Origin of the sequence: Puia sp. (assembly GCF_035546395.1) — a bacterium.
Classification (GTDB): Bacteria; Bacteroidota; Bacteroidia; order Chitinophagales; family Chitinophagaceae; genus Puia.
The window spans coordinates 346,029-403,154 of record NZ_DASZXR010000002.1; the positions used below are offsets into that span (position 1 = coordinate 346,029).

Below are 57,126 nucleotides of genomic sequence, written 5' to 3' on the forward strand. Positions count from 1 at the left end.
CACCCGCCCCACCAGACCCTTCATCGCATAACCCGCAACACCGATCAGGCTCGCCGGCAGGAAATACGCCTGCAACGTCGCCCGGAAATGTTTCGCACTCCACTGCCGCAAATTCCCATATACCACTAGCGGCGGTCCATTCACGCCATACGCTCCACCCAAAACACCCGACAGGAACCCGCACACAAACAGCCAGCCCCGGCTATCGGCCTCGAGCCGGAACACATTCCTGGCCCGGAGCATATAGACACTGTACCCGGCGATTAGCACTCCCAGCACGATCTTCACCCAATATTCGTTGCCATACAATAGGATCAGTAAGCCGAATGGAATGCCGGGTACCGCGTAGACGATCAGCCACTTCGCGCTCTCCAGATGAATATCCCGGTGATCCTGGATCACCACCACAAGCGCCACCAGCACCGAGATCAGCACCGACAAAGGCACCGCCACCTCCAGCGGGATAAAGAGCACAAACAAAGGAACCGCAACAAGCGACTCCCCAAACCCAAAAGTGGACCGGACCAGCGTCGCAACAAAGCTGATAAGGACTATCGCCGTCGTGATCATCGGCCAAAGTTAATAGCCCTGGCCGACAAAAAACTTGAACTGGTTCATGGGTATCAGGCATACCCCCTAAATTTGCACGAAATGCCAAATACCGTTACGATCCCCCGCTCCGCCTTTTCCTTTTTGAAGTCCCTCAAAGCGAATAATAATCGCCCCTGGTTCGAAGCGCACAAAGAAGAATATCTCGGGAACCTCGCCGTCCTGGAAGCCTTCGCCGATGGCCTCCTCGCCGGCCTCAATACCCACGATCGCCTCGAAACCCCCTCCGGCAAAAAAAGCCTCTATCGCATCTATCGCGACGTCCGCTTCTCAAAGGATAAATCTCCCTACAAGATCTATTGGGGCGGTCACTTCACACGGGCCGGCCGCCAACGCCGCGGCGGTTACTACTATCACTTCGAACCGGGCAACAGCCGGATCACCGGCGCTTTCTGGGGACCGTCCGCGCCCGATCTCCGGTTGATCCGCGAAGACATCGCCTTCGACGACCGCCCCCTTCGAAAGATCATCACGGCAAAGAAATTCGTCGATGCCTTCGGAACCCTGCAAGGCGAACAGCTCCAGCGGGTGCCCGCCGGCTTCGATCCCGCCCACCCCGCGGCCGATCTTCTCCGTTATAAACAATACCTGGTGATAAAGACCTTCACCGACAAAGAAGTCCACAGCCCCGACTTCCTGCAACAGGCCACCGAAGCCTTTCACCGCATGCGCCCCTTCCTCGATCACATGAGCATGATCCTCTGTACCGACGCCAACGGCGAGATCGCCGATCAATGAAACAGACACCAAGGGCCTTAAATAGTCCATTGCGATCGACAGGACGATACCCGATCTTTGATGTGAAACAAAAAATAATAATCATGTCAGACACAACAACGGCGCCCGTCGTCACCGAAACGCAATTCCGTAACGGCGTCATGCCCCGCGCCCAACTCTCCCAGGCCGCAAGCGAGATCGCCATCAAAAAAGCCGGCAACCCCGATGTCCGGCAATTCGCCGAATGGGAGCTCATGGAAGCCACGACCGTCATTCAGGTTCTCAGCGACCTCGACACACCCGCTCCGGCGATCACCCCCGAAGCAAAAACCTTCCTCGCACGGCTCGAAGCAATGAGCGAAGCCGAATTCACCGCTGAATACATGCAGGCGGAGCTCTCCAATCATGAATTTCTCCGCGACCTTGCTCAGGATTATATCGACGGCTTCGAAGACCGCGCACCCCTGGACGAACAGGAGATCCGGCACATCGCCGGTCTCGCCCTCTTCGCCTTTACCGAACACGTGGGACTCTGCAAAAAATTAAAGAGCCAACTTTAATAGGTATTCGGGGGGCTAACCACCCCCCTTCAAAAAGACCTTCTCAAATGATCGCCCTGACGATGCTGCTATTCCTCGGCGGCGGCAACAATGTCCCCCCATGTGCCCAATATCGCTCCTTCGCCTCCTCCGGCGATAACCAATGCACCTCCGAAAACCCGCAGTCTTTCAACTCCCGGTCCAACTCCCCGGGCGTGAAATATGTCAGCCACGGCTCACCCGCCGCCGCTACCTTCGCCGCCGAAAAAAGGAACCACGGATTCCAACGCCTCTGCGATGCGGTCAGCACAAACTCACTCCCCTTCGGTAACCCACCCAGCCACCGGAAGATACGGCTCACCGTTTCCCGCTGCAGGTAGATAAGCACCCCAAGACAGGAGACGAACACCGGGCGGCTTCGGTCAAGCCGGCTGCCGGCGAACACCGTAGTAAGCTCGTCCGTCTCCAAATCCACCGGCACAAAAGAACAATAGTCAGGAACAGCAAGGCCGGCCACACGCAGCAGCTCGAGCTTATTCGCCTGGCTGACGGACTCATCGGCTTCGATGATCTGCAGGTCCTTCGCCCACACCGGCCGCCGCCAGGCAAACGTATCGACGCCTGCGCCAAGCAACAGGTACTGACGCACGCCACGGGTATAAGCCTCGTAAAGACAGTCCTCCGCATACCGGCTGCGCAGGACCATATGCGTTCGCATGGCGATGCTGCCGGGCAAAAAGAAATCGCTCTTCCGTTCGAGGATATGCTCGATGGCGGTCTTGTTCAGCAGCTTCAGGATCACCTCGTCGCGCAGCAACAACCCGCTGCCGTCCAGCAGCTGGTGCGCCGCCCGGTAGATGGCCGCGCCAACCGCCGTTGTACTCCCGGTATCCTTATGCATGGATGTCCTGTTGGATGATGACACAAACATCCGAATCGTCCCGCAGCGCGAATTCCCGCAGACCCCAGGGCTGGGTCTTGATCAACGGGGAATTGGGATGCAGCATCCGCGGATTCCTCGCGGTTACCTCGCCATAAAGGGCTTCGATATCATCGACGGCGATTCGTATCTCCGGCCGGTCCTTCAAAGCAAACTCGGCATCCTGTGAAAGTATCAGCGTGACATTATCCCGTTTGATCACATAGAAAGGTTGCGGATCAGGTTCGTAATAACCCACCGAAAAACCAAGGGTATCGATAAAAAGCTGCAGTCCCTGGCGGATATCGGCATAAAAGATCTTGGGAATGACCCGGAGTAGTTGCATAAGACTCATTTTGGTTAATTCCCCAAAATTCGCCCCCACCCGCGATATCTCGCTATACAATTGTAAAGAAACGGACCCCGACCGACAAAAGTTTACCCCCTCCCCCTGATCCTGCTCAGGGAAACCGGCGTGATCCCAAGATACGAGGCGATATATTGCAACGGCACCCGCCGCACGATCTCCGGCTGGTCCCGCACCAGGTTCTCATACCGCTGCCGCGGCGTATCCCGGAGATAGGTAAAGAAATGCCGCATAAACGCCGCCTGCTTGTCGGCAGCGTTCTCGACGATATAAGGATACAGCTCCGCATCCTGCCGCACCACCGCCATGTCCTCCCGGCTCAGCCAACGCAGCTTCACCGGCTCGATCGTCTCGATACTGTAAGGACTCGGGATATTCTTCCGGAAACTCTCGGAACAATACACCACCTCCCCCTCGAAGAAGAACTGGAAACTTATCTCCTTCCCCTCATGAAGGAACCAACACCGCACACACCCCTCGTCGATGATATACATTCTCCGGCAGGTCTCCCCTTCTCTCAACAGCAAATGCCGCGCACCGGCCTCCTCCGTCTTCCACAACGAACGATATTTCTTCCAGCCGGCCCGCCGCGGATCATCTTTGATCATAAGAACGATTTATTTTCTCCTGCATCTCCCGCTTGACGGATTCATCCAGCACATGCCCACCCGACGCAGAAGCCTGGAACAATCCCCGCATCATCCGGTTGATCAACCGGCTCTGCTGCCGGAACAACCGGCACACCGAACATCCTGATAAATGCATCGCCAGCTTCACCCGTTCGGCAAGCGTCAGCCGGCTATGCTGCCCCTTCTCGATGAGGTAGGTAGCCTGGCGGCAATCATATTGTATCTTTTTGATCGGTCCCATGATGTTTTTAAAGTCCCTCCTTTTGAAGACAGGCCCTGAGGTTCAGCTTGGCCCGGTGAATGATGACCCAGAAATTCGCCGGCGACACTTTCAGGTCCCGGCAGATGTCCTCCGTCGCTACATCGTCAAGATGCTTAAGCGAAAATATAGACCGCCACAACGCGGGTAGACGCTGGATGCACCGCTGCAGGATGGCCGCCAGCTCGCGACGCAATGTCGGATCAGCCATCTCCGCCCCAAAGGGCCGGGGAGCAAACTCCTCCTTCCAATGACCGTTGTCAGCCTCGAAGAACTCCAGCTCCGGCCCCTGATCTACGCGCTGCATCAAAAGCCCCGAATTCCTCTTCCGGTATACTTCGATGATCTTATACTTCAGGATCGCCGTCAGCCAGGTTCGCTCGGAACTGGCCCCCCTGAAATCCGCCAATTTCTCCAGCGCCGCCAGGAAGGTCTCCTGCACAAGATCCCGCGCCTGCTCTTCATCTTCCAGCCTGCTCACCGCATAAGAATACAAATAGTCCGCATACCGCCCCACCCATTGCCTCGGGTCAGGCGCGACTGCCGCCGATTGAAATAGCTTTTTTTTCATGCCATACCTTGCTTTCGGAGAAATTCATCCCCGTCCCCGCCTTGAACCACCGGCTGAAATGGGCCGTGCTGGCAAATCCCAGCTCCTCTGCCACTTCCTTTGCCGATTTGTCGGTGAAATAAAGATAGCGCTTTGCCTCCAAAAGGATCCGCCTCCGGATCAGCTCCGAAGGAGAGGGATAGTTGCACAATCCGAATAGATTCGCCAGGGTCTTCGGCGACTTGTTCATGCTCTGCGCATAGAACTGCACCTCGTGCTGGCTCCGGTAATGCACCTCCAACAAGAGGTTGAACTTCCGGATGATATCCATCCGGTCCGATCCCTGCTCGCGATACTCCTCCGCTTGCTGTCTGGCGATCCGGGTGACCTGGATGATCAACCGCTTCAGCACCGTACGAAGCATTTCCCCCTGTATCTTGTCCCGGACCTGCATGTCCTCGATACACTGCGACTTCAGCATCAGCAGGCAGCACCGCTCCTCGGGCGAAGGCTGGATGAAAAAGGGATGCCGGATCCCATAAAAGAGAAATCCGACACATCCTACCTCTGCATCATGATCGACAATACAATAGAAATCCCGGTTGAACTGCCAGGCGATAAGCTTCTCCGGCGCCTCGAATGAAAAGCTTTGGTTCGCCACCAACGGCAACACGGCGCCCGCCGGCATCCGGTAGCTGATTTGATCTATCGTCACCCTTTGCTCCTCCTCCGCGTTGAACACGATCGTATTGACCATTTCCTGGCTGCCATCGAGCAAACCCTTTCCCCGCAGGCCGGGATCGCCGATATGGATACTGAACTTCCCATGGGTGGCTCGGTCCTCATACTGCCATTTCATATGCAATGTTTTTAGTGGGCCACCCAAAAAAGCGCGGGCGCCCACCCCTTGGTAGACGCCCGGCCGATTTCCTTACAAACTATTGTAAGAATACTTTGATAATATTGGGGATCGATGGTAAAGTGGTGAAAGCGTTGGGATTAGGAACAACCGAAATAGGCTGGCTCTCCGTCAGCGGAGTGCCCGCGAGGTTGAACTGGGTCACACCCGCCCCCGGGAATTGATCCACCGCGGTTCCGTCATTGTATAGTTGGAGGGTGGACGACAGGTCGCCGGTCTGCGTCGCGTCTACGCCGTTTCCTGTAGACGCAAAGAACCAATCGTTGGAAAAACCATACATCGTGGCGATCGCCAGCCTATCCCCCTTCAGGACGGAGATTTGCTGCGAGACCTTGCTGCCCGCCTGGCCGTTGATCACCGGCAACAACACCTTCGAGCTCGGATCAGGCAGGATGTACACACTCTTCACGCCTTTCAATCCCTTGAGATAGTTGGCCAGCGTATCGGCCACACCGCGCTGCGCGAGATATTTCAAACCCTGCCCCCGGTCCAGCTCGCCCACTTTATAGATCGGGTTGTCGATCCCGTTATACACCACCACCAGGATCGGCGACAACGGCGTAAAAATGCCGGTGACCGACTGGACATAAGCCCAAAGCTGGGAATTGTCCCCCATTTCCGCAATATTGGTCAGACCATGCGCCGTCGGTTGACCCGAAGTATACAAGGGCGTCGGGGCCAATAAATTACCGCCGACAATATAGGACACAGCCCACACCCCGGGACTCAGCGGGGTCTCGTTTGCCGTCCCGCCCGAGATGTTCTGCAGCGTCAGGGTAAAATTGGAATTCCCGTTGTACTTCAGCGTCGCCTTCACCAACTGCGAGGCCGGCAGGTAGGTATTGCCCTGCGCATCGGTTCCGTTTACCTCGATGATATTCTTGCTGTCCGCCGTCCCGGGATGAGTCACCGTCGGTCCGGGCTTTTGATTCACCCTGGTGCCATTATCCCAAAGCCGTACCTGCGCGGACACATCTCCCTCGATGGGATTGCCCGTGTTGTCATAGACCTGGATGCCTGGATTGGCCGGCGCAAAGAACAGGTCGTTCGACCAGCCGTACATCGTGGCGAAGCTCAGCGCCTCGCCCTTGGCAGCATAAAAGCTGATAGTCGTCGACTGACCCGGCAGGATCAATGCCGGCGATCCGGTTCCCTGGAAGGTCCCCGATTCCACAAGCGGCTGGGACTGAAGGACATTCTCGACCGTCAACGTTTCCACCTGCGGCGCACCGCCGCCGGGATGGCCCTCTTTCTTACAGGCACTCATGACAAAAGGCAGGGCGGCAAGGGCCGGCCACCAACCGATCTTAGCAAAACGATTCATATAGTTCAATTTTGTATGACAAAAATATCCGGGACGGGAGGCGGGGACAATGTCTATACTTCCCGGCCAATTGACGGGATCTCCCGAATTTGCCGCAATCGCCGCCGTGGTCCATGGGACCAGTAAAAGCACTGAAGCCAATAGTTCCACAATACCCGTGCCGATCCGGCCCCAGGGCTCCATCCCCAACGTCGAAAAGATGTATACCGAATCCTCCGCGCCCGAGAAATTGAAGAACAGGGTCTGTAGAAAAATAACAGCAACCAGTACTCGCAATATCCAGAATAGAATGATCTTCTTTTGCATGCTCACTCCTTGTCCTTTAATGCCGGCCAGTTCTGGTCGGCTTTTTGGATCATCGTCGCCCGGTCCTTCGACCAACTCTCCTTCACCTTCAGGTTGTAGTTGAAATAGAGCTTGCCGTCGATCACCGACCAGGTATCTACCTGCGTCGGGGCCTTATGACCCTGCGCGGTCCCATAAGCGCAATACCCGCCATATTGCGGCGCATATTTTTCCGGATCGGCGGTAAAACTTTCAAGGTTCTTCCGGCTGGCAAAACACCAGGTCGCGCCCTGCCACTCATAATGCAGGCTGTCCTGTCCCTTGACGGCCCGGGATTGAGTGAAGAATGCGACCGGATCATAGCCTTTGATGGCCTTGCCATCCGCAATGTAGACAGCCGATTTTTGCGCCTTCGCGCCCATCAGCAGGCCCAACGCCAGGACCGCTGTTGTAATGGTCTTTTTCATGTTCAGTGCTTGTTTTTTTGTTTGATCCAATAATTGACCGCACAAAAATGCACACCGAACGATACCCGGAAAATGCCCGAAGTTCCCGATCCATTACCCCGATTTCCTTTTCTTGCCATATGGCAACCCGCCTCTCCCAACCACGATCTTACTTTGTAGGAAACCGCAATCTATGTCCACCATGCCTGTCTACGTCCCGCTTCTCTTCGGCGCCAGCGTCCTGGCCGCAGTCTTCACCCTCTGGCGCGCAGCTAACCGCTCCCGGGTCCTCCTGATCTTCGCCGCAGCGTGGATCGCCCTGGAATCAGTCATCCCACCGGTCCTTCCCCTGCTGGCCATTCCCCCAATGCTGATCATCATCGCCTTCCTCGCAACAAAAAAAGGCCGGGGCTTCATCCACACCCTGGACCTTCCCACCCTGACCCTGTTGCACACGCTCCGCATCGTCGTCGAGTTCGTGCTTTACCAACTGTACCGCTACCACGCCATTCCCATTCTCATGACCTTCGAAGGCCGCAACCTCGATATCCTGTCCGGCCTTTCGGCCCCACTGGTCTATTATTTCGCGTTCGTTCGTCACCGCATGCCCACACGCTGGCTGATCACCTGGAACCTCGCCTGCATCGTTCTGCTCTTTAATGCCGTGGCCTATGGCGTCCTCACCGCCCCCGGTCCCCTCCAACACCTCTCTTTCGACCATCCCAATATCGCCCTCCGGCATTTTCCATACGTTTTGCTGCCCGGCGTCCTCGTTCCGATCGTCCTCTTTAGTAACGCTGCATCAATTGTTAAGTTGTTGAAAATTAGGGAGATAAATGGGGATAAGTTTTTCGTCGAAAAGCTGGGGTAAACTTTGGATTATTGTTCTTTTAATCTAATTTTAATCTTGTTTAAACCTTTGCGACAACCCCGCAAACCACCGAATGCAAGACCTATTAGACAAAAAAGAGCAATCCTATACCGTTAGAGGAATGATCCTGAGTTTCGTCCTGGGCGCTGCCACTGCTGTGTTCTTTTGGTTCCTTTTCTTCCGGTTATTATAGCCCTTACCGTTGTAAAATATTGAAAGCCAGGTTTATTGATCCAGCATCACGGTGATCGTGCGCCCGTTGAGCCGCTGGTCGATTACAAGTTGACATGCCAATCGCGCGGTCCCTGCACTCTGACCCGCTTTACTAAGCGTCGCCGTTTCATTCCGGTCCATCCCCGTCAATTCCCCAGGATCGCCGTCAACCAACACCCGGCAGGTCCCGCATCGCCCCATCCCCCGGCAATCCCCAAACCCATCGACCCACACCCGGTCGTAGATGAGCGCCATCAGGCTCCGGTATTCACCCGGCCGGGTCACCAACTCATGCACCGAGTCCCCCGCCACCACCCGGAGGTGTATGCGCTCATTTCGGTCTGCCATCAGTATGCCCGTCCCCATTATCGCGCAGTAGCCCCCAGTTTCTCCGCCATCGCCAGAGCCTTTGGAAACAGCAGGTTGTTCTCGAGATGGATGTGAAAATGCAGCGCCTGCTCGAACTCCTTCATCAACCCATAGCAAACGCGGTAGGTCGTACACCCATCCGCAGGGACAGTATAATGATCACTCAACTGCGCCATAGTCCGCAACCGCTCTCCTTCGGTTTCATGCTCCTGCTCCATTGCCCCGATAGGGTTGGCGATCGGTCCAAAAAAAGTCTCCGGAACGCTGTCCGTTTGCACCATCTTCCGGATCGCCGGGAAAAGGATCAGTTCCTCCCGCTTCATATGCTTCGTCAGCTCCCCCGCACTCTCCTCAAAGATCGCCTTGATCCGGTGTAACTCCGCGTGAGCCTCCCCGTGAACCACGGCGATTTTCTCCAAATATCCAAGGATCGGGGGAATCTGCCCGGTCGCCTCGCGATGATATTTCTTCTCGATAAAATCCGCCAGCAGATCCAACGGCCAGGCGCCATAGTCCATAGCCGGCCGGCCCGATAAAGCACCGCCCCAGGCAACGCCGCCACCGAGTAATTCCCGCAGCTCGCCGGCAACCGGCCCCACACGCTCCTCCCCGCAAGCCTCGGCCAGCTTCCGATGTCCGTTGCAACAGAAATCTATCTGATGCCGCTCGAATATGGCCGCCGCCCGCGCATCCCGCGCCACGATCTCGCCAACCGTACATTGCTCTATATTCATTGTGATCCAATTTTCAGGCAAAGATAGGACGAAAATAATAAAAGACAAATTTGTCTTTTATTTAAGCGAACGCCATCCTATTTACCCCGCTTCTTCTCCCGGTATTCCGAAGGAGTAATGGAGAACTTCGACTTAAAGACCGTCGAAAAATAGGCCTGCGAAGAATACCCCACCCGCGAAGCTACCTCCGAAATGGAGTATTGCATATCCGCCAGCAAAAACTTCGCCTTTTGCAATCGCACCGTAGAAATATAATCATTCACATTGTACCCCATCAGGGCCTTTACCTTCCGGTATAGCTGAACCCGTGAAATGCCGATCTCCCGGCAGATATCATCCACCGAAAAATCCTCATTAGGTATATTATTCTCCACGATCGCAATGAACTCATTGACGAACTTCCGCGTCACCTTCGTCGCCATTCCGGGCCGCGCCTCCAACGGCAGCTCGCTGGTATAATGCTCCCGCAACACCGACCGGTTATTCAGCAGGCACTTGATCGTCTCCTCCAGATACTCGAGGTTGAACGGCTTCACAATGAAGGCGTCCGCCCGGTGCTTGATTCCCTTGATCTGGTCCTCGATCGCGCCCTTCGCCGTCAGCAGCACGATCGGGATATGCGAGGTCCGCAGATCCTGCTTCAGCAGCTCGGTTACATGCAGCCCATCTTCCCCCGGCAGGATAATATCGGAAATGATCAGGTCGGGCACAAGGTCGTACGCCTTGGCGATCCCAGTGGCCGCATCCTCGGCCTCATACAGCTCATACTGATTGCCAAGCCGCCGTTTTAAGAACACCCGCAGATCGTCATTGTCTTCGATCACCAGAAGCGAATGCTCCTTATGCCGCGAGGGTAGGGTAGGTTCGTCGGCAAAAGATATCGGCTGGATGTCCGCCGTATAGATACTGATGTCCTCGGTACTGGGCTGCAGCTGAGGTTTCTCCGTAGCCGTCTCTGTCTCCCCCAGGTCCTCCCGTCTCAAAGGCAACGTGACCGTAAACGTAGACCCCTTCCACTTGGCGCTCTGAATAGTGATCGTCCCGCGATGGAGATGGATCATCTCCTGGGTCAGCGACAGCCCCAGCCCCGTTCCCTTGAAGGCCTTTTTGTTCCCCTGGTAGAAGAGATCGAACGCGTGATCGGCCTCCTCCGGCGTCATCCCCACCCCGGAATCCTGCACGGCAATCACCAGCCTCTCCCGAACGCCGTCCACCGTCAGCGAAACATGGATGGTGCCGTTCTCATTGGTAAACTTAAAAGCATTGGAAAGCAAATTGAACAGCACCTTGTCGAGGATATTCACATCGAACCAGAGCCGCAGATCCCTCGCCTGGCTGACAATACTGAAGCCAATGGACTTCCGCCGGGCGATCTCGTGGAAGCTGCCCGCGATCTCCGTCACGAAATCCGTAATATTATTCTCCGAAACGACCAGCCTCATCTTGTTCTCCTCGATCTTCCGGAAATCCATCAGCTGGTTGATCAGCCGCATCAGCCGCATGGCGTTCTTCTGCACCAGCTGGAGGTTGTGCTTTACCGTAAAATGCAGCTTCGGCGACGCCAACACGTCCTCCAGCGGCCCCAGGATCAGCGTCAGCGGCGTCCGGAACTCATGGGAGATATTCGTGAAGAAATTGAACTTCGCATCCGTCGCCTCCTTGGCCTTCGCCGTCATCTCGATCAACTGGTTCCGCTGCAATAAGATCTCCTCATTCTGACCCGCCAGCCGCCGGTTGATCCGCCGGTTGTTCCGCAACGCAAAAAACGCGATGCCCCCCAATATCCCGACAAGCACCAGTGCCGTGATCGCGATATACAGCAGGTTCCGCTGGTTATGATAGATGCGCTGCTGCTCCTGCAACAACGCATATTGCTTCTCGATATCATGCGTCTGGTCGTTGATGCGATCGGTCTGCTGCTTCATCACCCGCACATTCGTGCTGTCGATCACCACCGTCGGCATGATGGTCTCCTTATGAAAAGGCTGCTTCTCGAGAATGGCAAAGGCAGTTTTTATCGCCTCCTCCCCGCCGGTAGGCGTAAGGAAGGTCGCTTGCAGGATATGATCCGCAACCAGCTGAATGCCTCCACCCGGCCCCGAAAGCCCGTCGATCCCAAAGAACCGCGCCGATCGCTCCATCCCCATACTCTTATAAACTTCAAAAGCGCCGAGCGCCATAGGGTCGTTCTGCGAAAACACGACGTCATCCGGCGCCAGCCGGTCCCTTATCTTCAAAAAAGCGGCAGTCGACTTGTCCTGCAGCCAGTCGCCATACACCCTCGCCTTGATATGCATCATCGGCCTCAACCGCACCCGGTCCTCAAACCCCCGCTGCCGCTCCGCCGAAGGGGTAGACCCCTGCAGCCCGATGGCTTCAATAATATTGGCGGTGTCATGGACACAATTCGCCAGGTAGTCGGCCGCCATCCGCCCCAGCTCATAATTATTGATGCCGATAAAGCTCGTATAAAGATCCGACGCCGTCCGGCGATCGATCACAACCACCGGGATCCCCCGGTTGTACGCCTCCTCCACCACCGAAGTCAGCGGCTTGGCCTCGTTCGGCGAGACCAGCAGGATGTCGATGTTCTGATTCAGCAGGTCCTTGATCTGGCGCACCTGCAATTCACTGTTGTCATTGGCGCTCCGGTAGATCAACTCGGTTCCCGGATGCAGCGATAGCTCCCGCGCCATCGCCTCCCGCGTCGCCCGCTTCCAATTCTCAGTCCCCGTACATTGCGCAAAACCGATCCGGTAATGTTTTTCCTCCCGCCCCCCAGAACAAGCCGACAAAAAAAGAATGCAACCGATGTAAACAACAACAGGAAGTAGAAGACGATAAATGTTATACCGATACGTAGCAGTTAGCAAGGCAATCATACGGATAAAATTGACGATTTCGGGCAAAACACGGTTTCAAACGCGTATCAATCTTTTTCGAAAACCGAAGATTGAAGTGGATATTGAGGGCAAAGGGTAACAAAACCAAAAAATGCTGACGCAGGATTGTAAAGAGGAATAATGGTTCCGGATAAATTTACGACAATAAACGATTAATTGCCAATACAGTGATTGCTTTTTTCACTACATCATCCATTTCCGCAAAAAGTTGAAATGATTTTGGAAAGGCGCCAAACCCCGACCACCTATTTTGCCCCCGGAAAACAACTTGCTATATGAGAGGAAAAACAGTTCTTGCCTGGAGTCTCGTCATCGCGTTGGGTGGTTTCTTGTTCGGTTTCGATACAGCCGTCATCTCGGGCGCAGAACAATCCATTCAATCTTATTGGAGTCTTTCGGCCCTGCAACACGGCCTGACCGTATCCATCGCACTCATCGGTACAGTCATCGGCGCTCTCACCGGCGCCATCCCTTCAGATCGCTTCGGTAGAAAGCGTACTTTGTACATAATAGCATTCCTCTATTTATTGTCATCACTCGGCACCTCGCTCTCCACCAGCTGGCCGGCCTTCCTCTTCTTTCGCTTCATGGGCGGCATCGGGGTCGGCGCTTCCTCCGTAACATCGCCGATCTACATCTCCGAGATCGCCCCCGCAGGCCGCCGCGGAAAACTGGTCGGCCTCTTCCAGTTCAACGTGGTCTTCGGCATCGTCGTATCTTACCTCTCGAATTACCTCATCGGTCAATCCGGCGAACACAGCTGGCGCCTCATGCTGGGCATCCAGGCGATCCCCTCCGCCCTCTTCCTCCTTCTGCTCCGCTGGGTGCCGGAAAGCCCCCGCTGGCTCGTCCTCCACAAAGGCCAGGTCGAAGAAGCAAAAAAGATACTACTGCAGATCGACCCGCTGAACGGCGGCCAGGTCCTGCAAGACATCCGGCAAGCCATCGCCAACGACAAAAACCTGCCCTCCTCCGAAGCGCTCTTCACCCGCCGCTATCGGACACCCGTGATGCTCGCAGTCCTCTTTGCGGTCTTCAACCAGGTCTCAGGCATCAACGCGATCATTTATTATAGTCCCCGCATCTTCGAAATGACCGGCCTGGGCAAAAGTTCCTCCCTGCTCTCCACCGCCGGCATCGGTCTCGTCAACTTTTGCTTCACCCTCCTGGCCATGAATTTCATCGATCGCGTCGGCCGCCGCACCCTCATGCTGATCGGCAGCTTCGGCCTCATCATCACCCTCGCCATGGTGGCCTGGTCATTCTATGCCACCTCCCTCAGCGGCTGGATGGTGCCGGTCTTCCTGTTCATCTATATCGCCTTCTTCGCCTTCTCCCAGGGCGCCGTCATCTGGGTCTTCATCTCGGAGATCTTCCCCAACCCCGTCCGGGCCAAAGGGCAAACACTCGGCAGCGCCACCCACTGGGTCATGGCGGCGATCATCGCCTTTTCCTTCCCCTATCTCGCCGAAAAGGCCGGCGGGGGTAACACCTTCCTGTTCTTTAGCGTGATGATGTGCATCCAGCTCCTCTTCGTCTGGAAGCTCATGCCCGAAACAAAAGGAAGGTCCCTCGAACAAATCGAATACTCATTAACATGAACTACCCCGTCGTCTGCTTTGGAGAGATCCTCTGGGACATCTTACCCGACAACGTCGTCCCCGGCGGTGCACCGATGAACGTCGCTTACCACCTCCGGAAGCTCGGTATCCGCCCCGCGCTGATCACCCGCGTCGGTCTCGACAACTATGGCAAACGCCTGATCCAGCTGATGGAAAAACAAGACATCCCCATCGACTTCTTCCAGATGGACTTCGAGCTGGACACCGGCAAAGTGACGACGATGCCCGGCGATGGCGAAGATATCCACTATGACATCGTCAAACCCGTCGCCTGGGACAATATCCAATGGGACGACCAGTTCACCCCCCTGCTCCAACAGTGCCGCTATTTTATCTTCGGCAGCCTCAGTACCCGCACGGTGAACAACCGTGACCTCCTGTTCCGCCTCCAGGACCTCGCCGGCTACCGCGTCCTGGATATCAATCTCCGTCCCCCGCACTACAACCGCTGTATCCTCGAACGCCTCCTGGCCCACACCGAACTCCTCAAGCTCAACCTCGGCGAGCTGGAAATGCTGACCGGATGGTTCTCCGGTTATCGATCGGAACGGGACCGCATCAAAGCGATCCAGGACCGGTTCCACATCCCGACCGTCGTCGTTACAAAAGGCAGCCACGGCTCGGTGATGACCACCGAAGGAGAATTCTATGAACATCCCGGCTTTCGGGTCGATCTGGCAGATACTGTCGGCAGCGGCGACGCTTTCCTCGCCGGCTTGCTCTTCCAGCTGGCCAACAACACCCCGCCGGACAAGGCCATCGAATTCGCCAGCGCCATGGGCGCACTCATCGCCAGCTACAGCGGCCCCTGCCCCGAATACCGGGTGGAAGAAGTCCAGAAATTAATTGCGCATTAAAATACAAACACTCAACGATTATGAGAAAAGTACAGATTGTTTTGCCATTGCTGCTCCTAAGCCTGCTGGCTTTCGCTCAGCAAAAGGTCATTACCGGGACCGTGGTGAAGAGCACCACGAAAGAACCCCTCGAAGGGGTTACCGTCCATGCCGGGGCAAAGTCGGTGATGACGGATGCAGCCGGCCACTTCTCCATCCCCGCCTCCCCGGGTGAGACGATCACCCTGAGCTACGTAGGCATGAACAACCTGCAGGTGAAGGTTACGCCGGCCACCACCGAGCTCAGCCTCGCGATGATCGAAGGGATCAACGACCTTAACCAGGTCGTCGTCACCGGTTATAAATCGGAGAAAAAAGTCGACCTCACCGGCGCCGTCTCCGTGGTCAATCTGGCCGCCATAAAAGACGTCCCCACCACCAGCCCCATGCTGGCGCTGCAAGGCCAGGTCCCCGGTCTCTATATCGCCGCCGACGGCTCACCCACCGGCAGCAACGGCAACCCACCCACGATCCTGGTCCGCGGGGTAAATACCCTCGGAAACACCAATCCGCTCTATATCATCGATGGAGTGCCTACCACCCGCTACGAGGACTTCGCCAACCTCAACTCGGCGACCATCGCCTCCATCCAGGTGCTCAAAGACGCCTCGGCCTCCTCGATCTACGGTTCCCGCGCCTCCAATGGGGTGATCATCGTCACGACAAAGGATGGCAGCACTGCCGGGGATAAGTTGCACGTCTCCCTCAACTCCAACGCTACCTGGCAAACCGAACGCCCCTGGCAGGAAAAAGTGCTCAACTCCGAAGACCGCGGTAAAGCGCTCTGGCGAGCCGCCGTAAACGATGGCACCGATCCGAATAATCTCGTCAATCAGATCTACACCTTCGACTGGAACAACGACTACACAAACCCCGTCCTCAATAAGGTCAACATCGCTCCCTTCGTCGGCGGTAGCCAGCTGGAACCGGTCGGCAACACCAACTGGCAGAATGAACTGTATAAAACGGCGCTGATCACACAAAACGACATCGGCATCGCCGCGGGCAACTCCCGCAACGGGGTCTCCATGGACTTCGGGTATCTTAACAACGACGGCCTGCTCCAATATACGTACTACCGCCGCTACAATGCCCGCATCAACTCGCACGTCAGCGGGTTCAACAACCGCCTGAAGATCGGCGAGAACTTCCAACTCTCCCGCACCACACAGGTCGGTTCGGCAACAGATGTCGGCGGCGCATGGTCGCCCACCCTGGCGCTCATCCTCGCCCCCACCATCCCCCTGCGCAAGACGGATGGTACCTACGGCGGCCCCATCGGCCCCGGCTATACGGACCGCAATAACCCGGTCGATGTTCAATATCTCAACCGCTGGAATACCAACAACCGGCTCCAGCTCTACGGCAACCTCTACGCCGAACTGGAGGTCATCAAAAAGCTCGTGCTCCGCACCAGCTTCGGCTTCGACTACGACGACGAACCCAGCCGGAAGATCTCCCTCATCGGTAACGAAGGCCCCGTTCAATCCTTCAACAGTCTCACGCTCACGCAGGCCAAGGAATTCACCTTCACCTGGACGAACACCGCCAACTACAACCTCGAGATCGGCGAGCATCGCCTAAATATCCTCGGCGGCATAGAATCGGTTCACGACGACTACCAGGTCTTCAACGGCAGCGTTACCAACTTCGCACTCCAGGATCTCGATTACTTCCAGCTCGGCTCCGGCTCCGGCACCCAGACGACCACCGGCAGCGCCACCGGCTACCGCCTGCTCTCCCAGTTCGGCAAGCTCTTCTACGGCTACGCCGACCGCTACCTGGCTTCCTTTACCCTCCGCCGCGATGGCTCCTCCCGGTTCGGAACAAACAACCCCTACGGCTATTTCCCCGCCGGCACCATCGGCTGGCGCATCAACAACGAGGACTTCTTCCGGAATGTCCATTGGGTGTCCAACCTGAAGCTCCGCGGCGGCTACGGCATCGTCGGCAACCAGGCGATCGGTAACCTCTCTGCCTACACGCTCTTCCAATCCAACTACGGTACCAGCAACCCCGCTTATCCGGCATGGCTCAACACCGGCACCGCCTATGACCTCAACGGGACCAACACCGGCACCCTTCCCTCGGGATTCGTTCAGACACAGCTCGGCAACCCTAACCTAAAATGGGAACAGACAAAGGAAACGAATATCGGGATCGACTTCGGGTTCATGAACGAATCCCTCACCGGCAGCTTCGACTGGTTCAACCGCAACACAAGCAACATCCTCATCCAGCCGCCCATCGCCGCCGCCGTGGGCGAAGGCCAGCAACAATGGCTCAACGGCGCCAGCATCAATAATAAGGGTTGGGAATTCGTCCTCAGTTACCAGAATACCACCGCCGGAAAATTTCACTACACCGTCACCGGCAACCTCAGCCATTTCTCAAACGTGATCACCCAGCTGCCGGAAGACGTCCGCTCGGCCTACCCGGGCGACCCCAACCATAGTATCATCGGTCACTCCCAGTACTCGGTCTTCGGTTACAAAGCCAACGGCATCTTCCAGAACGCGCAGGAAGTGTCCTCCCACGCAAGCCAGCCCGGCGCCGCCCCCGGCCGCATCCGCTACGATGACCTCGACGGCAACGGCAAGGTCGACGTTCTCGACCAGACCTGGCTCGGCACCACGCTGCCAAAACTCCTCTTCGGCATCCGATTCTCGGCCGATTATAAGAATTTCGACGTTTCCCTCTTCGGCAGCGGAGTCGCTTCCGTGACCGTTTATGACCCGGCAAAAGGCTTCAACACGACCATCGCCCCGAACACTAACGCCGGACCGGGAGTCTTCAGCGCCTGGACGCCACAGAACACAAAAGCGTCCATACCCGCGCTGACGGTGCTCAACCTCAACAACGAAGGCCGGACCTCCAATTACTATTTCGTCAACGGCAGCTTCTTCAAACTCCGCAACGCGATGCTCGGCTATACCCTGCCGAAAACGGTGGCGGCAAAAGCCGCCCTGCAAAGCCTGCGGTTGTATGTCTCCGGACAAAACCTCTTCGCCATCAAATCGGGCAAGCTGACCAGCAAAGACCCGGAACGCACCAACTTCAACTCCTGGCCCGTACCCACCTCGGTGACCGTCGGGATCAACGCAAATTTCTAACACCTTAAAAAAGCAATATGAAAAATAAATGGATATACGGTCTCCTGATGATAGCTGCGCTATCCTCCCTTGGCTGTAAGAAATATCTCGACTACAAACCCCAGGGCGCCCTTTCCCAAAGCGATCTGACAACCCCCACCGCGGTGGACGGTCTCGCCACGGCCGCCTACGCCGGCATTGCCAACGACTGGTGGGACGCTCCCATCACCAGCAACTGGGAATGGGGCAGCATCCGCAGCGACGACGCCTACAAAGGTGGCGGAGACATCGGCGACCAGGGCCAGATGGACCGATACGAACAATTCTATCTCGTCTCTCCGGATAACAACGGGTTCGGCGACTTCGGCTTCCCCGGCGCATGGATCAGGGCCTATGCCGCGATCTCCCGCTGCAATGTCGCCCTGAGAGCGCTCGACAAGCTCACCGACGCGCAATTCCCGAAACGCACGGTCCGCATCGGCGAAATGCGCTTCCTCCGCGGCCACATGTTCTTCCTGCTGAAAATGCTCTTCCGCGACGTCCCCTGGTTCGACGAGACAGCCACCAACGACGATATCCTCAAGATCTCCAACACGATGTCCAATGACTCGCTCTGGCAACACATCGAAGCGGACTTCCAGGCAGCGATCACCGACCTGCCAACTACCCAACCCGGCGAACCCGGCCGTGCCAACCAGCTGGCGGCAAAAGCCTATCTCGCCAAGGCCCTTCTCTATCATGCCTATACGCAGGACGATAATTACAATGTCACAGGCGTCGACCCCGCAAAGCTCCAGCAGGTGGTCACGCTCCTGCAGGATGTCATCGGCTCCGGCAACTATAACCTGAACACGGATTTTGCCTACAACTTCCTCGACGGGCATGATAACTCGCCGGAATCCATCTTCGCCATCCAATACTCCATCAACGACGGAACGGCGATCGGCGGCCGTCTCAGCATGTCCACCAGCCTCAACTATTTCGCCGGCGCGCCCCAGTACGGCTGCTGCGCGTTCCACATCCCGTCCCAGAACCTGGTCAACGCGTTCAAAACTGACGCCAACGGCGTCCCCGAATTCACCCACTTCAACGATCCCGGCGCCGAAATGAAGGACAGCATCGACTTCTGGACCAACGGAGTCGACCCCCGCCTCGATCACACGGTCGGCATCGCCGGACACCCCTACAAATACAACGCGGCTATCCCCTACGAACACAGCTGGGAACGCCTCTCGGGCGTCTATGGCGGCTTCGGCACGATGAAAGAGCTCCAGCTCTCCACCTGCCCCTGCTTCAAAAAGCTCGGACCATTCTATGGCACCTCCGTGAACATGGACGTGATCCGCTACGACGATGTCCTGCTCATGCAGGCGGAAGCCTACATCCAGCTGGGTAACCCCAACGCCGCACTCCCCCTGATCAACCAGGTCCGCGCCAGGGCCGCCGCTATCAGCCCCCTCGTGAAACGCACCGACGGTACCTATCCCAGCAACTATCGCATCGACGTCTACAAACCCGGTGTCAACGTCCCCACCTGGGATCAGGCCACCGCCTTCAAAGCCCTCCAATGGGAACGCCGCCTCGAATTCGCGATGGAAGGCTACCGCTTCTTCGACCTCGTCCGCTGGGGTATTGCAGATCAGGTGATGAACAACTATTTTGCGATCGAAAAGGTAAGACATCCATTCCTCGTCAATGCCCAGTTCACCAAGGGCAAACACGAATACTTCCCGATCCCCCAGGAACAGATCGTCTTCACCAACGGATTGTATAAACAAAATAAAGGCTACTAATATGCGCAGATTCATGCTTGCCGCCGCATTCCTGGGTTTAACTGCCGCCGCCCCGGCCCAGGGTGACACACCCACCCCGCAATGGCGGCCCGTCTACCACTTCACGCCCACAAAGAACTGGACAAATGATCCAAACGGCCCGATCTGGCTAAAAGGCGAATACCTCCTCTACAATCAGCAGAATCCCTTCGAGAACAAATGGGGCCACATGAGCTGGGGCCACGCCACCTCCAAAGATCTCCTCCATTGGAACCACCACCCCATAGCGATCCCCGAGATCATCGACAAAGCAAAAGGGGACACCGTCTGGATCTTCAGCGGCTCGGCCGTCTGGGACGAACACAACACAAGTGGTTTTTGCACTGGGGGCAGCGGCTGCCTCGTGGCCATCTTCACCGGCCACCAGCCCAACCTCCACAAAGAATCCCAATGGATCGCCTATAGCAACGACGGCGGGAAGACGTTTACACAATATGCAAAGAATCCTGTCATCGATCTCAACATGCGGGATTTCCGCGACCCGAACGTCTTCTGGCACAAGCCCTCGAACCAGTGGGTGATGAGCGTCGTCCTGACAAACGAGCACAAGGTCCGCTTCTACGGGTCGCACAACCTGAAGGATTGGGCAGTTCTCAGCGACTTCGGGCCCCAGGGTTTCACCGGGTCCGGCTGGGAATGCCCCTCGCTGACCCAGCTACCGGTAGAAGGCGGTGGCTCCAAATGGGTGCTCATGAATTCGGCCGGCGGCAGCGCACGGGGCACGTTCATGCAATATTTCATCGGCAGCTTCGACGGCAAAACCTTCACCAACGATAACCCGTCATCTCTCGTCCTGCCTGTCGACGAAGGCGACTGCTTCTACGCCGCCATCCCCTGGAACGATATGCCCGGCAACCAGAAGATCCTGATCGGCTGGATGGTCCCCGGCAAACAGAAGACCTTCCCCTGGACCGGGCAGATGTCCATCTCCCGCGATATGCGCCTCCGCCACACGGCCGAAGGCCTCCGGCTGATCCAAACGCCCACCTCCATCGTGAAAAAAGCGCTCCCGGCGCCAAAGAAGACAAGCCTCCTCCAGTTCGAGGGCTCCAGCGAACTGTCCGCCGCAAAAGCCGATAACGCTTATTGGATCGAGACCGATCTCGAAGTGACGCCAAACACCACCGCCGGGTTCAGCATCGGCCGAAGCGCCGACGGTCAGCACGAAACGCTGATCGGCTACGACGCGGCCCGCCATGAACTGTTCGTCGATCGCTCGAAGATGGGTTCCGGCCCGGCGCCGGACCGGATCCGGCAGACCATCGCCCTCGGCGGCGTCAGCGGAAAGATCCACCTCGAGCTGCTCTTCGATAAGTCTTCCCTCGAAGTCTTTGTCAACGGCGGCGAAAAAGTTCTCTCCACCTATGTCTATCCGGACAAAGGCGCCACCGGCTGCGCGGCCTTCTCGAAAGGCGGCAGCGCTACGCTCAAAAATCTCAGGATATGGGACCTGTCAAAAATATAATGCTGCTCCTCGCCCTGTCGCTACACGCGACAGGGCAGGGGACCGCCCCGCCGGCGCCAATCCTGCCGGCTTTCACCTTCCTCACGGCCAATGGCGGAACGATCACCAACGCGAACCTTCCAACCAACACCCCCGTGCTCATCCTATTCGTCGACGTCGACTGCGAACACTGCCAAAAGGCCGTCCGCCACATGAACGACTCGGCTACCCTGTTCGCACGGCTGCCGCTCTACATGGTATCTACGGCCGACCAACCGAAGCTCAGGGCCTTCGCGCAAAAATATGGCCCCCGCCTGAAAGCCCGGTGGCTGCGCGACCCCGACGCCCGCAACATGGTCCGTTTCCGGCCGGTGCGGTATCCGGCAATGTTCCTATATTCACCCGAGAAACGCTTGCTCGATTATGAAGACAATGTGGAAGCTATTTTCAGGATTGAGCGGAATATTAGGGCTCTTCACCGCCTGTGACCGGCATCCGCCCATGCTCGAATCCCTGCCGGCTGCAACCACCGGCATCGCATTCGTCAACCGGCTTCCCGATAAACCCGGCCTCGGCATCCTCAGCTACATCTACTACTACAACGGCGCCGGCGTCGCCGCGGGCGACATCAACGGCGACGGCTTCCCCGACCTCTACTTCACCTCCAACACAAAAGGCGGTAACAAACTGTATCTCAACAGGGGAAACTTCCACTTCGAAGACATCACCACCCGCGCCGGCGTGGCCGGCAGCTCCGATTGGTGCACCGGCGTGACGATGGCCGACGTCAACGGCGACGGCCGCCTCGATATCTATGTTTGCGCAGTCGCCAATATGCAAGGCTTCCAGGGCCGCAACCAACTCTTCATCAACAAAGGCGACGGGACCTTCGCCGACAGCGCAGCCGCTTACGGCCTCGACTTCTCCGGCTTCGCGACCCAGGCCGTTTTCTTCGACTACGACCACGACGGCGACCTGGACTGCTTCATCCTCAACCAATCCCAGCACCCCAATCAGCATATCACCGACACGGCCAGCCGCCGCGGCTTCGATCCCAACGCCGGCGAACGCCTCTTCCGCAACGACCACGGTCATTTTACCGACGTCAGCGCCGCCGCAGGTCTCTATCGCAGCAGCCTCTGCTACGGCCTCGGCGTTGCCGTCGCCGACCTCAACAATGATGGATGGGAAGACATCTATGTCGGCAACGACTTCCACGAAAACGATTTTGAGTACATCAACAACGGCAACGGCACGTTCACCGAATCGGGCGCCGCCCATTTCCGCCACTACAGCCGCTACAGCATGGGTAACGACATCGCCGACTTCGATAACGACGGGAACCTGGATATCGTCACGGCGGATATGCTGCCGGGCGACGAAAAGACACTCAAAACCTACGGCAATGGAGAACACCTGGACGTCTATCAGCAAAAGATCGTCGCCAATGGCTACCAGGACCAGTATTCCCGCAATGCCCTTCAACACAACAACGGCGATGGCCGCAGCTTCAGTGATATCGGTCTCATCGCCGGCATCTCCGCGACCGACTGGAGCTGGAGCCCCCTCTTCGTCGACCTCGACAACGACGGCAACAAAGACCTCTTCATCTCCAGCGGCATCGTCCACCGCCCCCTCGACCTCGACTTCATCAACTTCTTCGCTAACCTCCGCGATCCGTCATCGTATGGCGGCCCCGACGCACTTCAAAAGGCAATGACCGGGAAAATGCCCGATGGCTCGTCACACCCCTTCGTCTTTCAAAATGCCGGCAGGCTCCAATTCACCGACCGTAGCGACGCCTGGGGCACGGCCGGCGTCCATGGCTATTTCAACGGCGCCGCCTACGCCGACCTCGACAACGACGGCAATGAAGACATCGTCATCAACTGCCTCGAAGGCCCCGCGGTGATCCTGCAAAATCACGCCCCAAAAAAACACTGGCTCAACCTGGTCTTCGATGCCTCCGTTGCCCGGTCCCCGGGCAACGGGACTAACAGATTCGGAATCGGAACAAAAGCCTATGTCTTTACCGGCAAAACCCGCCAATACCAACAATTGATGCTCACCCGTGGCTTCGAATCCTCCACCGAACCCCGCCTGCATTTCGGCCTCGGCGAATCAACCCACGCCGACAGCATCCTCATCATCTGGCCAAACCAACGCAGTCAGGTACTATACAACCAAAAAGCCGACACAACGATCACGATCCGCCAACAAGCAGCATCAACCATCACTATCCCGCACCAACAATCCCCAACGACCGAAACAACCCTCCCCTGGCGCCACCACGAGAACAACTACATCGACTTCAAACAACAATACCTCATCCCCCACATGCAATCCACCCGAGGCCCAAAACTCGCCGTTGGCGACGTCAACGGCGACGGGCTGGATGACTTCTTTGTCTGCGGCGCCCGGGGCCAGCCCGGTGCGCTCTTCATCCAACAAGCAAATGGCAGCTTCACCCCAACAGACACCGCTCTCTTCGCCCGCAACAGCCAAAGCGAAGGCGTCGACGCCACCTTCTTCGATGCCAACGGCGACGGTCATCCCGACCTCTACGTCGTCACCGGCGGAGCTGAACTCCCCGATGGCGACTCCGCCCTCGCCGATCACTTCTATCTCAACGACGGCCACGGCCATTTCTCGGAAGCCCCACTCCCAAAAATACTCATCAACAAATCCTGCGTCTCCGCCGCCGATGTCAACGGCGACGGCGCGATCGATCTCTTCGTCGGTGGCGGCGCGATGGCCGGCCGCTTCGGCGCACAGGAAACCCCATCGTATCTATTGATCAACGACGGCCATGCCCGCTTCAAACAAACCCTCCTCTTTACCGAAAAGGGCATCCCCACCTCCGCCGCTTTCGCCGACCTCGATGGCGACGGCACACCCGACCTCGTCGTCGCCGGCGAATGGATGAATATAAAGGTCTTCACCAACCACCACGGTTCCTTGCAGGAATCCCAACCCGCTGGCCCCAAAGGTCTCTGGCAAACGGTAAAAATCACCGACGTCGACGGCGACGGCCGCCCCGATATCCTCGCCGGCAACTGGGGCCTCAACACAAAACTCGCCGCCGGCAAGGACGGCCCCCTCAATTGTTATGTGAAGGACCTCGACGGCAACGGCACCGTCGAACAGCTGCTGACCTATTTTATCGGCGGCGAAGAATTCCCCTTCCTTGGGAAAGATCAGCTCGAACTCGCCCTACCCGCCCTCAAAAGAAGCCACCTCCGCTACGACGAGGTCGCCGGCAAGAACATCCGCTACCTCTTCGGCAACCAGCTCGACGACGCCCGCATCCTCCACGTCGATACCCTCGCCTCCCTCTGCCTCTTCAACAACGGCCAGGGCGGATTCATCCCGCAAAACCTTCCTGCCGAACTCCAGCTCTCACCCATCTTTAGCTTCGCCGCAATCAATGATCTCCAATACCTCGCCGCCGGCAACTTCTACGGCGTCCAACCCTACGAAGGCCGCTATGACGCGGCCAACCCCACCATTTTCACCTACGATAAGGGCTTCCGCTCCATCGGCGGCCTCACGCAGCAGCCCGGCGAATGGCGCGACGCAAAACTCCTCCGCACAGGCGCCGGCCGCCTCCTGCTTCTCGCCCGAAACAATGAACGGCTCCTCAAATGCTCCTTCCCTCATTGATGTTGCCCCCGTATAAAGCCTTCATGGTATGGATAAACTTTGGCACCGAGGGCCCTCAACGCCTCGTCCGCCTCCTTCGTCAAGTCGCCAAAGACTTCCAAACGCACAATCGGCGCTATCTCCGGCAACTCGGGAAACTTTGGCCCGACCTATTGAACTTGTTTTGTCATCGTATTTAGTTTGAATGATTAAGAAAATGAGCGCCCATCGATCAGCCGGCTGATAAAATTGGAAACCTCCGCCGGCTGCTCCAAAGGACTGACATGGCCGCCCTTGACGATTATTGTTTCGATGCGGGGCGGCGTCGGCACAAAGTCTTCCTCACCTCTCAGGGCAACGGCCTCGACTTTCAATGTTTCGATCAGGGAAGTGGAGTCTTCCGGATCGATCATAACAGCTTTGTCGATTTGCCTGATCTGCCGGTTGGACAAAATGCTCATCGGCCGTTTAAGCTGATCTGTCAAAGAAGGATCTTCTTTTAACGATCCGTTCCCGAACAAAGTCTTGGCGGACTGATCCATATAGAAATTCCTTAGCCCCAGCATCGCATGTTGCAGCCGGAAGCCGGCTCTTTGTTTCTTCGTTGCCGCTTTAAAGGACATGTTGCACAATCCAATGGATTCAAATCGTTCAGGATGTAGATGTGCAGCTCTTAAAATGGTCATGCTGCCCCACGAATGCCCGATTGCAATTACCCTTGGGATCTGTAAAGCGTCCAGTATCTCGATCAGCATAGTCGCACAGTCATTCACACTCCACTCTGATTTGGTGATCTTCCGGCTGGCGCCATGCAATGGCATGTCTACGGAAACAACGGTACGGTCGTTGATTTCCGCCGAATGCCTGTCCCACAGATGGTGGTCGAAATAGATGCCATGTAAGAAAGCCACCGGTGTTTTCCCGGAGCCGGTCTTCTTGATATCAACCGAGATCGTCCCAATACCGGTTGTTATTTCGGATTTATTTGTTGTATTCATTAGTTGCTTATTGATGGAGCCTGTTTGGAAAAAGTCGCGTCCGTTAATTGGTTGACCAGGAACCTGGCCATGTCGCTCAACGTGATGGATAACTTCAGCCCCTTGCCGTCCAGGGTGGCATGATATCTCCCTTTTGCCGGTCGGGCCACAATATTGGGACAGCGGACAATGGTCCAATTAAGCTGGCTGTTCATGACGATCGGTTCCATTCGGTTCTTGTCGTCGATGACCACTTTCAACCACTTCATAAAGTAGGGCAGAATGAATTTGGTGAAATACCACGGGTTATAACCGATACTGTTTCCGGCTCCGATATTGCTCATCGCCACCAGCCGGCTAACCTGCAATCTCTCCATTTCAGAGACGATTATCCTCATGGCGCCTGAAACAAAGGTTGTGGGTTGATTTCCTTTCGGACTGCCAAGACATTCAATGACCGCATCCTGGCCTTCGAGTACTTCCGATACCTTCTTTCTGTCCATGACATCGCCTTCAATGATGGTAAGTCTTTTATCACTGACTGAAACGGAGGCCCCGTTTCTGACCAATAGGGTTACCTGGTGATTTTGAGCTAAGGTTTCTTTTAAGACCGCATTTCCCGCGAAGCCCGTCGCACCGAAGATGACTACTTTCATTTTTATGTTGATTTATTTTCAAAACAAAAGTAGTCGCGTTTCGGAAGCTGGCCCTGACACAAAAGTGTCAAATTGGTTTATGCGTGAGTTTTTTTCTTATTCGGGTTAAAGATTGTCTCTCGATGCCAAGGTAAGATGATAAATAGGACAAAGACACCCTGTTGAACAAATTGGGGTTTGCTTCCATGAAATTGAGGTATCTGGTCTCGGCAGTGTCAAAAAGAAAGCTCTCGATCCTCCGGTGTAAGACTTTCAGCGCTTCCTCCGCTACGAGTCTTCCATAACGCTCCAAAATGGGAAACCTGTTATAAGCCTCTTGAATATGTTTGTATGAAAGGTTGACAACCGTCGTAGGCTCTATACATTGAAAGTAGTACTTGCTCGGGGTCTGGGTGATGAATGCAGGATAATGGGTTGCATACTGGTTTTCCCGGGGGAAATTCACGGATATTTGATTTCCCTTATCGTCAATGTAGAAGGTTCGTAATAATCCGGAATATACAAACCCTATTTCCCTTTGAATCGTGTTTGCGTGAAGATAAAAATGTTTCGGTTTCAGATTGGAAACCGTCAGGCCGTTTATCAGGTAGTTCAATTCTGCGGTCGTCACGTTGGGGCAAAGTACCCTGACGGAATTCAAATAGCTGTTAATGGCTTCTTTCATTGTACTATAGTCGGAGACGCGCTATTGGGTACAAAATTAGCAAATTGGCCTGCACCCTTTGGTAGACCGTCGCCAGCGCATTTCCTGAATGCATAAACCAAAAAAGGCGATATTTTTCCATAAGATAGGTAAAATTATCGGATATTTTATACTATATATAGTAAATATTATCCGATATTTGCAAAAAAGATGCAAAGGAACCTATTTCAGCCACTTGTAACCCATTTGGATAAGAAAGAATTCTCCATTCTGACCGGTGCCCGGCAAACCGGGAAATCAACTCTGCTCCGGCAACTGGAAGCCCATTGCAAAGAACTCTCAAAACCTGCTGTCTTTCTGAACTTGGAAAACAGGGATATCCTTACCGTACTGGATGAACACCCATTCAATCTTTTGAATTACTTACCAAAAGTAGAAGAAAGGGTGGTCGTCCTTTTGGATGAGGTTCAGTATCTAAAGGATCCTTCCAATTTTCTGAAGCTGTTGTACGATGAACAAGCCGGTCGAGTGAAGATCATCGCAACCGGAAGCAGCGCTTTCTATATAGACGGTCATTTCAAAGATTCTTTGGCTGGCAGAAAAAGGGTGTTCCAACTGCTAACCTGTTCTTTTGATGAGTATCTGAGGCTTTCAGACAAGGACTCTTTACTGGTAGAACTGCAACGGGTATTGGCAAATAAAGATGCGAGAACCACACAGATTGAATATTTGCGGCAGGAATGGGATTCATTTATGATCTACGGGGGTTACCCCGCCGTTATTACGGAACCCGACCGAAAGGAGAAAATTGAAAGGTTGAAGGAGATAAGAGATTCATTTGTAAAAAGGGACATTCTGGAATCCGGCGTACAAAACGAAACGGCCTTTTTTCATTTGTTCCGGCTCATGGCTGATCAAAGCGGCTGTTTAGTAAATGCGCACGAATTGTCGACCACGCTTCGAATCAAAAGCGATACGGTGAGCAACTACCTCCGTATACTTCAGAAATGCTTTCACCTGGCACTCGTGAAGCCTTTTTTTCGCAACCTTAGGAAGGAACTGACTAAGATGCCAAAAGGCTTCCTGCTGGATACAGGGTTGCGCAATAGTTTGCTAAATAATTTTCAATCCGTTTCGGACAGACCAGACAAAGGAGAACTTTGGGAGACAGCCTGCTTTAGAACCCTGATCGATCGATGGGGTCTGGATTCAGTATATTACTGGCGCACAGCCGACGGCAATGAGGTGGACTTCGTATTACCCGAGACCGAATCACCAATTGCCATCGAGGCTAAGTACGATGAGACGCTGATCAAGACGTCGAAGTACAAGAAGTTCAAAGAAGCCTATCCGGCCATTCCTCTACACTTCGTTTGGGCGCATCCCTTTAATGAGGATTTTTTCCGAAGGTTGGATTTCGCGAAGTAACTCGAGCCCCGAAAATCGACCCCGAAATTTTTATCACCGAATTTTTCCGTAATTTGACCCCGATTGCGTAAACTAGCTGCCATATTGCTCTGGGGTCTCCTCCTCTTCAACTGGGTCGGATACCGCGCCCTGCACGCCTACCTGCAGGACCAGGCCATCCGCCGGCTCGAAGCAAAGATTGACAAAGACCAATATCTGCCCGACCAGTTGCTCCATCTCAGGATCCCCACCACCCATCTTTCTTATTACACCCAACAGAACGAATTCGAACGCATCAGCGGCCGGATCGACGTCAATGGCGTCCCCTACCAATATGTGGCCCGCCGTATCGTCAACGACTCCGCCGAATACCTGTGCCTTCCCAACCAACAGACCCTCAGCCTGCGCAACAGCCAGAATGATTACTATTCCCTCGTGAACTCCCTCGGCTCCCGGCAAAAGGACCAGAAGGGGATCAAAACAAATTTCTTCGGGGATCCATACGAGCTGCCGGAAAAGTACACGGCCCGTAACGCCCCAACGATCCCCGTTTCACACAATTCTGTATACATTCTGCGCCTCACAAAAGATTCCCGGTCTCCCGCGGAACACCCCCCGGATAGCAACGCCTGATCCCGATCGATCCAAAACGCCTTCGCCATCGAAGGCCATCGTTGCATTCTATCAACTTTCAAACATGCCGTACATTCCACTGGAAGAGCATCTCCCGGGCATCACCGGGCTGCTCGAATATCGCCGCGATAGCGCAAAGCCTATCCGCGAGCTGACGCAAATTCTATTAAGAGGCGAATCTACACTCACCGAAGGCGAACGCGAACTCATCGCCACCGTTGTCTCCTCGCGCAACTACTGTCGTTTCTGCACCGCCGCCCATACCGCCGCCGCCAATATCCTGCTGGGCGACACCCACACCGCCGATGCGGTCAAGGAAGATATCGGCCAGGCCCCCGTAAGCAACAAAATGAAGACCCTCCTGACCATCGCCGCCGCGGTACAGGCCAGCGGCAAGAATGTCACCGCTGAAATGGTCGAAAGGGCAAAAAGCAACGGCGCCACCGACCGCGAGATCCACGACACCGTGCTCATCGCCTCCCTGTTCAGCCTTTATAACCGGTATGTCGATGGCCTGGCCACCATCACGCCAACCGACCCGAAATTTTATGAAGGACTCGGCGAGCGGACCACGCATCATGGGTACAACCGGCTGCCACAAGGCTATGATCACCTAAAACATGAAGCATGAAAAAGACCGGTATCTTCCTCCTCTGCTTTTTCAGCAGTATGGTAGGCGGCATCATAATGACCCTGATGTCCGTGTTCCTACCGGTAGTGGTAGGCGATCTCCAGGGCAAGCTTCCACCAGAAGAGATCAATAGGGTAGGGGCGACCATCAACTCGATCTTCATCTTTGGCTGGATGTTCGGCGGCGTCTTCTGGGGCATCGTCTGCGACCGCCTCGGCAGGATGCGCTCGATGGCCTTCGCCACCCTCTGGTACGGGCTCTTCACCGTCCTCACCGCAGCCGCACCCTCCTGGTGGACGATCACAGTCTGCCGCTTTTGCTCCGGCTTCGGCGTAGGCGGCGTCCTGGTAACGACGACGATCCTGGTCTCCGAGCTCTGGACCGGCAAACCCCGGGCCGTGGCATTAGGTATCCTGTCGATCTCGATCCCCCTCGGCATCTTCTCGGCAGGCCTGATCAACTTCCTGCTGCCCGTCTGGCGCCAGGCCTTCCTCGTCGGCAGCCTCCCGCTGGCCATTGGGGTCATCGCCCTCATCTCCCGCGCCGGCAGCGCCGCCGAAGTAAACGCAGCCGCAAAAAACACCCCCGCAAGCAGCGGCAACTTCCTCTCCCCGCAATACCGCTCCAACCTCTGGCGTGGCTCAGTCATCTTCGGCACCATGCTCATCGGCATGTGGGCCATCTTCGACTGGCTCCCCAGCTGGGTCCAAAGCGTCTCGGTCAACACCGACGCCCACCAGGACCGCGGCCTCAGCATGATGCTCATGGGCGGCGGCGGACTACTCGGAGGATTCGCCTCGGGCTGGATCATGCACGCCCTCGGCGTCCGCCGGACCATGCTGCTCTGCTTCTCGGTCTGCTTCATAATGGCCTCCCTGCTCTTCAAAGGCAACCACGCCTTCAGCGGTATCGCCTACCCCGAGACAGCCGTGCTGGCCCTTTTCTTCGGCATCAGCCAGGGAGCCCTCTCGGCCTATATCCCCGAACTGTTCCCCCCGTCGATCCGCGCGGCAGCCACCGGCTTCTGCTTCAACGTCGGCCGCCTCTTCACCGCCACCGCCGTATTCTTCGTCGGCGCCCTGGTCAGCGCCCTCGGCGGCTACGGCAACGCGATATTCATCTTTTCCTTCATTTTCATAATCGGTTTTGCAACCACCTACTATTCAAATCATGGCACATATCCCAGACCGGATGGAATCCGGTCAGTCCACGAACGTGGACAGACATCATGACGATGGGGGCGGGAAATTACCTTCCCCAAAATTTTCCGCTCACATCGAATTGGGCAACAACCTGCCGGGTATCCGCGGGCCGATGGCCTATAGTCCCGAAACGGCCCGCCCGCTCAACGAACTGGCGGAAGTCCTTCTTCGTGACGACGACAACACGCTCTCCCGCGGCGAACGCGAGCTGATCGCTACGTATACGTCTTATCTCAACGACTGCTTCTTCTGCCAGAACGTTCACGGCAGCCTGGCGCAGCACTATCTCGAATGCGACATGCCCACGCTCGACGCGATCAAGCTCCATCCGGAGACCGGTCCGATCAGCCCAAAGCTAAAAGCCCTGCTGCCCATCGCAGCCGCCGTCCAAAAAGGCGGGAAGAACGTCACCGAAGCAATGATCGCAAAGGCAAGAAGCGAAGGCGCCACCGACCGCGAGATCCACGACACCGTACTCATCGCCGCCGCCTTTTGTATGTACAACCGCTACGTCGACGGCCTCGCCACCTGGGCCCCCGAAGACCGGCAGTTCTACATCGACCGGGCCCCGCGCAGGGCCGCCGAAGGCTATATCGATTACGATCTCTATAAATAAAAAATTAACCATGCCTCACATCGCAGTAAACAACGAACTCGCAGGCATCCGCGGCCTACTCAACTTCCGCCCGGAAACCGCCGAACCCCTCGGTGAACTCGCCAACATCCTCCTCAAGGATACCGAAGGCCTCACCCCCGCCGAACGGGAGCTCATCGCCACGCACGTCTCTTATCTGAACGACTGTTTCTATTGCCACAACTCCCACGGGGCCATCGCCTGCATCTATCTCGACGGCGATATGCAAACCGTCGACGCCGTCAGGAAAGATCCGCAAAGCGCCCCGGTCAGCGACAAGCTCAAGGCGCTACTCGCTATCGCAGGTAAGGTCCAAAAAAGCGGTAAATCAGTCGAAGCCAGAGACATCGAACGAGCCCGCGAAGCGGGTGCCACCGACCGCGACATCCAAGACACCGTGCTCATCGCCGCGGCCTTCTGCATGTTCAACCGCTACGTCGACGGCCTCGCGGCAAACACACCCACCGACTTGACCACCTATGAACAAAGAGCCCGCCAGGTAGCCGCACGCGGGTATGGAAAACATATATACACCACCAAAACAAACGTATGAGAAACTTATATCGCCTTTTAGCAGGTCTGGCAGTGGTCCTGCCGCAAATTCTTTTAGCCCAAAATGCCGTTACCGGCACCATCACGGACCCCGCCGGTAACCCAATCGCCGGCGCCAGCATCGTCGTTCAGTCAACCGCCAAAGGCACCTCCAGCGACGTCGAAGGAAAATTCAGGCTCTCGGTCCCCGCAGGCGCAAAGCTCACCATCAGCAGCGCAGGCTTCAAATCCCAAACGATCGAAGCCAACAACGCCGAACTGAAGATCAGCCTCGAAGAAGATATCACCCACCTCGATGAAGTGGTCGTCACTGGCCTGGCCACAACCATCAAACGCAGAAACCTCGCCAACGCCGTCTCGACGATCAGCGCCCGCGAACTGAACGGCGTAGCCCCGGCACAGACATTCGACGGCGCCCTCGAAGGCAAGGTCACCGGCGCCTATATAAACGCCAACTCGGGTTCCCCCGGTGGTGGCATCAGTGTCAAATTACGCGGCGTCACCTCGGTATATGGCAATACGCAACCGCTTTATGTCATCGACGGAGTCTACGTCGATAACACCTCCACCTCCGCCGGTCTCAACGCCATCACCGGTGCCGCATCCGGCGGCGCCCCCACCAGCACCCAGGATAACCCCTCCAGCCGCATCGCCGACCTACGCGCCGAAGACATCGAAAACATTGAGATCCTCAAAGGCGCCTCGGCAGCCGCCGTATACGGATCCCGCGCCGCGGGCGGTGTGATCGTCATCACCACCAAAAAAGGCCGCGAAGGCCGCACAAAGGTCACGGCCTCCCAGGATCTCGGATTCATCAAGGTCCGCAAGCTCCTCGGTGTTCGCCAGTTCGATGCGGACAAAGCCGCCAGCCTCTCCAGCGACCCGACGCAAAGCGCCGCGCTACGTCAGCAGTTCCTCGACGCCCAATCCGCAGGACATATCTACGACTATGAAAAAGAAATTTATGGCAACACAGGCTTCGCCCGTAACACGGTATTCTCCGCAAGCGGCGGAACGGCAAAGACAAGCGTCTATATGTCGGCCGCACAAAAGGACGAGCAAGGAATAGTGAAGAACACCGGTTATCGCAACAGCAGCCTCCGCCTCAACGTCGATCACCACCTCACGGACAATATCCGTATCGGGATGAACACGACCTATATCAACTCCTCCGCCGACCGCGGCCTGCAAGGCAATGACAACGCCGGAGTCTCCGTCGGGATCGCCCTTTCATCGACGCCCTCCTTCGCCCAGCTTCACCCGGACGTGAGCGGCATCTATCCAAACAACCCCTTCGCTTCCTCCAACCCCCTGCAGACGATCGCACTGATGAAGAACAACGAATCGGTCAACCGCCTCATAACGGGCCTCAACTTCGACGCACAACTGCAGAAGTCCGGCAAAAGCCTCACCCGCCTTGTCGCCATCGGCGGCATCGACTTCTATGACCTGGCCACCACCGCCCTCTTCCCTGCGGAACTCCAGTTCCAGGCAGTGAACAAAGGCACTTCGATCCAGGGGAACACACATAACCTGAACACCAATTATACCGTATCCCTGGTCAACACGCTCACCCCCTCCGACCGGCTCTCGCTCACGACCTCGGCAGGCTTCACCCAGGAAACAGGCGATTATTACAATCTGCTCAACGTCGCCACCCAGCTCATCTCCGGCCAGTCCAACGTCGACCAGGCCGGCGCCCTCAACGCGACCCAACTGCGCACGAAGTACCAGAACGAAGGGGTCTTCGTACAAGAGGAAGCAAACATCAACGACGCCCTCACACTGACGGCAGGGGTGCGGTTCGACCGAAGCTCGAACAACGGCGACGTCGCCAAATTCTACACCTATCCCAAAGGCGGCATCTCCTGGAACCTCACAAAAGCCGGCATCGTAGGGGATGGCTTCTTCTCCAACCTCAAGTTGAGGGCCGCCTACGGCCAAGCCAATAACGTGCCCGCCTATGGCAGTAAGTTCACCGCGCTGGCGATCTCCAATATCACCGGTAACCCCGGCGTCATCGTCCTCCCGCAGGAAGGCCAGGCGGACATCAAGCCCGAACGTCAGCAGGAATTCGAAACAGGGATCGACTTCAGCGTCCTGCACGATCGCCTCGGCTTCGTGCTGACATACTATCACAAGACGATCAATGATTTCCTGATGCAAAGCGCACTCCAGGCTTCTTCGGGCTTCACGACAAAATGGGTGAATGCCGGTAACCTCCGCAACCAGGGGGTCGAACTGGGCCTGAACGCCCGCCCGGTAAGCACCCGCGCCGTCAAGTGGACCACCTCGCTCAATTTCTGGCTCAACCGCAGCAAGGTGACCGCACTCAATATCCCCTCCGTCCCGCAGGGTTCCTTCGGCTATGTCCTCGGCTCCTTCCAGATCCAACAGGGCAAGTCTGCCACACAAATCCTCGGTTTGAACGGCACGGGGGTCGGACAGCTCGGCGACGCGGAACCAAAATTCCAGATGAGCTCTTACAACGAGGTTACCTTGAACGATCGCTGGAGCCTGCGCTTCCTCCTCCATTGGAAGAATGGCGGCCAGAACGTCAACCTCACCAGCCTGGAGAATGACTTCGGCGGCACCAGCGCCGACTACGACAAGGTCACCAACAAGCTCGGCGTCCCGGACGGCATCTTCCGAATCATGCAGGTAGGCACCAGCGCCGCGGAATTCGTCCAAACCGCGAGCTATCTGCGATTAAGAGAGATCGGCCTCTACTACTCCATCAAGCGCTCCCCCATCAGCTACATCAAAGGCATCCGCATCGGGGTTTCGGCCAACAACTATTGGACCGCTACAAAATACAAAGCCTACGATCCGGAAGTCTCCAACTTCGGGACCGGCTTCTCCACGGGCGTCGACGTAGACCCTTACCCCGCCAGCAAACGCGCCGACTTCCATCTCGCATTCGATTTTTAAACCCGGAAAAGAAAAATTATGAAGAAAAATATAAGCTCAGGATGGCCGGTAATAGCCCTGGTGCTCCTTATCAGCTCCTGCAAGAAAGATTTTGGTGACCTCAACAACGCCACCGTCGAAGATTTCACCGCCAACGCCACCCAGGGCGAGCTCAACAACCTCGTCAGCGGAACCGAGTCCGGCATGCGGACCAGCCTCGCTCTCTATCTCGACGACGTCGGCATCATCGGCCGCGAAATGTATCATTTCTCCACTTCCGAACCCCGCTATGTCACCGATCTGCTCGGCGCCAATGCAGCCACGCTGAGCAACAGCAACTTCTATATCACGAACCCCTGGGCCTCACGATATCAGGTGATAAAGAACTGCAATGTCCTTACCCAGGCCGCTACTAATTCCAAATCGATCACCGCCGCCCAGCGCTCCGGCTATCTCGGCTTCGCCCGGACGATAAAGGCCTACCAGCTGCTCCTCCTGCTCAATCTCACGGACAGCAACGGGGTCCGCATCGACGTGGCCGATCCCGATCACCTCGGCCCGCTCGTCGCCCCGGCAGACGCATTGAAAGCTATCTCGGCCCTGCTCGACTCTGCAAAGACGGACCTCGGCTCGGCCACCGTCGCCTTCACCCTCGCAGGCTTCGGCAACTTCAGCGATGCCCCCGGTCTTTTGAAATTCAACCGTGCCCTGGCGGCACGCGTCGATGTCTATCGCCAGAACTGGGCCTCGGCCCTCGCCGATCTCAACCAGAGTTTCTTCGGTCTGCAATCCGGCCTCACAACAGGTGTGTACCATGTCTTCGGCACCGGCAGCGGCGACCAACTGAACACATTCTTCATCCCCCAGAACCAGACAGGGGAAGTACGCCTAGCCCATCCCTCCTACGCCACGGATATTAGCCCCACCGACGACCGCATCGGCAAGGCCACCCTTCGCAGCAACGGGACTGCGTCGCTCAACGGCCTTTCGAGCAACCGCGATATCTGGGTATACACCACCAGCACCATGCCCATTCCCATCATCCGGAATGAAGAGCTGATCCTCATCTATGCGGAAGCCAATATCCAGCTGAACGATTTCCCCGATGCCATCATCGCGCTCAATGCCATCCGCGTGGCCCACAACCTCACGCCTTATGCCGGGGCAGTGACGAAAACGGCCCTGCTCACCGAAATGCTGACGCAACGACGTTTCTCGTTATTCTGCGAAGGCCACCGGTGGATCGACCTCCGCCGTTACGGCCTCCTCTCCCAACTCCCCATCGATCGCGCCGGCGACGACGTCTGGACCGGGTTCCCGATCCCCGTCTCCGAACAATAAGTGTCCTGCCGATAAGAAGCAGATCCCGCCGCGCCAGCGGCGGGATCTTTTTTTATGGAATTTCCTCAATTTCGCATCCCGCGAAAATGATCAGGAATCTCCAAATCGTTGGCTTGGCCCTCGGCCTCGCCACCTGTATTTTCATCGGCCTCTTCGTCGCCGATGAACTCGGATACGATCGCTACAACACAAAAGCCGACCGCATCTTCCGCGTCGTCGCCGATTTCCACGTCAACGGCAACAGCCTCAATGACGTCGTAACCCCGTCGCCCATGGCGGCCGCCCTGGTCCGCGATTTCCCGGCCATCGAAAACGCCGTCCGCATCCGCTCCTACAAGCGGGACATAACGGTCCAGGTAGAACATCAGGTATTCCCCCAGTCCGGCGCGGTAAGAGCCGACTCCACGCTTTTTGCCGTTTTTACGCTCCCGATGGTAGCCGGCGACCCCCGGACCGCGCTCGCTGCGCCAAACACCGTCGTGCTTTCGGCTACCGCCGCAAAACGCTATTTCAATACCACGGACGTCATCGGCCGCACACTGCGGATTGACGACGATACCGTCTTGTGCAAAATCACGGGGGTGATCCGCGATATACCCGCCCAGTCACATTTCCACTTTCAATTGATTCGATCGCTCCAAAACACCAGGCAGGATTGGACCAACTTCTTCTCCCCCACCTACATCCTGGTCCGCCCCGGAACCCCAACGGCGGAGATCGACCGGATGCTCGAACAGACCGTCAAAAAGTACGTCTATCCGCAAGTGCAAAATGAAATGCACAACACCGTCGCCGATCTGCGGCAAAAAGGCGATTATTTCCGGTTTTATTCGATGCCGCTGACCCGCATCCATCTTCATTCCAACCTGGGCCAGGAGTTCGAAGCCAATGGAGATATCCGGTACGTCGTCCTTTTTACAACGGTCGGCGCCCTCATCCTAATAGTAGCGATCATCAATTTTGTCCTGCTGTCCACGGCCCGGAACCTGCGTCGCCTGAAGGCCGTCGGGGTCAGAAAGATTCTCGGCTCCGGCCGGCGGCGGCTGATCGTACGATTTCTAAAGGAATCCACGGGGCTGGCCGCAATCGCCATGGTCATCGCGATCGGTCTCGTGGTGCTGCTCCTCCCGGTATTCAACCAGTTCGCCGGTAAATCCTTTACCCGTTCAAGTCTCCTGACCCCATGGACCATCCCCGCGGTAATATTGGGAACAACGCTGGCCGGCTTCATCGCCGGCATGGGGCCGGCATGGACGCTCTCCCGGGTCGATCCCCTGACAATCCTTAGAAATCAGCCGGCAGCAGGCATCCAAAAAGGCACACTGCGAACCATCCTGCTCGTTTTCCAATTCGGCGTCGCTATAATGCTGATCATCGGTACTGGAGTGATCGAATCCCAACTATCCTATGTCCGCCACCGCAACCTCGGTTATACCCGCCAACAGGTGGTGACGATAAAGGACACCCGCTCGCTGGGAGATCAGGTTTGGTCCTTCGCCAATGAAACAAGAAAATTGCCAGGCGTAATTAACGCGACAGTATCCGGTTTCCGGCCCGATAAAAAGATCGTGTACCGCGGCTTTCTCAAATTTCCGGATGGCTCCCTGACATCGACGGTCCTGCTGGAGGACTGGCAGGTCGACGCGGACTATCTGCCGACGCTCGACATGCATCTCGCGGCCGGCCGGAATTTCTCGCCGCAGCTGTCGACCGATTCGGGCTGCATCCTCATCAATGAAACGGCCGCCCGGTACCTCGGCTACACCCACCCGCTGCAGGAACGGCTCTATTCCTTCCGCGATTCGATCGGCTACCGCATCATTGGCGTTGTAAAAGACTTCAATACCGGTTCATTACACAATCCCATCGAGCCGGTCGTTCTAAGACTCGCCCGCGACGGCAGCGCCGTCACCTATCGCCTGTCCCCCCAAAATATAGCTGGAACCCTGCAATTGATCCGCAAAAAATATGAAGCCATGGCAAATGGCTATCCCTTCGCCTACTCCTTCCTCGACGAAGATTTCAACCGGCTGTACGCGGCTGATCAACGGACCGGCTCACTCTTCACCGTCTTTTCCATTCTTGCCTTAGTCATCGCGGCCATAGGTATGATTGGGTTGGTGACCTCCGCAACGGAACAACGCACCCGCGAACTCGGTATCCGCCGGGTTCTCGGCGCCCGGACGATCCACCTCGCAGGACTCTTATTAAAGGACTATGGCCTCGCCATAGCGATCGCGATCACCATCGCCTTACCCGCCGGCGCCTGGACCATGCACAACTGGCTGCAAGGATTCGCCTATCGCACCGGCCTCCACCCGGAAATCTTCATCGCCGCGCCGCTCTGCGCATTGACCCTGGCGATAACCATCGTCGGCGGGAAGGCCGTAAAAGCAACATCGGTAAATCTCACGGAAACCCTCCGCGTGGAATAAACCCTATTTGAACTGCAAATTCAACGAAATGACATCCGACACCAGGTCCGTCGTCTGCGTATAATGCCCATACCGGATCTCCAGCATCCTCCAATGCTTGTCAAAGATGCCTTTCGGCGGCGCCAGCCGCAAACCTCCACCAAAGTAATGGCTCGTAAAACCCGCCAACGCATAGTTGCTCGTATAATAGGTGTCCGCGATCACATGCGTCGCATACGGCGCAAAATAATCGGCCGCGGTTTGCATATAATACCGGTAAAAAGGCGTCAGCGAAAAGAACGGCGTCACTTTGAGCGTAGCTTCCAAAGAAGCCGTATGCGAATGCAATCCCCAGGAATCGGTATAGTACCGGTAATATCCCCGCAATATGACATTGTCCCCGAGGAAATAATTCAATCGTAATCCCACCGGCAGCTTGAACCGGTGACCGGGCAGCCTCTCCACCGAATCCACGCCGTTTGTAAAGTAAACCCGATGAAAGGGTAGCCCAAGATACCCCTGCTGATCCACCAGGTCCAGCAACAGCGCACCCTGCACCCGCTTATTGATCACCTGCGTAAAAGAGAACGAAGCCGTATACGTCTGCCGCCCGCTGGAAGCATAATCCGGATGCCGCTCTTCCCCATTGCCCCGGGTCGTATAGGCCCCCGCCGGCTCAAACTCCGAAGGAAAGATCAGCTTCACCTGGTCGATATAGGCGCTGACCTTTACGCCGAACTCGCCATTGTTTTTCGTCTTTTGACTCACCGAAGCATTCACACCGGCCGACTGGTAGTTGAACTCATTACTATAATACAACCCGCCCCCGATCGTGCTCCCCTTCGTTTCATTCTCCCTCGACCAGTCCAGGCTGGGATACAGCCGCATCCCATCCGTACGCCGCGATGCCCCCGTCTTCGAGATCCAGGCCTGCGACGCCGCCGTATGATGATCCACACCCATCCCCGCGGTAAGCGAATTCTTCCGCAGCTTCGCGTCCCAACCAACGAACTTCAATTCGATCCCATTGGCAAGATCGGTCACATGCTCCGACCCGATCCCCCCGCGGATCGCCGAATGATCCCCGTTCTGGATATAGTAGCTCGACACGAGATTGGCCTCGTCAAAGGTCAGCTTCCTGGGTTTATACGTGGACGTATCCGGCGCGGTTTGCGAAAAGCTTTGCACGAACAAAAGGAACAACCCGATAACGGTCAGACAAATCCTCTTCATAATAGATTAATTACACCCACACCCTCCGCCGGTCTTCCCACCGTTGGCGCCGGAAGACCCTTCCCGGTAGGATTGGAAATTCAATTCGTTCTTCTCTACCTTCCGGCTGGAAAGCGACATCTCGGAGTCGTTCAGACGATTCTTTTGGTATTCTTTTACAGGAGCACAGGCCGGCAGCAAAGCCGCAAACAGGGGCACAAGGATCAACCAACGCTTCTTCTTTCTCATGTTATTTATTTTTCGCCCGCATATGAATATTATTGGAAGTATGGACCTTGTCTCCGTCATCGATCAGGATGGCCTCGACCTGGTTCAACTGGTTCACCAGGTCCAGCCCCGCCCTGACCCCCATGATCATCACCGGCGTGGCCATCGCATCCGCGATCTCGGCATTGGGACAAAGAATGGTCACGCTCTTGATCCCCGTCACCGGCAACCCCGTCCGCGGATCGATCGTGTGCGAATACCGCTTCCCGTCGACCAGGACATACTTCTCATAGTTGCCCGATGTCGCCACCGCCATATCGGTTATGTCCAGCCAGGAGAAGATCCGGCCCGCCGCATCGGGATGGACAATGCCGATCGTCCAGCATTCCCCATTAGGTTGATACCCCCACGCGGTCAAATCGCCGGAAGCATTCACGACCCCGCTCGTCACACCCTCCCGGCGCATCACCGCCTTCGCCATCTCCGCCGCATACCCCTTCCCGATACCCCCAAAACCTATCCGCATCCCCCGCTCGGGCAGGAAAACCGTTCCCCGAGCCCGGTCCAGCACGATCTTCCGATAATCGATCAGCCGCACCATCTCCTTTGCCACTGCCGCATCCGGAAGCTTCGTCATCGTGGTATCAAAGTTCCAAAGCCGCTTATCCACCGATCCATAAGTAATATCAAAGGCGCCCTGCGTCAGACCCGAGATCCGGATACTCCGCTCGATCAATCCAAACGTCTCGAGACTCACGCTCACCGGCCCGATCCCGGCATTCGCATTGATCAACGCGGTCTCACTCTCCTCGCTGAAGGTCGTCAACAACCGCTCGATCCGCCTTATCTCAGCCACTCCCGCCGCGATCCGCTGCTCGGCCCATCCCTCATCCTCCCCCACCACCGTCATCTCGAAGTGGTTGCCCATCAGCTTCATCGCCCGCTTGAATATTGTCACTGGAATAGTTTCTTCTTCCCCCCGCCCTGCACGGCGCTTTCGTCAATGCGCCCCCTCCAATGCCCGCACCTGGGCTACCCACTCTCCCGGCTTTAACCCAGGATTTCCCTCCCACTGCTTCAACACCTTGCCCTCCGCCGTCAAAAGCACCGTCAGCGGAAACGTCCCCCTGGGATTATACCGGTCGGCAAGCTTGTCATTCGCCTCCTGCTGCTCCTTCGGCAGCTGGTTCTTCTTCATCCGGGGGAAATCCGCATTCACCAGCACAAGCGAACTGTCGGCCAGCGCCCCAAATACCGGGTCGTCAAACACTTCTTTCCGCAAAACGATACAGGGACCACACCAGTCACTCCCCGAAAAATTCAACAGGATATGCCGGTGCTCGCTCCGCGCGATCGCCTGCGCCTCGTCCATCCGGCTATGCCACCGCGGCGGCGCAATCGACATCCCAAACAGGGACACAACAATATAAAGGGTCTTGATCATCAAAAAATTAATGAAACCGGTAGCCCAGGATCATCTTGAAAATGGCGTTATCCGTCGTCTGGGTAAATCCCCACCCATACCCGATATTAAACTCCCAGTCCGGCGACCAATCCAGGTCCACCGCGGCAAACAACTGGTGCTGCTGACTCTGATAAGGGAAAAAATGATTCAAAGGCCCCACGGAGCCATAATATTCAAAGCCACCCGCAATCACCTTGGTAACATTATAGGCAGCCTTAAGGTTCGGCGAAAAAATATATCCCTGGTCCTTGCTCTCCCCATGAAAGCTCTTGTCAAAGGTCGGGTTGAAAGACACATACAACGGCCCCCATTGCTTGTCCACTATCGGCCGGATCTCCAGCGTCCAGTCATCCTCGCTGTAAGCCCGTTTCTGATAACCCGCCTCCATCGATATACTCACTCCCACCGGCCATTTCCACGCCGCCGGCGCCATCACCCTCGGCCGGATATGACTACCTACGTACGTTGTCCGGCCATCGTTGCCAAGCGTGTTAAAGAAATAAAAACCGGTCTCGAACCAGGAATTCCACCCATGCGTGATCTCCACCGTCTCATGAAAGACATGATTGGTGGGCTTCACCCCATCGACCACCGACCGGGAACCGTCATTGGTAAAATTGCTGTGCAGCTCAACCATCGTGTTCCCCTTCAAAACCGTCTGACTCCCATACACCTGGATCTCGTAATTCTCCTGCGCCGTCGAAAAAAAGGGGCATGCGCAAAACAGCAGCATGCCATATATAATAGACCTCATGTGCAGGCAAATGTAGCCCGCCTCCGACAGCCTATCGGTTAGCAGGCAATTATAAAAAGATTAGAAAATCATTAGAGGATCCTGAAGGGAATCGGGGCAAAATATATTGACGGTTTTTTAGACGCCGGCTCTATTCACCGCTCCGCCGGCTCGTCAGCCAGGCAATGGTGCTGTACACCGCGCCTGTGATCAGCACTCTGAACATCCAGTTCATCAGCGTATCGCTGACGGAATGGCTGTGCCCGTCGATCTGTACAAATGTCGCCGCCAGGTAGGCCAGCGCCGCAGCCAGCAACACCCAGCCCGCTGCCCTGACAGGAACAAAAAGAACACCAAGACGCTGGAACCAGGGAAATTTCATAGTCGATGTTTATAGATAGACAAAAAGGATCCCTCCGCAAAGCAGGATAACCACCCAATTCTTCCACGTCATCCGCAAAAATGATCCGAACGGCGGGTCGCCGGAAAGATAGTAGATCCGTCTCATGCCCACAATATTGAACACCACCAGTGCAAGAGGGGCGATGACGAACAACGCGAGAAATAACATTTGCTGCTCCCGGAAGATCCGGTGCAACCAGCGGAACGGCCCGCCCCGCAGCCCATATAGTGTCCTTACCCCGACCATCGCCAGGACGAAGAGCGGAATACTCAGCCACCATGCGCTCAGGGCAGCCCGGTCCTCTGCCCCACGGATAGCCCCCGGCAATAACTCCGCATGCCTAAGCGGAGGTACACTGGGCTTGCTCATCTGCTTCAGCCGTTCTTCGAAGTCCCTGGTCTCCATAAATTTTCTCTTTTAATTTTTCCACCCCACGGGAGATCAACGATTTGACGGTGCCCTCCCGCTTCCCGAGGATCGCGCTGATCTCCTTGTTGTCCTTCCCTTCAAAATAACGGAGCGCAATTACCTCCTGGTATTTCACCGGCAACCCTTTCAGCGCCTCAAGCACCCGCAGGAACTGGACGTGTTGCCGCATCTCCTCCTCCAACGAAGAAAGGTCCTCCGCAATCCAGTCCCGCGCCACCGGCGAATCGCTCCCCGCCGGCTCGCCAAAGAGCCGCAGCCGCCGGTTCCGCCGCCGGAAATACTGGTTCACCTCATTCGAAGCGATCCGGTACAGCCACACCTTTACGGGAACGCCCCGATAGCTCCACCGGTGAATATGTACCCAGGCTTTATGGAACGTGTCCGCGGCAAGGTCAGCGCTGTCCTCGACATTCCCGGTGCGGCGTAGGATATACCCTAAAATCGACCGGTGATAGGTCTCGAAAAGGGCTGAAAAAGATGTCTCTTCCCCCAATGGCATGGCTTTGTTCTATAATGCAAAATTGCAGATTTCGTTGCATCCATACCGAAATCCTTGTCCCTCAAATACTTTATCTTCGCCCTAAAGCCGCCCGACGTGAGAATCCTCGTGATCGAAGACGAAGAACGTGTCGCCGCCCTCATCAAAAAGGGCCTGGATGAACTCGGCTACGCCGTCACCATCGCAGCCGATGGCGCCGTTGGTCTCCAACTCGCCCTCGGCGGACTCTTCGACCTGGTCATCTCCGACGTCCTCCTCCCGGACGCCAACGGCGTCCAGCTCTGCAAAACCATCCGCGGAAAACTCCCCGATATCCCCATCATCATGCTCACCGCCCTCGGCGCCACGGATGACAAGGTCGGCGCCTTCGACGCCGGCGCCAACGACTACCTCGTAAAACCCTTTGACTTCCGCGAACTCTATGTCCGCATCCGCGAACTGCTCAAACGCACGGCCAACTCTCCCCGCAAAACGATCCTGAAGGCGGCCGACCTCGAGATGAATCTCCATACCCGTATCGTCCGCCGCGACAACCGCGAGATCCATCTTACCCCAAAGGAGTTCCGCCTGCTCGAATACATGATGACTCACCAGGGACGCGTCCTCACCCGCGCAGAGATCGCCGAGAACGTCTGGGAAACGGCCTTCGACACCGGCACGAATTTTATCGATGTCTATATCAACTACCTCCGCAAAAAGATCGACAAGGATCACCCGCTCAAGCTGATCCAGACCCGCCCCGGCATCGGATTCATCTTTAAACACGAACCATGAAGATCCGTGTGAAACTAACCCTCCTCTTCGCCGGCCTCTTCGGGATACTCTTGCTTGCCTTCGCACTTACCCTCTATCTCACCACCGCCGCCCATCGCGAAGCCGACTATTTCCAGCGCCTCCGCCAGCTGGCCATCACAAAGGCAAATCTCCTCGTCGACGCCGGCGTCCCCCCCGCCACCCTCGAGCTGATCTATAAGAACTCCCTCACCACCCTCCCGCAGGAAGAAGTGGCCGTCTTCGACACGGCCTTCCACTTGCTCTATCATGACATCGGGGATATCGACAAACTAAGGGAGACGCAGGGAATGATCGACAGCATCATCGCCTTCAAAGAGATCCATTTCTACTACGAAGACCTGCAGGTCACCGGCTTTCTTTATTCACACCACGGAAAGAAATATGTCATTACCGCCGCTGCCCGTGACGAGGAAGGCCTGGCCCGCCTTCACACCCTCGGCCTCGAGCTGATCCTTGGATTTGCCATCGCCATCGGCCTGACCCTGCTGGCGGGCATCTTCTTCGCCCGCAAAGCCCTGCAGCCCGTCTCGGCCATGGTGGATCATCTGGCTGCCATCTCCGCTAATCGCATGGACCTCCGCCTCAGCGAAGGCAACCGCAAGGACGAGATCGCTACCCTCGCCCTCACCTTCAACCACATGCTCGACCGTCTCGAACAATCGTTCGAGGCACAGAAACAATTCGTCGGAAATATCTCCCATGAGCTCCGCACACCCCTCGCCGCCATCATCGCCGAGGCCGAGGTCTCCGCCATCCGGTCGCGCAGCCCCGAAGAATACCGCGAAACCCTCAGGCTCATCCTGCAGGACGCCCAACGCCTCTCCCGCCTCTCAACCGATCTCCTCGATCTCGCAAAGACCGCCTACGATCCCTCTGGAATCCAATTCTCTACCGTCCGCCCCGACGAGGTCCTCCTCGACGCCCGCAAGGCGATCCTCCAGGCCAACCCCGGCTACCGGGTCCTCCTCCATTTCGAAAAGGAAATGGAGGATAGCGATTGCATCACCGTCAACGGCAACGAATACCTCCTCCGCGTCGCCTTCTCCAATCTTATCGAAAACAGCTGCAAATTCTCACCCGGTAAACAATGCCACGTCCACATCTGCTTCGGCAAGGAAAGCCTGTCTCTGGAATTTCGCGACGACGGCATCGGCATCCCCCCCGAAGACCTCGGGAACATCTTCACCCCCTTCTTCCGCGGCGCCAACAAACGCTACGCCCCAGGCAACGGCATCGGCCTCTCCCTCACCCAACGCATCGTGACCCTCCACCACGGGACCCTCGCCGTGACAAGCCGCCCCGGCAACGGCACGGTTTTCACCATCTCACTCCCGCAAACCTGAGCCCTGCCCACCTGTAGCCTTCCCCGGCGCCATCAACCGGGCTTCGTTACGGCCAATAGAATGGCCAGGCCAAACAACGTCAGCTGAATCGCATAAAAGATCCGAAGGTTGGCGAGCGGTCGACGGAGTTGCAAGTGGATGGGGCCGTCCGGCATGCTGAGAATGGGCTTTATTTTTAGCTCCTGCCGGGCGCCGAACAGGAAGCCATTCCCAACCAGCGCCACAACCACCCCCATTTTGAGCTGGAACCATAATTGACCATAGGCATGGGTGATGATTAGAAGGCCTACACCGGACGAGATCAATAATATCCCGCCGAGCGGCAGAAGACCCGATAAGCCCATTAGCCTTTTAATATAGAATTTGACGGCGGCGGGATCTTCATGCAGTGAATTCGAAAGCTTTCTAAAGGCGACGAAGCTGACGGCATTGGTTCCCGCCATCACGGTGAGCCCGGCGAGGTGGATCACCAACAGACCTTGAAACAGACGGAGCGTATTCATGATGTGTTGTCATTTTTTTGACGACACAAAATTTGGCAAACCACCGGTCTTTTTCATGCACCCGGGTTAACTAATGGGTCCGGGAAAGACGCTTCCGGATCCGGCTCAACGATTGCGGCTTTACCCCGACATAGGAAGCAATATAATATTGGGGAACGCGCTGTACGATAGCGGGATAATTGTGCAAAAAGTTCTTATAACGCAATTCAGGCGTGTCGGTGTAGATCGAGGCTACCTGGGTGGCCACATTGACGAAAACTTCTTCGATGCCCAGGCGGCCAAATCGTTCTCCGTATTCAACTTCCTTATAGAACTGCTGCAAGCCGTCATAGCTAATGAGCCATACCACACAGTCTTCCAACGCCTGTATACTGACCTTGGATGGCTTCTGCGGCAAAAAACTCGGATAGTCACAGACAAATTCCCCTTCCTTATTGAAATAGGCGGTTTGGTCCTCGCCGTCCTTGGTGATATAGTATCGAACCAGGCCGGATTCGATAAAGACGACATAGCGGCAGGTCTCTCCCGCGGTGAGCAAATGCCCCCCTTTTTTATATTCTTTTCGATGAAACAGCTTCTGCGCTGTTGCTTCGTCGGCCGACGAAAAAGGGATATAGTTCCTGATCGCTTGAATAAGTAGATCCACGACCGTAAATTAACGATTATCTCCGGTTCCCCCAGCCCCGCTCTCCTTCATGTCCTCACATGACGCCGGTCATAAAAAAACACCTCGGCGCTCCCCATCTTTGTAATGTCAAACCGACAAAACCATAACAGCAAAACCGGGAATCATGAAAAAAAATATGAGCAACACAGACAGGACCGTGCGCATCTTTGTCGCCCTCGTCCTGATGTTACCCTATCTGCTGAACTTTTGGAACAGGACGATCGCAATCATCGCCCTGGTAATCGCAGGAATTTTCCTGCTCACATCCATCTTTGGCGTCTGTCCCCTTTATTCCGTCTTCGGGATTCACCGCCAGGCGGACAGGCCAAAGAAGGTTTAATGGTTATCTTTTGCTTTTTTCATCCACCGCACCGGCCGACAGGCCGGTCGGTGGAGTTTTCCCCAACCACCGGCTCAACTGCGGAAGCCGGTCGATCGCCTCCCGGATCACATCTTGCCCGGCATGCGCCATCTCCAACTGCGCCCGCACCCGGTCCCGCATCCGCTCGAGGGTCATCGTTTCATCCGTGAAACGCCCGTCCCGGTAACAATGGATGCAATAGATCGTACTCTTCGAGTGATCCTCTTCAGTACCCAGCTCTTCAGGCCGGTCCAGCGGCATTCCGCAGCTTTGACAATTTCGATAGCCTTCCATAAAAAATTATTTATTGCTTCAAATTTCGCCCAACACGGGACCGCTGAATACGACCTGTATCACCAATCCTCATGATAACCGTCAGGCAGATCCCCACGGCCCCAATCACGGAAACAGCGGATCGAATCTCAACGACACCCGCAGATAAGGATAAACCCTGCTGACCGCGGCAAAATGAGCATACTCGCCACGCAGGGCAAAATACCCCAGCTCCCCACTGAGCGAACAATCCGGCAGGATGCGCACGCTTACTTCATTGGTCGCCGCATGGAGAAAATAATGCGATCCATTCCCATTGATCGTTTTCATCCAGCCGCCCCGGTAATGAAGGCTGTAGGATAACCTCCCCGCCAGATCCAGCCGCCCACCCGCATTATAGGCCAGCCCCGGACCATAATCGTAGTCGCGGGTGTGAAACAGGTAACTGTTGGGAACCGCCGCCAGCACCACCGGGCCGCCGCCAAGGGACACATCGACCCCGCTTTTCCCGCCGATCACAAAATGTGAGAACAAATTTGCCCGGATACTCTGCCCGCTGTAGAGAAATGCCGCGTTGTGGAAATAATCGTAATTCGCCGACAAGACCAATACCTGCCGGCTCTTGCCAAGCCGCAACGCCCAACCCGTAAGCGATCCATATACCGTCACGACATTGATCGCCGCGCTGTCATCCTGCCCCGCTTCCACCGCGATCGAAATATTGCTGAAAGGGGTCCTCCGATCCGTCGACGGATCGCCATAATTCATCCGCACCCGACCATATATCCCATATCGCCCATCCCGGAAGACATGCGCTCCATTTGCCCCATATTTCCTCATCCCCGCATCCAGCTCGACCCTCAGGGGAGTGGGGTCGAAAGGACAGGCGCCGCCGTTGCCACCCAAAGGCATAGCCCCAGGGCCGCTGCCCGCCGCTGGATAACAGATCACCGGCTTCCCCCACCGCCCGCTCACGATCCGGTTGAACCCGTTCATCGGGTTGATCAAAAATGCCAGCACCTCGGCCGCCTGCCGCTTCAAACCACGGGAATTGTTGTTCACCAGCTTACCGGCCAGTCTGTGCGTCGTCTCTCCCAGGATCGCTCCTCCAAAACCCGTATTGATAAAATCGTTCGGCGCCGGTGCCTGGTTCTCCGAAAAGGTTTCCCAGAGATAGCTGCCCGCAAAAGCCGCACCCGCCGACGCCCAAAACCCATAGCCATTGCTGCGAAAAGAATTGAAGAAGACACTTCCATGATAAGGGTGACCGATCTGGTTGGTCTGAAAGCCGTCATAATCCCACTCCCAACTCCCCGGACTCAGGTTATGCCCCACCGACTGCCAGCTGATCCGCGCATAATCCTGCCGCGTAATATACCGGTCGAAAAGAAAGGGCGCTACCCCGGCCAGCAATAGTTCTCCCGATGCCCGCATCCACCGCCGTTCCACCCGTACACTATCTGGCAAAACTTGCTGGGCCCCGGCCGGACCAAAGAAATGGGCCAAAACAACCACTAAAAGACCTCGCCATCTCATTTCTTCTTGTTTGCAATCTTCTCGGCTTTCTCCTTCTTCCGGAAATACCCCCTCAGCAAAAAATTATGCTTCAACGCCTCCATATCCTCATTAAAGGCCGCCGTCCCCTTCCGGATATTCTCCATACTCGCCTGCAGCCGGCTCTGTAACAAACTGTCCTGCACAACATTCTTCGCACTCGTCGCCAACGCTTCCGCCTGCTGCCCCGCCGCACCCAACCGCTCCCCGGCCTGCCGGATCTTCTCCACCGCCGTACTCAACTCCACTGCAAATCCCGTATCCACCAACAACCGCCCCACCGACCCACGGCCCGCCCGCACATCCTCCGTCAGCCCCCGCAAACCCGCCATCATCCGGTCCGCCTCCCCACTCGCTTCCCGGATACGGCCGAGCGTGGCACGGACATCCCCGGCGATCCGCCTGTCGTTCAAAAGCCCCCAAAGCGCCACGCTCCCGTTCACGCGGGCAACGGTGACCTTCAATCCATCCGTGATCTCCGCGATATTCCGGTTCGTACGGTCCAGCGTCGCCAACATATCATCCGTGCTCACCGCCTTTTGCACCGGCAGCAGCTCCCCCTCCTCCGCCTGCGAAGCCCGCTCCGCCACCGGAACCAGGTTCACGATCTTATTGCCGATAAGCCCCTCCGTGCCGATCGCCGCCAGCGTATTCTTGTGGATATAAGGCTGCAATCCCTTGTCGATCAGCATCACCACCTCGATACTGGTGTCATTCAGCACGCGGATATCCCGGACGGTTCCCGCCTGGATACCCGCAAACCGGATGTTATTGCCCTTCATCAACCCATTGATATTGCGAAATCGCGCCCGCAACGAAAAATGGGAACCGAACAAATTCTCGTTCTTCCCGATCACATAAAGGGTCGATACCAACAGGGCCAACCCCGCCAGCACCATCAATCCCAATCGCATATTCCTGCCCGGTGATTCGCTCATATAGCTTGTTTTTAATCGAAGAATTGTGAAATATTTTTATCGCCCGAATGCGCCAGCTCGTCAAAACTGCCTACGGCATAACACCGGCCATCCATCAGCAACGAAACCCGGTCCGCCGTCATCCGCACGCAATGCATATCGTGCGTGATGATGATGGACGCCGTATGGTACTTCCGCTGCATCTCCACGATCAGCTTCGAGATCTCCCGCCCCGTGATCGGATCCAATCCCGTGGTCGGTTCGTCATACAGAATTATCTCCGGCTTCAATATCAAAGTCCTCGCCAGCGCGATCCGCTTACGCATCCCGCCCGACAACTCCTCCGGCAGCTTGTCCACCGTATCGGCCAGCCCGACATTCTCCAACACCTCCATCACCATCGCATCCACCTCTTCCTGACTGATCTTTATCCAATGCCGCCGCAAGGGAAACTCAAGGTTCTTCCGGACGGTCATCGAATCATACAGGGCATTGCTCTGGAAAAGAAAACCCACCTTCGCCCGCACCCGGTCAAGATCCTCATGATCCAGCCCGGTGACTTCCTGCCCGAACACCCGGATACTGCCGCTGTCGGGTTTCAGCAAACCGATGATACATTTGATCAGCACCGATTTCCCAACCCCCGATTTCCCCAGCACCACCACATTCTCTTCCTTGCCGACAGTCAGATTGAAATCGTTCAGGACCACATTGGCGCCAAATCGCTTGCACAGATGTTCGATGACGATCACATTTTCCATACCGTTTAATTTAATCCCAGCACATCGGTCACCTGCACCACGATCAGGTCGATGATGAAAATGACGATGGACGCCAGCACGACCGCCGAATTAGCGGCCCGGCCCACGCCTTCCGTACCCTTGCTCGAAGTGTAACCCTTATAACAGCCGATCACGCCGACCGCAAATCCAAAGAACCAGGTCTTGATATAGGCAGGCAGTACATCCCCAAAAGCGAAGTTGTCCACCACCTGCCGGAAGAAAAGCGTAAAGCTGGTCACGCTCCGGATATTTACGCCGATCCATGACCCCAGCAACGAGATCCCATCTCCCAACAATACCAGCACGGGAAGCATTACCGTCGATGCCGCCACCCTCGTAACCACCAGGTACTTGAATGGATTCGTTCCGCTGACCTCCATCGCATCGATCTGTTCGGTCACCTTCATCGACCCCAATTCGGCGCCCATGCTGCTGGCGATCTTCCCGGCAAAGATCAACGCCGTGATCACCGGCCCTATCTCCCGCACGATAGCGATCCCGACCATCACGGGTAGTTGCGACTCCACCCCATAATTGACCAGCGACGGCCGCAACTGCATCGTCAATACAAGCCCCATGATAAACCCCGTTAACCCTACCAACGGCAACGAATTATAGCCGATCAGGTAACATTGCCGCGCAAACTCGGCCCATTCCCACCGGGGACGGGCCACCTGGGAAAAATAATTCCCGGTGAAACGGGCGATGACTCCCGTCTCTTCAAGAAATTTCCGGAATTGATTGGGCAAGGGCATAACCGTCGATTTATGCGGCTAAACTAATCTTCCCCCGTCTTCTCCCCGCTGAAGCCGGTCATGCCGCCGGCTGATTAATCTCAGCCGGGACAATATGACGCCGGTCAACCCCTGTGCTGACGCCGGTCACCTCCCGCCATGTCCCCGGTACCTAGATTTGCAAAAACTTATTGCATGTCAGGCTCCCTTCTAACCCGTTATAACCAGCCCGTACCCAGGTATACCAGCTATCCTACCGTCCCTTTCTGGAAGACAAGCCCCGACATCCAACGCTGGAGAACGGAGTTTATCGCCGCCTGCAACCGGCACAACGATAAAGAAGGGATCAGCCTCTATCTGCACCTGCCTTTCTGTGAGTCGCTCTGCCTGTATTGCGGCTGCAACAAAAAGATCACGACGAACCATTCCGTCGAAGATGAATACCTCGATGCCATTTTGAAAGAATGGAAGATGTATAGACAAATGATGGAGCACCCCCCGGTGATCCGCGAGCTTCACCTGGGGGGTGGTACTCCAACCTTTTTCAGTCCGGGCAATCTCCATCGGTTGATAACCACCATCCTGGCGGATGCCGTCGTTCATCCGGAACATTCGTTCAGCATAGAAGGGCATCCCAATAACACCACCCGCGAACATCTCGACACGTTATATGCGCTCGGCTTTCGCCGCATCAGCTACGGAGTGCAGGACCTCAATCCGGACGTCCAGCGCATCATCGGCCGCTGGCAGCCCTTCCGGCAGCTGGAAGACGCCACCCGCGCCGCCAGGGCCGCCGGATTCACAGCCGTCAACTTCGATCTCATCTACGGCCTGCCGGCGCAAACGCCCAGGCACCTCCAGCTCACCATCGACCAGTCCCTCACTCTCCGTCCCGACCGTATCGCCTTCTATAGCTACGCCCATACGCCCTCGGTCAACTGCAACCAGCGGCTGATCGACTCGACCCTATTGCCCGCAGCCAACGACAAACTCTACCTCTATCAATTGGGCAAGATGTTGCTGGAGGAAAAAGGATATGTCAACATCGGAATGGACCATTTTGCCCTGCCCACCGACGAACTGTACCTGGCGTGGAAGGCCGGTAAATTACATCGGAATTTCATGGGCTACACCGTCCACAACGGCGGCCTCCTCCTCGGCCTCGGCGTCTCAGCGATCAGCGACATCGGCTCCGCCTATGCACAGAACGATAAATCCCTCGCCAACTACTACGGCGCCGCCGCAGCCGGTCTGCCCGCGATCGCAAAAGGCTATTGGCTTTCTCCCGAAGACCAGGTGTTCAAACGCTATATCCTCGACATCGCCTGCAAAGGGGCAACCCAATTCGAAGCGACCTGGCCCGCACAACTGGCTGTCTGGACCTTGCCGCGCCTGCGCGAGCTCGAAAAAGACGGGCTGGTAACCCTGGATTCCCGCGGCGTGGCGCTGACCGAAGCCGGCCGTCCCTTCCTCCGCCAGGTCTGTAAAGCCTTCGATCTCTACCTCCTCCGGGATGAAAAGATCCGGGCCGACCTTTCCCTTTGCGGAAAACAGCCGGCCCCCGCACCCTCCTTCAGCAACGCGATCTGATTATTCATGCACACTCATCACCGGCACAGCACTCCTCAGCACTATTTCCTTCGCCCTGCTCCGGTGGAATTCCAGCATCGCATGTTTCTTCGGCAGCACCAACAGCCAATCCACCGGGTGCTTTTCGAGGAATTCCTGTACGCCCTGTTCCACCTCCTCCTCTCGGACCACATGCAGCTGCTCCCCAAACTTGTCCATCACCTTCTTCCAACCGCTATATTCCCGCGCCGCCTCGCTTGCACTCTGCCCATTGACAGCGACATGCACCACCTCCAGCTCCGCCCCCAGCAACCCGTTCAGCTCGGTAAGAAAAGGAAATGCCGTCGATACCCCTGAATAGATATCCTCCTGGTCACAGGCGATCGCTATCCGGTGTACCCCATGAAAAACAGCATCGGCCGGCACGACGAGCAAAGGGTAGGGGATCCGGTGCATCGCCCGGACCGTCTGGCCGGCATCGAGCCCGGCATTGGCGCCCTTCTCTCCCGCGCCCATCACGACCAAGAAAGGCTGCAGCCTCGCACAGGCTTCTTTCAACTTGTCGGCCACTTCACCTATCTCCAGCGTAGTGCCGATCCGGACCTTTCCTCCAGCCCGCTTGACAAGTTCCTTAGATAGATCCTGCAATAGGAAATACCCGCCGTCCCGTAATTCTTCAAACACGAATCCCGGCATCGGCCGCTTGGTAAAAGTGCCCGGCCCCTGCACGACATGCACCAATTCCAGCTCCGCGCCGATGGCGACGGCCAGATCGGCAGCATACCGGGCGGCAACCCGGGCATTCGGAGCAAAACTGACGGGGACAACGATCTTTTTCATAACAAAGCATTTTTGCTAAGCTACCACCCTGCCACGCCAATGCCGATGACTTTTATCACATCCGCCGCTGACAGCAGTCAGCGATGCCGTTGAAGCCCCACTCTATTTTTACCCCGTCAAAAATCAAAACCGATGTTTACAACCATCTATAAAACCGCCGCAGAAGCGGTCAAAGAAGTCAAGAGCGGCGACCGCGTCTTTATCCACGGCAGCGCAGCAACCCCCGTCCACCTCGTAAAGGCTCTGCAGGCCCGCCATAAAGACCTCCATCATGTCGAACTCGTCAGCATCACCACCATGGGCGACCTCGACTTCGACAACCCGCTCTGGCGCGAAAGCTTCTTCATGAACTCCCTCTTCGTCAGCAAACCTACCCGCAACGTCGCCAACAGCCTCGATGGCGACTATGTCCCGGTCTTCCTCAGCCAGATCCCCCAACTCTTCCAACGCGGCCTGCTGCCTATCGACGTTGCCCTGATCCAGGTCTCGCCACCCGATAAACACGGCTATTGCACCCTCGGCGCCAGCGTCGATATCGCCCGCTCCGCCGCGGATACCGCACACCATATCATCGCCCAGGTAAACCCAAAGATGCCCCGCACTCACGGCGACGGCTTCATCCACGTCCGGGATATCGATAGCCTCGTATGGCACGATGCACCCCTTCCGGAGATCGACTACTCCGGTGAAACCACACCCATCGTCGAACGTATCGGCCATCACGTCGCCTCTCTCATCCCCGATGGCGCCACGCTCCAATTGGGCATCGGGACGATCCCCGACCAGGTGCTGAAGAATCTCGTCAATCACAAAGACCTCGGCCTCCATACGGAAATGCTTTCCGATGGCGTGATCCCCTTGATCGAATCCGGCGTCATCAACAACCGCAAAAAGAAGATCATCCCCGGCCGCAGCATCACTTCCTTCGTCAACGGCACCCGCAGACTCTTCGATTTCATCGACGACAACCCCGAGGTTCGCGTAATGGACATCGGCTATGTCAACGACACCGCCGTGATCCGCCAAAACCCAAAGGTCGCCGCCATCAACAGCGCCATCGAGATCGACCTCACCGGCCAGGTCTGCGCCGACTCGATGGGCTCCTACCAGTATTCCGGCATCGGCGGCCAGATGGACTTCATCCACGGCGCCTCCCTCTCCGAAGGCGGCATGCCCATCATCGCGATGCCCTCCGTCACCTCCACCGGCATCTCCCGCATCGTCCCCTTCCTCAAGGAAGGCGCCGGCGTGGTCACCACCCGAGGTCACGTCCACTGGGTCGTCACCGAATACGGCCAGGTCAACCTCTTTGGAAAGAATTTGAAACAACGCGCCCAACTGCTCGTCAATATCGCCCACCCCCAACACCGCGAATGGCTCGACCGCGCTTTCTACCAACGATACAAACATTCAACCTCGACAGTCACGCCCCACCCCGAACCAAGACCCGAACCCGCAGCCGGTCTGTAACCAGGATCGCTTGCTTTCAGGATCATTACGATGGAGCCAGGAAAGTACATACTCGAACTAAGGGATATCAAACGCGAATTCCTCGTGGGCATCGAAACGGTTCGCGCCCTCCGGGGCGTGAGCTTCGGCATAGAGGCCGGCGAATTCGTCACCATCATGGGCAGCAGCGGATCGGGCAAGACCACCCTCCTGAACATTCTCGGCTGCCTGGATAGACCCACCAGCGGCATTTATTTGCTGGACGGTACGGAGACCGCCGGTCTCTCAAGGAACGAACTGGCCCGCATCCGCAACCAGAAGATCGGCTTCGTATTTCAAACCTACAACCTGTTGCCACGGACATCCGCAGTGGAGAACGTGGAATTGCCGCTACTGTACAACCGCAACACAACCGACAGGGAACGGAGAGAAAGGGCGATGCACGTACTCGAATTGGTTGGGCTGAAAGATAGGATGGACCACACTCCCAGCCAACTCTCCGGCGGCCAGCAGCAACGCGTCGCCATCGCCAGGGCAATGATCAATCAACCCGTGATGATCCTGGCCGACGAAGCCACCGGGAACCTGGATTCCCGCACCTCCTATAGTATCATGGAACTCTTCCAGCAGCTCAATGAGGAAGAAAAGAAAACTATTGTTTTCGTCACGCACGAACCCGATATCGCCGCGTTCAGCGGCCGGACTATTCGCTTGAAAGATGGAGGGGTCATTCAGGACGTCCTGAACAAGGACAAACGCCAGGCAAAAGAAGTACTGTCATCCCTCCCCCCTCTTGACTAACCTCCGCCAACTACCTCTCCCCGCTCATTCATCTCCACCCGCATCCGCCGCCCACCCCGCTTTAGCACCACTTTATATCTCTTTACGGCCTTCCCGCTGTCATCAAAATAATTCACCCGGTAAACGTCCCTGGTAATAGTCCAGTTTGGAAATGCAGCGGCAATGCCGCCGGATATCACCGGTGGCAACTGTATATCATGGTACTTCTCGGCCGTGCGAAGCAGCCTTCCATCCTTGTCGTATGCCGCAAGGATCACGCCCTCCGGTAAATAGAACGAGATAAAGTACGAATCATAGTCCTCCTCGTAATACTCGGAATTCCGGATGTCATACGATGCCGCCATCCGCTCGAGCTTGCGGACCGGCGCCGCCACCTCCTTGCCCCCAA

Annotated in this window: 56 protein-coding genes (2 of these 56 running past the window's edge); 25 read left to right on the forward strand and 31 right to left on the reverse strand. The window is 56.3% G+C overall.

Features of this window, described 5'->3' with window-relative positions; genetic code table 11:
• Nucleotides 1–570, reverse strand: partial view of a sulfite exporter TauE/SafE family protein gene (locus VHE34_RS02515; protein WP_325584235.1) — the 5' portion only. 171 nt of this gene lie to the left of the window's left edge; 570 of the gene's 741 nt are visible here — the first part of the coding sequence; its start codon is at nt 568–570; the stop codon falls past the left edge of the window.
• An 81-nt stretch (nt 571–651) separates the two neighbouring features.
• Between VHE34_RS02515 and VHE34_RS02520 the strand changes: the two genes are divergently transcribed.
• Together VHE34_RS02520 and VHE34_RS02525 are read left to right on the forward strand one after the other, a co-directional pair.
• Nucleotides 652–1,347: a DUF2461 domain-containing protein gene (locus VHE34_RS02520; RefSeq protein WP_325584237.1), complete on the forward strand. Its 696-nt coding sequence runs from the start codon at nt 652–654 to the stop codon at nt 1,345–1,347.
• An 83-nt stretch (nt 1,348–1,430) separates the two neighbouring features.
• Nucleotides 1,431–1,886: a DUF4142 domain-containing protein gene (locus tag VHE34_RS02525; RefSeq protein WP_325584239.1), complete on the forward strand. Its 456-nt coding sequence runs from the start codon at nt 1,431–1,433 to the stop codon at nt 1,884–1,886.
• 43 nt (nt 1,887–1,929) lie between these two features.
• On the opposite strand, the gene VHE34_RS02530 is transcribed toward VHE34_RS02525, so the two are convergent.
• From VHE34_RS02530 to VHE34_RS02565, 8 genes are all read right to left on the reverse strand, one after another.
• Nucleotides 1,930–2,766 carry a class I SAM-dependent methyltransferase gene (locus tag VHE34_RS02530; RefSeq protein ID WP_325584241.1) on the reverse strand — a complete coding sequence of 279 codons (837 nt, stop codon included), beginning with the start codon at nt 2,764–2,766 and terminating at the stop codon, nt 1,930–1,932.
• Nucleotides 2,759–3,130, reverse strand: a complete 372-nt coding sequence (locus VHE34_RS02535) for a hypothetical protein (RefSeq protein WP_325584243.1) — start codon at nt 3,128–3,130, stop codon at nt 2,759–2,761. The genes VHE34_RS02530 and VHE34_RS02535 overlap by 8 nt, the downstream gene beginning before the upstream one ends.
• A 92-nt stretch (nt 3,131–3,222) precedes the next feature.
• Nucleotides 3,223–3,759, reverse strand: a complete 537-nt coding sequence (locus tag VHE34_RS02540) for a Crp/Fnr family transcriptional regulator (RefSeq protein ID WP_325584245.1) — start codon at nt 3,757–3,759, stop codon at nt 3,223–3,225.
• The gene (locus VHE34_RS02545) at nt 3,746–4,021 is read right to left on the reverse strand and encodes a hypothetical protein (RefSeq protein ID WP_325584247.1); all 276 of its coding nucleotides are present in this window, start codon (nt 4,019–4,021) and stop codon (nt 3,746–3,748) included. The genes VHE34_RS02540 and VHE34_RS02545 overlap by 14 nt, the downstream gene beginning before the upstream one ends.
• Before the next feature lie 7 nt (nt 4,022–4,028).
• Complete coding sequence (locus tag VHE34_RS02550) at nt 4,029–4,610, reverse strand: sigma-70 family RNA polymerase sigma factor (protein ID WP_325584249.1); 582 nt, start codon at nt 4,608–4,610, stop codon at nt 4,029–4,031.
• Nucleotides 4,570–5,448, reverse strand: coding sequence for a helix-turn-helix domain-containing protein (locus tag VHE34_RS02555; protein WP_325584251.1), 879 nt, complete (start codon nt 5,446–5,448; stop codon nt 4,570–4,572). Before VHE34_RS02555 ends, VHE34_RS02550 begins: the two co-directional genes overlap by 41 nt.
• Nucleotides 5,449–5,527: 79 nt before the next feature.
• Nucleotides 5,528–7,138 (reverse strand): spondin domain-containing protein, encoded by a 1,611-nt coding sequence (locus VHE34_RS02560; RefSeq protein WP_325584253.1) that lies wholly within the window; start codon nt 7,136–7,138, stop codon nt 5,528–5,530.
• 2 nt (nt 7,139–7,140) lie between these two features.
• Nucleotides 7,141–7,584 (reverse strand): YHS domain-containing (seleno)protein, encoded by a 444-nt coding sequence (locus tag VHE34_RS02565; protein WP_325584255.1) that lies wholly within the window; start codon nt 7,582–7,584, stop codon nt 7,141–7,143.
• 172 nt (nt 7,585–7,756) lie between these two features.
• Here VHE34_RS02565 and VHE34_RS02570 point away from each other — a divergent pair, with 172 nt between their 5' ends.
• Nucleotides 7,757–8,434, forward strand: a complete 678-nt coding sequence (locus tag VHE34_RS02570; RefSeq protein ID WP_325584257.1) for a hypothetical protein — start codon at nt 7,757–7,759, stop codon at nt 8,432–8,434.
• A 225-nt stretch (nt 8,435–8,659) separates the two neighbouring features.
• On the opposite strand, the gene VHE34_RS02575 is transcribed toward VHE34_RS02570, so the two are convergent.
• From VHE34_RS02575 to VHE34_RS02585, 3 genes are all read right to left on the reverse strand, one after another.
• Nucleotides 8,660–8,995 (reverse strand): 2Fe-2S iron-sulfur cluster-binding protein, encoded by a 336-nt coding sequence (locus tag VHE34_RS02575; protein WP_325584259.1) that lies wholly within the window; start codon nt 8,993–8,995, stop codon nt 8,660–8,662.
• 17 nt (nt 8,996–9,012) lie between these two features.
• On the reverse strand, nt 9,013–9,750 hold the full coding sequence (locus VHE34_RS02580) for a DUF542 domain-containing protein (RefSeq protein WP_325584261.1): 738 nt from the start codon (nt 9,748–9,750) through the stop codon (nt 9,013–9,015).
• Between the two features lie 77 nt (nt 9,751–9,827).
• Nucleotides 9,828–12,632, reverse strand: a complete 2,805-nt coding sequence (locus tag VHE34_RS02585) for a hybrid sensor histidine kinase/response regulator transcription factor (protein ID WP_325584263.1) — start codon at nt 12,630–12,632, stop codon at nt 9,828–9,830.
• Between the two features lie 296 nt (nt 12,633–12,928).
• Here VHE34_RS02585 and VHE34_RS02590 point away from each other — a divergent pair, with 296 nt between their 5' ends.
• Genes VHE34_RS02590 through VHE34_RS02620 form a run of 7 tightly spaced genes read left to right on the forward strand, consistent with a single transcriptional unit; the run spans nt 12,929 to nt 25,202 of the window.
• A complete protein-coding gene (locus tag VHE34_RS02590; RefSeq protein ID WP_325584265.1) occupies nt 12,929–14,254 on the forward strand; it encodes a sugar porter family MFS transporter in 1,326 nt (441 codons plus the stop codon).
• Nucleotides 14,251–15,132 (forward strand): carbohydrate kinase, encoded by an 882-nt coding sequence (locus VHE34_RS02595; protein ID WP_325584267.1) that lies wholly within the window; start codon nt 14,251–14,253, stop codon nt 15,130–15,132. Before VHE34_RS02590 ends, VHE34_RS02595 begins: the two co-directional genes overlap by 4 nt.
• Before the next feature lie 20 nt (nt 15,133–15,152).
• Nucleotides 15,153–18,284 (forward strand): TonB-dependent receptor, encoded by a 3,132-nt coding sequence (locus tag VHE34_RS02600; protein ID WP_325584269.1) that lies wholly within the window; start codon nt 15,153–15,155, stop codon nt 18,282–18,284.
• Nucleotides 18,285–18,301: 17 nt separating this feature from the next.
• On the forward strand, nt 18,302–20,056 hold the full coding sequence (locus tag VHE34_RS02605) for a RagB/SusD family nutrient uptake outer membrane protein (protein ID WP_325584271.1): 1,755 nt from the start codon (nt 18,302–18,304) through the stop codon (nt 20,054–20,056).
• A gap of 1 nt (nt 20,057) precedes the next feature.
• Complete coding sequence (locus VHE34_RS02610; RefSeq protein ID WP_325584273.1) at nt 20,058–21,560, forward strand: glycoside hydrolase family 32 protein; 1,503 nt, start codon at nt 20,058–20,060, stop codon at nt 21,558–21,560.
• On the forward strand, nt 21,539–22,027 hold the full coding sequence (locus tag VHE34_RS02615) for a peroxiredoxin family protein (RefSeq protein ID WP_325584275.1): 489 nt from the start codon (nt 21,539–21,541) through the stop codon (nt 22,025–22,027). The genes VHE34_RS02610 and VHE34_RS02615 overlap by 22 nt, the downstream gene beginning before the upstream one ends.
• Nucleotides 21,993–25,202: a VCBS repeat-containing protein gene (locus VHE34_RS02620; RefSeq protein WP_325584277.1), complete on the forward strand. Its 3,210-nt coding sequence runs from the start codon at nt 21,993–21,995 to the stop codon at nt 25,200–25,202. Before VHE34_RS02615 ends, VHE34_RS02620 begins: the two co-directional genes overlap by 35 nt.
• Nucleotides 25,203–25,390: 188 nt before the next feature.
• Here VHE34_RS02620 and VHE34_RS02625 read toward each other — a convergent pair whose 3' ends face one another.
• A complete protein-coding gene (locus VHE34_RS02625; protein ID WP_325584279.1) occupies nt 25,391–26,179 on the reverse strand; it encodes an alpha/beta hydrolase in 789 nt (262 codons plus the stop codon).
• A complete protein-coding gene (locus VHE34_RS02630) occupies nt 26,179–26,814 on the reverse strand; it encodes an NAD(P)-dependent oxidoreductase (protein ID WP_325584281.1) in 636 nt (211 codons plus the stop codon). Before VHE34_RS02630 ends, VHE34_RS02625 begins: the two co-directional genes overlap by 1 nt.
• A gap of 853 nt (nt 26,815–27,667) precedes the next feature.
• On the opposite strand from VHE34_RS02630, the gene VHE34_RS02635 reads away from it, so the two are divergent.
• From VHE34_RS02635 to VHE34_RS02675, 9 genes are all read left to right on the forward strand, one after another.
• Entirely contained in the window at nt 27,668–28,885 is a 1,218-nt protein-coding gene (locus VHE34_RS02635; protein WP_325584283.1) for an ATP-binding protein, read from the forward strand.
• 63 nt (nt 28,886–28,948) lie between these two features.
• The gene (locus VHE34_RS02640) at nt 28,949–29,497 is read left to right on the forward strand and encodes a hypothetical protein (RefSeq protein ID WP_325584285.1); all 549 of its coding nucleotides are present in this window, start codon (nt 28,949–28,951) and stop codon (nt 29,495–29,497) included.
• 64 nt (nt 29,498–29,561) lie between these two features.
• Nucleotides 29,562–30,128: a peroxidase-related enzyme gene (locus VHE34_RS02645; RefSeq protein WP_325584287.1), complete on the forward strand. Its 567-nt coding sequence runs from the start codon at nt 29,562–29,564 to the stop codon at nt 30,126–30,128.
• Nucleotides 30,125–31,360, forward strand: a complete 1,236-nt coding sequence (locus VHE34_RS02650; protein WP_325584289.1) for an MFS transporter — start codon at nt 30,125–30,127, stop codon at nt 31,358–31,360. Before VHE34_RS02645 ends, VHE34_RS02650 begins: the two co-directional genes overlap by 4 nt.
• Nucleotides 31,299–31,946: a carboxymuconolactone decarboxylase family protein gene (locus VHE34_RS02655; protein ID WP_325584291.1), complete on the forward strand. Its 648-nt coding sequence runs from the start codon at nt 31,299–31,301 to the stop codon at nt 31,944–31,946. The genes VHE34_RS02650 and VHE34_RS02655 overlap by 62 nt, the downstream gene beginning before the upstream one ends.
• 10 nt (nt 31,947–31,956) lie before the next feature.
• Nucleotides 31,957–32,517, forward strand: a complete 561-nt coding sequence (locus VHE34_RS02660; protein WP_325584293.1) for a peroxidase-related enzyme — start codon at nt 31,957–31,959, stop codon at nt 32,515–32,517.
• Nucleotides 32,514–35,447 carry a SusC/RagA family TonB-linked outer membrane protein gene (locus VHE34_RS02665; protein ID WP_325584295.1) on the forward strand — a complete coding sequence of 978 codons (2,934 nt, stop codon included), beginning with the start codon at nt 32,514–32,516 and terminating at the stop codon, nt 35,445–35,447. Before VHE34_RS02660 ends, VHE34_RS02665 begins: the two co-directional genes overlap by 4 nt.
• An 18-nt stretch (nt 35,448–35,465) precedes the next feature.
• The gene (locus tag VHE34_RS02670) at nt 35,466–36,767 is read left to right on the forward strand and encodes a RagB/SusD family nutrient uptake outer membrane protein (RefSeq protein WP_325584297.1); all 1,302 of its coding nucleotides are present in this window, start codon (nt 35,466–35,468) and stop codon (nt 36,765–36,767) included.
• Between the two features lie 86 nt (nt 36,768–36,853).
• Nucleotides 36,854–39,202 (forward strand): ABC transporter permease, encoded by a 2,349-nt coding sequence (locus VHE34_RS02675; RefSeq protein WP_325584299.1) that lies wholly within the window; start codon nt 36,854–36,856, stop codon nt 39,200–39,202.
• Nucleotides 39,203–39,205: 3 nt separating this feature from the next.
• Here VHE34_RS02675 and VHE34_RS02680 read toward each other — a convergent pair whose 3' ends face one another.
• The 8 genes from VHE34_RS02680 to VHE34_RS02715 form a co-directional block, all read right to left on the reverse strand.
• On the reverse strand, nt 39,206–40,414 hold the full coding sequence (locus VHE34_RS02680) for a DUF3570 domain-containing protein (RefSeq protein ID WP_325584301.1): 1,209 nt from the start codon (nt 40,412–40,414) through the stop codon (nt 39,206–39,208).
• 6 nt (nt 40,415–40,420) lie between these two features.
• Entirely contained in the window at nt 40,421–40,642 is a 222-nt protein-coding gene (locus VHE34_RS02685) for a DUF4266 domain-containing protein (RefSeq protein ID WP_325584303.1), read from the reverse strand.
• Between the two features lies 1 nt (nt 40,643).
• Nucleotides 40,644–41,579, reverse strand: coding sequence for an FAD:protein FMN transferase (locus VHE34_RS02690; RefSeq protein WP_325584305.1), 936 nt, complete (start codon nt 41,577–41,579; stop codon nt 40,644–40,646).
• 42 nt (nt 41,580–41,621) lie between these two features.
• A complete protein-coding gene (locus tag VHE34_RS02695; RefSeq protein ID WP_325584307.1) occupies nt 41,622–42,065 on the reverse strand; it encodes a thioredoxin family protein in 444 nt (147 codons plus the stop codon).
• A 7-nt stretch (nt 42,066–42,072) separates the two neighbouring features.
• Complete coding sequence (locus tag VHE34_RS02700; protein WP_325584309.1) at nt 42,073–42,840, reverse strand: hypothetical protein; 768 nt, start codon at nt 42,838–42,840, stop codon at nt 42,073–42,075.
• Between the two features lie 130 nt (nt 42,841–42,970).
• The gene (locus VHE34_RS02705) at nt 42,971–43,201 is read right to left on the reverse strand and encodes a hypothetical protein (RefSeq protein ID WP_325584311.1); all 231 of its coding nucleotides are present in this window, start codon (nt 43,199–43,201) and stop codon (nt 42,971–42,973) included.
• 9 nt (nt 43,202–43,210) lie between these two features.
• On the reverse strand, nt 43,211–43,627 hold the full coding sequence (locus VHE34_RS02710; RefSeq protein WP_325584313.1) for a hypothetical protein: 417 nt from the start codon (nt 43,625–43,627) through the stop codon (nt 43,211–43,213).
• Nucleotides 43,563–44,150 (reverse strand): RNA polymerase sigma factor, encoded by a 588-nt coding sequence (locus VHE34_RS02715; RefSeq protein ID WP_325584315.1) that lies wholly within the window; start codon nt 44,148–44,150, stop codon nt 43,563–43,565. Before VHE34_RS02715 ends, VHE34_RS02710 begins: the two co-directional genes overlap by 65 nt.
• 96 nt (nt 44,151–44,246) lie before the next feature.
• Here VHE34_RS02715 and VHE34_RS02720 point away from each other — a divergent pair, with 96 nt between their 5' ends.
• Together VHE34_RS02720 and VHE34_RS02725 are read left to right on the forward strand one after the other, a co-directional pair.
• Nucleotides 44,247–44,924, forward strand: coding sequence for a response regulator transcription factor (locus tag VHE34_RS02720; protein WP_325584317.1), 678 nt, complete (start codon nt 44,247–44,249; stop codon nt 44,922–44,924).
• Nucleotides 44,921–46,288 (forward strand): HAMP domain-containing sensor histidine kinase, encoded by a 1,368-nt coding sequence (locus VHE34_RS02725; RefSeq protein WP_325584319.1) that lies wholly within the window; start codon nt 44,921–44,923, stop codon nt 46,286–46,288. Before VHE34_RS02720 ends, VHE34_RS02725 begins: the two co-directional genes overlap by 4 nt.
• A gap of 32 nt (nt 46,289–46,320) precedes the next feature.
• Here the strand turns inward: VHE34_RS02725 and VHE34_RS02730 are convergent, their stop codons facing one another.
• Together VHE34_RS02730 and VHE34_RS02735 are read right to left on the reverse strand one after the other, a co-directional pair.
• Complete coding sequence (locus VHE34_RS02730) at nt 46,321–46,791, reverse strand: hypothetical protein (protein ID WP_325584321.1); 471 nt, start codon at nt 46,789–46,791, stop codon at nt 46,321–46,323.
• 70 nt (nt 46,792–46,861) lie between these two features.
• Nucleotides 46,862–47,437, reverse strand: coding sequence for a Crp/Fnr family transcriptional regulator (locus VHE34_RS02735; protein WP_325584323.1), 576 nt, complete (start codon nt 47,435–47,437; stop codon nt 46,862–46,864).
• Nucleotides 47,438–47,582: 145 nt separating this feature from the next.
• Between VHE34_RS02735 and VHE34_RS02740 the strand changes: the two genes are divergently transcribed.
• Entirely contained in the window at nt 47,583–47,798 is a 216-nt protein-coding gene (locus VHE34_RS02740; protein ID WP_325584325.1) for a DUF2892 domain-containing protein, read from the forward strand.
• Nucleotides 47,799–47,801: 3 nt separating this feature from the next.
• Here the strand turns inward: VHE34_RS02740 and VHE34_RS02745 are convergent, their stop codons facing one another.
• The 5 genes from VHE34_RS02745 to VHE34_RS02765 all read right to left on the reverse strand — a co-directional run bounded on the left by VHE34_RS02745 (nt 47,802) and on the right by VHE34_RS02765 (nt 52,100).
• Nucleotides 47,802–48,113 (reverse strand): zinc ribbon domain-containing protein, encoded by a 312-nt coding sequence (locus VHE34_RS02745; protein ID WP_325584327.1) that lies wholly within the window; start codon nt 48,111–48,113, stop codon nt 47,802–47,804.
• Between the two features lie 105 nt (nt 48,114–48,218).
• On the reverse strand, nt 48,219–49,559 hold the full coding sequence (locus VHE34_RS02750) for a DUF3943 domain-containing protein (protein ID WP_325584329.1): 1,341 nt from the start codon (nt 49,557–49,559) through the stop codon (nt 48,219–48,221).
• A 65-nt stretch (nt 49,560–49,624) separates the two neighbouring features.
• Nucleotides 49,625–50,584 carry an MlaD family protein gene (locus VHE34_RS02755; RefSeq protein ID WP_325584331.1) on the reverse strand — a complete coding sequence of 320 codons (960 nt, stop codon included), beginning with the start codon at nt 50,582–50,584 and terminating at the stop codon, nt 49,625–49,627.
• An 11-nt stretch (nt 50,585–50,595) separates the two neighbouring features.
• Nucleotides 50,596–51,324 carry an ABC transporter ATP-binding protein gene (locus VHE34_RS02760; protein ID WP_325584333.1) on the reverse strand — a complete coding sequence of 243 codons (729 nt, stop codon included), beginning with the start codon at nt 51,322–51,324 and terminating at the stop codon, nt 50,596–50,598.
• 5 nt (nt 51,325–51,329) lie between these two features.
• Nucleotides 51,330–52,100: an ABC transporter permease gene (locus tag VHE34_RS02765; protein WP_325584335.1), complete on the reverse strand. Its 771-nt coding sequence runs from the start codon at nt 52,098–52,100 to the stop codon at nt 51,330–51,332.
• 174 nt (nt 52,101–52,274) lie between these two features.
• On the opposite strand from VHE34_RS02765, the gene hemN reads away from it, so the two are divergent.
• Nucleotides 52,275–53,669, forward strand: coding sequence for an oxygen-independent coproporphyrinogen III oxidase (gene hemN / locus VHE34_RS02770; RefSeq protein ID WP_325584337.1), 1,395 nt, complete (start codon nt 52,275–52,277; stop codon nt 53,667–53,669).
• Here the strand turns inward: hemN and VHE34_RS02775 are convergent, their stop codons facing one another.
• Nucleotides 53,670–54,488, reverse strand: coding sequence for a universal stress protein (locus VHE34_RS02775; protein ID WP_325584339.1), 819 nt, complete (start codon nt 54,486–54,488; stop codon nt 53,670–53,672).
• 132 nt (nt 54,489–54,620) lie between these two features.
• Here VHE34_RS02775 and VHE34_RS02780 point away from each other — a divergent pair, with 132 nt between their 5' ends.
• Nucleotides 54,621–55,958 (forward strand): acetyl-CoA hydrolase/transferase family protein, encoded by a 1,338-nt coding sequence (locus VHE34_RS02780; RefSeq protein WP_325584341.1) that lies wholly within the window; start codon nt 54,621–54,623, stop codon nt 55,956–55,958.
• Between the two features lie 30 nt (nt 55,959–55,988).
• Complete coding sequence (locus VHE34_RS02785; protein ID WP_325584343.1) at nt 55,989–56,738, forward strand: ABC transporter ATP-binding protein; 750 nt, start codon at nt 55,989–55,991, stop codon at nt 56,736–56,738.
• On the opposite strand, the gene VHE34_RS02790 is transcribed toward VHE34_RS02785, so the two are convergent.
• Nucleotides 56,735–57,126 carry the 3' portion of a nicotinate-nucleotide adenylyltransferase gene (locus VHE34_RS02790; RefSeq protein WP_325584345.1) on the reverse strand. Its footprint extends 127 nt past the window's final position, so the window shows 392 of its 519 coding nt (coding positions 128–519); its start codon lies beyond the right edge, outside the window — the gene reads right to left on this strand; it ends in the stop codon at nt 56,735–56,737. The genes VHE34_RS02785 and VHE34_RS02790 overlap by 4 nt on opposite strands.

What these genes read in the sequence shown, in the direction of transcription:
- VHE34_RS02710 (WP_325584313.1), bottom strand. Translation starts at nt 43,627, where the DNA reads ATGGAGACCAGGGACTTCGAAGAACGGCTGAAGCAGATGAGCAAGCCC.
- VHE34_RS02665 (WP_325584295.1), top strand. Translation starts at nt 32,514, where the DNA reads ATGAGAAACTTATATCGCCTTTTAGCAGGTCTGGCAGTGGTCCTGCCG.
- VHE34_RS02565 (WP_325584255.1), bottom strand. Translation starts at nt 7,584, where the DNA reads ATGAAAAAGACCATTACAACAGCGGTCCTGGCGTTGGGCCTGCTGATG.
- VHE34_RS02630 (WP_325584281.1), bottom strand. Translation starts at nt 26,814, where the DNA reads ATGAAAGTAGTCATCTTCGGTGCGACGGGCTTCGCGGGAAATGCGGTC.
- VHE34_RS02615 (WP_325584275.1), top strand. Translation starts at nt 21,539, where the DNA reads ATGGGACCTGTCAAAAATATAATGCTGCTCCTCGCCCTGTCGCTACAC.
- VHE34_RS02625 (WP_325584279.1), bottom strand. Translation starts at nt 26,179, where the DNA reads ATGAATACAACAAATAAATCCGAAATAACAACCGGTATTGGGACGATC.
- VHE34_RS02635 (WP_325584283.1), top strand. Translation starts at nt 27,668, where the DNA reads ATGCAAAGGAACCTATTTCAGCCACTTGTAACCCATTTGGATAAGAAA.
- VHE34_RS02670 (WP_325584297.1), top strand. Translation starts at nt 35,466, where the DNA reads ATGAAGAAAAATATAAGCTCAGGATGGCCGGTAATAGCCCTGGTGCTC.
- VHE34_RS02775 (WP_325584339.1), bottom strand. Translation starts at nt 54,488, where the DNA reads ATGAAAAAGATCGTTGTCCCCGTCAGTTTTGCTCCGAATGCCCGGGTT.
- VHE34_RS02730 (WP_325584321.1), bottom strand. Translation starts at nt 46,791, where the DNA reads ATGAATACGCTCCGTCTGTTTCAAGGTCTGTTGGTGATCCACCTCGCC.
- VHE34_RS02760 (WP_325584333.1), bottom strand. Translation starts at nt 51,324, where the DNA reads ATGGAAAATGTGATCGTCATCGAACATCTGTGCAAGCGATTTGGCGCC.
- VHE34_RS02520 (WP_325584237.1), top strand. Translation starts at nt 652, where the DNA reads ATGCCAAATACCGTTACGATCCCCCGCTCCGCCTTTTCCTTTTTGAAG.
- VHE34_RS02700 (WP_325584309.1), bottom strand. Translation starts at nt 42,840, where the DNA reads ATGAGGTCTATTATATATGGCATGCTGCTGTTTTGCGCATGCCCCTTT.
- VHE34_RS02655 (WP_325584291.1), top strand. Translation starts at nt 31,299, where the DNA reads ATGGCACATATCCCAGACCGGATGGAATCCGGTCAGTCCACGAACGTG.
- VHE34_RS02585 (WP_325584263.1), bottom strand. Translation starts at nt 12,632, where the DNA reads ATGATTGCCTTGCTAACTGCTACGTATCGGTATAACATTTATCGTCTT.
- VHE34_RS02745 (WP_325584327.1), bottom strand. Translation starts at nt 48,113, where the DNA reads ATGGAAGGCTATCGAAATTGTCAAAGCTGCGGAATGCCGCTGGACCGG.
- VHE34_RS02595 (WP_325584267.1), top strand. Translation starts at nt 14,251, where the DNA reads ATGAACTACCCCGTCGTCTGCTTTGGAGAGATCCTCTGGGACATCTTA.
- VHE34_RS02590 (WP_325584265.1), top strand. Translation starts at nt 12,929, where the DNA reads ATGAGAGGAAAAACAGTTCTTGCCTGGAGTCTCGTCATCGCGTTGGGT.
- VHE34_RS02705 (WP_325584311.1), bottom strand. Translation starts at nt 43,201, where the DNA reads ATGAAATTTCCCTGGTTCCAGCGTCTTGGTGTTCTTTTTGTTCCTGTC.
- VHE34_RS02650 (WP_325584289.1), top strand. Translation starts at nt 30,125, where the DNA reads ATGAAAAAGACCGGTATCTTCCTCCTCTGCTTTTTCAGCAGTATGGTA.
- VHE34_RS02545 (WP_325584247.1), bottom strand. Translation starts at nt 4,021, where the DNA reads ATGGGACCGATCAAAAAGATACAATATGATTGCCGCCAGGCTACCTAC.
- VHE34_RS02535 (WP_325584243.1), bottom strand. Translation starts at nt 3,130, where the DNA reads ATGCAACTACTCCGGGTCATTCCCAAGATCTTTTATGCCGATATCCGC.
- VHE34_RS02740 (WP_325584325.1), top strand. Translation starts at nt 47,583, where the DNA reads ATGAAAAAAAATATGAGCAACACAGACAGGACCGTGCGCATCTTTGTC.
- VHE34_RS02645 (WP_325584287.1), top strand. Translation starts at nt 29,562, where the DNA reads ATGCCGTACATTCCACTGGAAGAGCATCTCCCGGGCATCACCGGGCTG.
- VHE34_RS02780 (WP_325584341.1), top strand. Translation starts at nt 54,621, where the DNA reads ATGTTTACAACCATCTATAAAACCGCCGCAGAAGCGGTCAAAGAAGTC.
- VHE34_RS02755 (WP_325584331.1), bottom strand. Translation starts at nt 50,584, where the DNA reads ATGAGCGAATCACCGGGCAGGAATATGCGATTGGGATTGATGGTGCTG.
- VHE34_RS02605 (WP_325584271.1), top strand. Translation starts at nt 18,302, where the DNA reads ATGAAAAATAAATGGATATACGGTCTCCTGATGATAGCTGCGCTATCC.
- VHE34_RS02610 (WP_325584273.1), top strand. Translation starts at nt 20,058, where the DNA reads ATGCGCAGATTCATGCTTGCCGCCGCATTCCTGGGTTTAACTGCCGCC.
- VHE34_RS02600 (WP_325584269.1), top strand. Translation starts at nt 15,153, where the DNA reads ATGAGAAAAGTACAGATTGTTTTGCCATTGCTGCTCCTAAGCCTGCTG.
- hemN (WP_325584337.1), top strand. Translation starts at nt 52,275, where the DNA reads ATGTCAGGCTCCCTTCTAACCCGTTATAACCAGCCCGTACCCAGGTAT.
- VHE34_RS02530 (WP_325584241.1), bottom strand. Translation starts at nt 2,766, where the DNA reads ATGCATAAGGATACCGGGAGTACAACGGCGGTTGGCGCGGCCATCTAC.
- VHE34_RS02660 (WP_325584293.1), top strand. Translation starts at nt 31,957, where the DNA reads ATGCCTCACATCGCAGTAAACAACGAACTCGCAGGCATCCGCGGCCTA.
- VHE34_RS02560 (WP_325584253.1), bottom strand. Translation starts at nt 7,138, where the DNA reads ATGCAAAAGAAGATCATTCTATTCTGGATATTGCGAGTACTGGTTGCT.
- VHE34_RS02685 (WP_325584303.1), bottom strand. Translation starts at nt 40,642, where the DNA reads ATGAGAAAGAAGAAGCGTTGGTTGATCCTTGTGCCCCTGTTTGCGGCT.
- VHE34_RS02570 (WP_325584257.1), top strand. Translation starts at nt 7,757, where the DNA reads ATGTCCACCATGCCTGTCTACGTCCCGCTTCTCTTCGGCGCCAGCGTC.
- VHE34_RS02580 (WP_325584261.1), bottom strand. Translation starts at nt 9,750, where the DNA reads ATGAATATAGAGCAATGTACGGTTGGCGAGATCGTGGCGCGGGATGCG.
- VHE34_RS02550 (WP_325584249.1), bottom strand. Translation starts at nt 4,610, where the DNA reads ATGAAAAAAAAGCTATTTCAATCGGCGGCAGTCGCGCCTGACCCGAGG.
- VHE34_RS02555 (WP_325584251.1), bottom strand. Translation starts at nt 5,448, where the DNA reads ATGAAATGGCAGTATGAGGACCGAGCCACCCATGGGAAGTTCAGTATC.
- VHE34_RS02575 (WP_325584259.1), bottom strand. Translation starts at nt 8,995, where the DNA reads ATGGCAGACCGAAATGAGCGCATACACCTCCGGGTGGTGGCGGGGGAC.
- VHE34_RS02725 (WP_325584319.1), top strand. Translation starts at nt 44,921, where the DNA reads ATGAAGATCCGTGTGAAACTAACCCTCCTCTTCGCCGGCCTCTTCGGG.
- VHE34_RS02765 (WP_325584335.1), bottom strand. Translation starts at nt 52,100, where the DNA reads ATGCCCTTGCCCAATCAATTCCGGAAATTTCTTGAAGAGACGGGAGTC.
- VHE34_RS02715 (WP_325584315.1), bottom strand. Translation starts at nt 44,150, where the DNA reads ATGCCATTGGGGGAAGAGACATCTTTTTCAGCCCTTTTCGAGACCTAT.
- VHE34_RS02785 (WP_325584343.1), top strand. Translation starts at nt 55,989, where the DNA reads ATGGAGCCAGGAAAGTACATACTCGAACTAAGGGATATCAAACGCGAA.
- VHE34_RS02680 (WP_325584301.1), bottom strand. Translation starts at nt 40,414, where the DNA reads ATGAAGAGGATTTGTCTGACCGTTATCGGGTTGTTCCTTTTGTTCGTG.
- VHE34_RS02695 (WP_325584307.1), bottom strand. Translation starts at nt 42,065, where the DNA reads ATGATCAAGACCCTTTATATTGTTGTGTCCCTGTTTGGGATGTCGATT.
- VHE34_RS02540 (WP_325584245.1), bottom strand. Translation starts at nt 3,759, where the DNA reads ATGATCAAAGATGATCCGCGGCGGGCCGGCTGGAAGAAATATCGTTCG.
- VHE34_RS02525 (WP_325584239.1), top strand. Translation starts at nt 1,431, where the DNA reads ATGTCAGACACAACAACGGCGCCCGTCGTCACCGAAACGCAATTCCGT.
- VHE34_RS02675 (WP_325584299.1), top strand. Translation starts at nt 36,854, where the DNA reads ATGATCAGGAATCTCCAAATCGTTGGCTTGGCCCTCGGCCTCGCCACC.